This window comes from Corynebacterium sp., from assembly GCF_030538285.1.
Classification (GTDB): domain Bacteria; phylum Actinomycetota; class Actinomycetes; order Mycobacteriales; family Mycobacteriaceae; genus Corynebacterium.
On sequence record NZ_JAUNUG010000010.1, the window covers coordinates 21,065 to 76,335 of the forward strand.

53 protein-coding genes are annotated in these 55,271 nt (G+C 65.7%); 25 read left to right on the plus strand and 28 right to left on the minus strand.

Features of this window, described 5'->3' with window-relative positions; all coding sequences use genetic code 11:
* A partial coding sequence (locus Q4G50_RS05015) for a Rib/alpha-like domain-containing protein (protein ID WP_303376550.1) occupies positions 1–3,101 on the plus strand: 3,101 nt, incomplete at its 5' end.
* A gap of 88 nt (positions 3,102–3,189) precedes the next feature.
* Positions 3,190–4,215 (plus strand): ATP-grasp domain-containing protein, encoded by a 1,026-nt coding sequence (locus Q4G50_RS05020; protein WP_303376551.1) that lies wholly within the window; start codon positions 3,190–3,192, stop codon positions 4,213–4,215.
* Here the strand turns inward: Q4G50_RS05020 and Q4G50_RS05025 are convergent.
* The 3 genes from Q4G50_RS05025 to Q4G50_RS05035 are packed head-to-tail and all read right to left on the minus strand — an operon-like array spanning position 4,188 to position 6,463.
* The gene (locus Q4G50_RS05025) at positions 4,188–4,649 is read right to left on the minus strand and encodes a GNAT family N-acetyltransferase (RefSeq protein ID WP_303376552.1); all 462 of its coding nucleotides are present in this window, start codon (positions 4,647–4,649) and stop codon (positions 4,188–4,190) included. The genes Q4G50_RS05020 and Q4G50_RS05025 overlap by 28 nt on opposite strands.
* Before the next feature lie 22 nt (positions 4,650–4,671).
* Positions 4,672–5,100: a GNAT family N-acetyltransferase gene (locus tag Q4G50_RS05030; protein WP_303376553.1), complete on the minus strand. Its 429-nt coding sequence runs from the start codon at positions 5,098–5,100 to the stop codon at positions 4,672–4,674.
* Between the two features lies 1 nt (position 5,101).
* Positions 5,102–6,463 (minus strand): FAD-dependent oxidoreductase, encoded by a 1,362-nt coding sequence (locus tag Q4G50_RS05035; protein WP_303376554.1) that lies wholly within the window; start codon positions 6,461–6,463, stop codon positions 5,102–5,104.
* Positions 6,464–6,928: 465 nt separating this feature from the next.
* On the opposite strand from Q4G50_RS05035, the gene pta reads away from it, so the two are divergent.
* The 3 genes from pta to Q4G50_RS05050 all read left to right on the plus strand — a co-directional run bounded on the left by pta (position 6,929) and on the right by Q4G50_RS05050 (position 10,701).
* Entirely contained in the window at positions 6,929–8,302 is a 1,374-nt protein-coding gene (gene pta, locus Q4G50_RS05040; RefSeq protein WP_303376555.1) for a phosphate acetyltransferase, read from the plus strand.
* Positions 8,303–9,502: an acetate kinase gene (locus tag Q4G50_RS05045; RefSeq protein WP_303376556.1), complete on the plus strand. Its 1,200-nt coding sequence runs from the start codon at positions 8,303–8,305 to the stop codon at positions 9,500–9,502.
* 200 nt (positions 9,503–9,702) lie between these two features.
* Positions 9,703–10,701, plus strand: a complete 999-nt coding sequence (locus Q4G50_RS05050; protein WP_303376557.1) for a hypothetical protein — start codon at positions 9,703–9,705, stop codon at positions 10,699–10,701.
* Positions 10,702–10,787: 86 nt separating this feature from the next.
* Here the strand turns inward: Q4G50_RS05050 and Q4G50_RS05055 are convergent, their stop codons facing one another.
* Genes Q4G50_RS05055 through Q4G50_RS05065 form a run of 3 tightly spaced genes read right to left on the minus strand, consistent with a single transcriptional unit; the run spans position 10,788 to position 15,747 of the window.
* Positions 10,788–13,157, minus strand: a complete 2,370-nt coding sequence (locus Q4G50_RS05055) for a serine/threonine protein kinase (protein WP_303376558.1) — start codon at positions 13,155–13,157, stop codon at positions 10,788–10,790.
* A complete protein-coding gene (locus Q4G50_RS05060; RefSeq protein WP_303376559.1) occupies positions 13,154–14,194 on the minus strand; it encodes a glutamate ABC transporter substrate-binding protein in 1,041 nt (346 codons plus the stop codon). The genes Q4G50_RS05055 and Q4G50_RS05060 overlap by 4 nt, the downstream gene beginning before the upstream one ends.
* Positions 14,194–15,747: a hypothetical protein gene (locus Q4G50_RS05065; protein ID WP_303376560.1), complete on the minus strand. Its 1,554-nt coding sequence runs from the start codon at positions 15,745–15,747 to the stop codon at positions 14,194–14,196. The genes Q4G50_RS05060 and Q4G50_RS05065 overlap by 1 nt, the downstream gene beginning before the upstream one ends.
* A gap of 54 nt (positions 15,748–15,801) precedes the next feature.
* Between Q4G50_RS05065 and Q4G50_RS05070 the strand changes: the two genes are divergently transcribed.
* The 3 genes from Q4G50_RS05070 to Q4G50_RS05080 are packed head-to-tail and all read left to right on the plus strand — an operon-like array spanning position 15,802 to position 17,960.
* The gene (locus tag Q4G50_RS05070; protein WP_303376561.1) at positions 15,802–16,296 is read left to right on the plus strand and encodes an NUDIX domain-containing protein; all 495 of its coding nucleotides are present in this window, start codon (positions 15,802–15,804) and stop codon (positions 16,294–16,296) included.
* Positions 16,283–17,191 (plus strand): ABC transporter ATP-binding protein, encoded by a 909-nt coding sequence (locus tag Q4G50_RS05075; RefSeq protein WP_303376562.1) that lies wholly within the window; start codon positions 16,283–16,285, stop codon positions 17,189–17,191. Before Q4G50_RS05070 ends, Q4G50_RS05075 begins: the two co-directional genes overlap by 14 nt.
* Positions 17,192–17,198: 7 nt before the next feature.
* The gene (locus Q4G50_RS05080) at positions 17,199–17,960 is read left to right on the plus strand and encodes a multidrug ABC transporter permease (protein ID WP_303376563.1); all 762 of its coding nucleotides are present in this window, start codon (positions 17,199–17,201) and stop codon (positions 17,958–17,960) included.
* Here Q4G50_RS05080 and Q4G50_RS05085 read toward each other — a convergent pair.
* Complete coding sequence (locus tag Q4G50_RS05085) at positions 17,957–19,168, minus strand: Na/Pi cotransporter family protein (RefSeq protein ID WP_303376564.1); 1,212 nt, start codon at positions 19,166–19,168, stop codon at positions 17,957–17,959. The genes Q4G50_RS05080 and Q4G50_RS05085 overlap by 4 nt on opposite strands.
* Positions 19,169–19,249: 81 nt before the next feature.
* Between Q4G50_RS05085 and Q4G50_RS05090 the strand changes: the two genes are divergently transcribed.
* Complete coding sequence (locus tag Q4G50_RS05090; RefSeq protein ID WP_303376565.1) at positions 19,250–20,440, plus strand: multidrug effflux MFS transporter; 1,191 nt, start codon at positions 19,250–19,252, stop codon at positions 20,438–20,440.
* On the opposite strand, the gene cls is transcribed toward Q4G50_RS05090, so the two are convergent.
* From cls to Q4G50_RS05115, 5 genes are all read right to left on the minus strand, one after another.
* Positions 20,412–21,908, minus strand: a complete 1,497-nt coding sequence (gene cls, locus Q4G50_RS05095) for a cardiolipin synthase (protein WP_303376566.1) — start codon at positions 21,906–21,908, stop codon at positions 20,412–20,414. The two genes, Q4G50_RS05090 and cls, sit on opposite strands and share 29 nt — an antisense overlap.
* The gene (locus tag Q4G50_RS05100; RefSeq protein ID WP_303376567.1) at positions 21,909–22,715 is read right to left on the minus strand and encodes an exodeoxyribonuclease III; all 807 of its coding nucleotides are present in this window, start codon (positions 22,713–22,715) and stop codon (positions 21,909–21,911) included.
* Positions 22,716–22,747: 32 nt separating this feature from the next.
* Positions 22,748–23,167 carry a VOC family protein gene (locus Q4G50_RS05105; RefSeq protein ID WP_303376568.1) on the minus strand — a complete coding sequence of 140 codons (420 nt, stop codon included), beginning with the start codon at positions 23,165–23,167 and terminating at the stop codon, positions 22,748–22,750.
* 148 nt (positions 23,168–23,315) lie between these two features.
* Positions 23,316–24,308: a GNAT family N-acetyltransferase gene (locus Q4G50_RS05110; protein WP_303376569.1), complete on the minus strand. Its 993-nt coding sequence runs from the start codon at positions 24,306–24,308 to the stop codon at positions 23,316–23,318.
* Positions 24,309–24,893 carry a peptide deformylase gene (locus tag Q4G50_RS05115; protein WP_303376570.1) on the minus strand — a complete coding sequence of 195 codons (585 nt, stop codon included), beginning with the start codon at positions 24,891–24,893 and terminating at the stop codon, positions 24,309–24,311. It abuts the gene before it with no gap.
* A gap of 16 nt (positions 24,894–24,909) precedes the next feature.
* On the opposite strand from Q4G50_RS05115, the gene Q4G50_RS05120 reads away from it, so the two are divergent.
* Genes Q4G50_RS05120 through Q4G50_RS05135 form a run of 4 tightly spaced genes read left to right on the plus strand, consistent with a single transcriptional unit; the run spans position 24,910 to position 27,299 of the window.
* Positions 24,910–25,152 carry a DUF3263 domain-containing protein gene (locus Q4G50_RS05120; RefSeq protein ID WP_303376571.1) on the plus strand — a complete coding sequence of 81 codons (243 nt, stop codon included), beginning with the start codon at positions 24,910–24,912 and terminating at the stop codon, positions 25,150–25,152.
* A gap of 5 nt (positions 25,153–25,157) precedes the next feature.
* Positions 25,158–25,757, plus strand: coding sequence for a LytR C-terminal domain-containing protein (locus Q4G50_RS05125; protein WP_303376572.1), 600 nt, complete (start codon positions 25,158–25,160; stop codon positions 25,755–25,757).
* Positions 25,757–26,896: a glutamate--cysteine ligase gene (locus tag Q4G50_RS05130; protein WP_303376573.1), complete on the plus strand. Its 1,140-nt coding sequence runs from the start codon at positions 25,757–25,759 to the stop codon at positions 26,894–26,896. Before Q4G50_RS05125 ends, Q4G50_RS05130 begins: the two co-directional genes overlap by 1 nt.
* Positions 26,889–27,299 carry an alpha/beta fold hydrolase gene (locus Q4G50_RS05135; protein WP_303376574.1) on the plus strand — a complete coding sequence of 137 codons (411 nt, stop codon included), beginning with the start codon at positions 26,889–26,891 and terminating at the stop codon, positions 27,297–27,299. Before Q4G50_RS05130 ends, Q4G50_RS05135 begins: the two co-directional genes overlap by 8 nt.
* Here the strand turns inward: Q4G50_RS05135 and Q4G50_RS05140 are convergent.
* From Q4G50_RS05140 to Q4G50_RS05180, 9 genes are all read right to left on the minus strand, one after another.
* Positions 27,233–28,453 (minus strand): glycosyltransferase 87 family protein, encoded by a 1,221-nt coding sequence (locus Q4G50_RS05140; RefSeq protein WP_303376575.1) that lies wholly within the window; start codon positions 28,451–28,453, stop codon positions 27,233–27,235. The two genes, Q4G50_RS05135 and Q4G50_RS05140, sit on opposite strands and share 67 nt — an antisense overlap.
* A gap of 6 nt (positions 28,454–28,459) precedes the next feature.
* The gene (gene mnhG / locus Q4G50_RS05145; RefSeq protein WP_303376576.1) at positions 28,460–28,840 is read right to left on the minus strand and encodes a monovalent cation/H(+) antiporter subunit G; all 381 of its coding nucleotides are present in this window, start codon (positions 28,838–28,840) and stop codon (positions 28,460–28,462) included.
* Entirely contained in the window at positions 28,841–29,116 is a 276-nt protein-coding gene (locus tag Q4G50_RS05150) for a monovalent cation/H+ antiporter complex subunit F (protein ID WP_303376577.1), read from the minus strand.
* A 2-nt stretch (positions 29,117–29,118) separates the two neighbouring features.
* Positions 29,119–29,628, minus strand: a complete 510-nt coding sequence (locus Q4G50_RS05155) for a Na+/H+ antiporter subunit E (RefSeq protein ID WP_303376578.1) — start codon at positions 29,626–29,628, stop codon at positions 29,119–29,121.
* Positions 29,625–31,379: a Na+/H+ antiporter subunit D gene (locus tag Q4G50_RS05160; protein ID WP_303376579.1), complete on the minus strand. Its 1,755-nt coding sequence runs from the start codon at positions 31,377–31,379 to the stop codon at positions 29,625–29,627. Before Q4G50_RS05160 ends, Q4G50_RS05155 begins: the two co-directional genes overlap by 4 nt.
* Positions 31,372–31,866, minus strand: a complete 495-nt coding sequence (locus Q4G50_RS05165; protein ID WP_303376580.1) for a Na(+)/H(+) antiporter subunit C — start codon at positions 31,864–31,866, stop codon at positions 31,372–31,374. Before Q4G50_RS05165 ends, Q4G50_RS05160 begins: the two co-directional genes overlap by 8 nt.
* Positions 31,867–34,809, minus strand: a complete 2,943-nt coding sequence (locus tag Q4G50_RS05170) for a Na+/H+ antiporter subunit A (RefSeq protein WP_303376581.1) — start codon at positions 34,807–34,809, stop codon at positions 31,867–31,869.
* Between the two features lie 399 nt (positions 34,810–35,208).
* On the minus strand, positions 35,209–35,730 hold the full coding sequence (locus tag Q4G50_RS05175) for an acetyl-CoA acetyltransferase (protein ID WP_303376582.1): 522 nt from the start codon (positions 35,728–35,730) through the stop codon (positions 35,209–35,211).
* Between the two features lie 248 nt (positions 35,731–35,978).
* On the minus strand, positions 35,979–37,313 hold the full coding sequence (locus tag Q4G50_RS05180) for a dipeptidase (RefSeq protein ID WP_303376583.1): 1,335 nt from the start codon (positions 37,311–37,313) through the stop codon (positions 35,979–35,981).
* A gap of 195 nt (positions 37,314–37,508) precedes the next feature.
* Between Q4G50_RS05180 and groL the strand changes: the two genes are divergently transcribed.
* From groL to ppk2, 4 genes are all read left to right on the plus strand, one after another.
* Positions 37,509–39,152 carry a chaperonin GroEL gene (groL, locus tag Q4G50_RS05185; RefSeq protein ID WP_303376584.1) on the plus strand — a complete coding sequence of 548 codons (1,644 nt, stop codon included), beginning with the start codon at positions 37,509–37,511 and terminating at the stop codon, positions 39,150–39,152.
* 381 nt (positions 39,153–39,533) lie between these two features.
* Positions 39,534–39,740, plus strand: a complete 207-nt coding sequence (locus Q4G50_RS05190; RefSeq protein WP_303376585.1) for a PorH family porin — start codon at positions 39,534–39,536, stop codon at positions 39,738–39,740.
* 77 nt (positions 39,741–39,817) lie between these two features.
* On the plus strand, positions 39,818–39,967 hold the full coding sequence (locus Q4G50_RS05195; RefSeq protein WP_303376586.1) for a PorA family porin: 150 nt from the start codon (positions 39,818–39,820) through the stop codon (positions 39,965–39,967).
* Positions 39,968–40,107: 140 nt separating this feature from the next.
* Complete coding sequence (gene ppk2, locus Q4G50_RS05200; protein WP_303376587.1) at positions 40,108–41,007, plus strand: polyphosphate kinase 2; 900 nt, start codon at positions 40,108–40,110, stop codon at positions 41,005–41,007.
* 84 nt (positions 41,008–41,091) lie between these two features.
* On the opposite strand, the gene Q4G50_RS05205 is transcribed toward ppk2, so the two are convergent.
* The 5 genes from Q4G50_RS05205 to Q4G50_RS05225 are packed head-to-tail and all read right to left on the minus strand — an operon-like array spanning position 41,092 to position 46,728.
* On the minus strand, positions 41,092–41,781 hold the full coding sequence (locus Q4G50_RS05205; protein WP_303376588.1) for a hypothetical protein: 690 nt from the start codon (positions 41,779–41,781) through the stop codon (positions 41,092–41,094).
* Positions 41,778–41,972, minus strand: a complete 195-nt coding sequence (locus Q4G50_RS05210) for a hypothetical protein (protein ID WP_303376589.1) — start codon at positions 41,970–41,972, stop codon at positions 41,778–41,780. The genes Q4G50_RS05205 and Q4G50_RS05210 overlap by 4 nt, the downstream gene beginning before the upstream one ends.
* 54 nt (positions 41,973–42,026) lie before the next feature.
* Complete coding sequence (locus Q4G50_RS05215) at positions 42,027–45,914, minus strand: Pls/PosA family non-ribosomal peptide synthetase (RefSeq protein WP_303376590.1); 3,888 nt, start codon at positions 45,912–45,914, stop codon at positions 42,027–42,029.
* Positions 45,915–45,917: 3 nt separating this feature from the next.
* Complete coding sequence (locus Q4G50_RS05220; protein ID WP_303376591.1) at positions 45,918–46,382, minus strand: MarR family winged helix-turn-helix transcriptional regulator; 465 nt, start codon at positions 46,380–46,382, stop codon at positions 45,918–45,920.
* 55 nt (positions 46,383–46,437) lie between these two features.
* The gene (locus Q4G50_RS05225; RefSeq protein ID WP_303376592.1) at positions 46,438–46,728 is read right to left on the minus strand and encodes a rhodanese-like domain-containing protein; all 291 of its coding nucleotides are present in this window, start codon (positions 46,726–46,728) and stop codon (positions 46,438–46,440) included.
* Positions 46,729–46,752: 24 nt separating this feature from the next.
* Here Q4G50_RS05225 and Q4G50_RS05230 point away from each other — a divergent pair, with 24 nt between their 5' ends.
* The gene (locus Q4G50_RS05230) at positions 46,753–47,115 is read left to right on the plus strand and encodes a hypothetical protein (RefSeq protein ID WP_303376593.1); all 363 of its coding nucleotides are present in this window, start codon (positions 46,753–46,755) and stop codon (positions 47,113–47,115) included.
* 364 nt (positions 47,116–47,479) lie between these two features.
* On the opposite strand, the gene Q4G50_RS05235 is transcribed toward Q4G50_RS05230, so the two are convergent.
* Positions 47,480–48,034: an inorganic diphosphatase gene (locus Q4G50_RS05235; RefSeq protein WP_303376594.1), complete on the minus strand. Its 555-nt coding sequence runs from the start codon at positions 48,032–48,034 to the stop codon at positions 47,480–47,482.
* A 76-nt stretch (positions 48,035–48,110) separates the two neighbouring features.
* Between Q4G50_RS05235 and dacB the strand changes: the two genes are divergently transcribed.
* Entirely contained in the window at positions 48,111–49,385 is a 1,275-nt protein-coding gene (dacB, locus tag Q4G50_RS05240; protein ID WP_303376595.1) for a D-alanyl-D-alanine carboxypeptidase/D-alanyl-D-alanine-endopeptidase, read from the plus strand.
* Here dacB and Q4G50_RS05245 read toward each other — a convergent pair.
* Positions 49,382–49,666 (minus strand): type II toxin-antitoxin system Phd/YefM family antitoxin, encoded by a 285-nt coding sequence (locus Q4G50_RS05245; RefSeq protein WP_303376596.1) that lies wholly within the window; start codon positions 49,664–49,666, stop codon positions 49,382–49,384. The two genes, dacB and Q4G50_RS05245, sit on opposite strands and share 4 nt — an antisense overlap.
* Before the next feature lie 159 nt (positions 49,667–49,825).
* On the opposite strand from Q4G50_RS05245, the gene Q4G50_RS05250 reads away from it, so the two are divergent.
* The 6 genes from Q4G50_RS05250 to folP form a co-directional block, all read left to right on the plus strand.
* A complete protein-coding gene (locus tag Q4G50_RS05250; protein ID WP_303376602.1) occupies positions 49,826–49,924 on the plus strand; it encodes a type II toxin-antitoxin system RelE/ParE family toxin in 99 nt (32 codons plus the stop codon).
* Positions 49,925–49,985: 61 nt separating this feature from the next.
* Positions 49,986–50,867 carry a tRNA lysidine(34) synthetase TilS gene (tilS, locus tag Q4G50_RS05255; RefSeq protein WP_303376597.1) on the plus strand — a complete coding sequence of 294 codons (882 nt, stop codon included), beginning with the start codon at positions 49,986–49,988 and terminating at the stop codon, positions 50,865–50,867.
* A 16-nt stretch (positions 50,868–50,883) separates the two neighbouring features.
* Positions 50,884–51,471, plus strand: coding sequence for a hypoxanthine phosphoribosyltransferase (gene hpt, locus Q4G50_RS05260; protein WP_303376603.1), 588 nt, complete (start codon positions 50,884–50,886; stop codon positions 51,469–51,471).
* 94 nt (positions 51,472–51,565) lie between these two features.
* A complete protein-coding gene (gene ftsH, locus Q4G50_RS05265) occupies positions 51,566–53,914 on the plus strand; it encodes an ATP-dependent zinc metalloprotease FtsH (RefSeq protein WP_303376598.1) in 2,349 nt (782 codons plus the stop codon).
* A gap of 4 nt (positions 53,915–53,918) precedes the next feature.
* Positions 53,919–54,488 (plus strand): GTP cyclohydrolase I FolE, encoded by a 570-nt coding sequence (folE, locus tag Q4G50_RS05270; protein ID WP_303376599.1) that lies wholly within the window; start codon positions 53,919–53,921, stop codon positions 54,486–54,488.
* 5 nt (positions 54,489–54,493) lie between these two features.
* Positions 54,494–55,271: dihydropteroate synthase (gene folP / locus Q4G50_RS05275; protein ID WP_303376600.1), on the plus strand; the 778-nt coding region annotated here is incomplete at its 3' end.

Below are 55,271 nucleotides of genomic sequence, written 5' to 3' on the forward strand. Positions count from 1 at the left end.
ATGAGGCGGGTAACGCTTCTACCGAGACGTTCACGATCACTGTTGAGGCGGCTGATACCACGGCGCCGGTGATTTCTCCGATTGAGGATGTCATTGGTACTGAGGGTGCGCTGATTGATCCGGTCACTGTGGTGACCGATGATCCGGATGCGACGGTGACGGTGGAGGGTCTGCCGGAGGGTGTGACCTTCGATCCGGCTACCGGTGAGATCACGGGTACTCCGACTGTTCCGGGTACGTATGAGGTGGTTGTGACGGCTACGGATGAGGCGGGTAACGCTTCTACCGAGACGTTCACGATCACTGTTGAGGCGGCTGAGACGACTCCGGATGAGCCGAGCATCAACCCGGGTACCGCTGTCGATGAGGTGCCGAATGATGGCACTGGCAAGGTCCTGGATGACACGATCACTAACCCGACGGATACCACGGTTGGTACGGTGGTTGACCAGGATGGCAACCCGATTGAGGGTGCCACGGTGGATATCGATGCTGATGGCACGATCACGGTGACGGTGCCGGAGGGTACTGATCCGGGTGATGCTGTTGTGGTGATCACTGATGGTGATACTGAGGTTGGCCGTATCCCGGTGGAGATCGTGGATACGACTCCGACTCCGGAGGCGCCGAGCATTAACCCGGGCACGGTGGTCGATGAGATCCCGGCCGGTGAGCCGACCGACCTCGATGACACGGTGACCAACCCGACCGACAACATGGGTGGCACTATCACCGACGAGAACGGCAACCCGATCCCGGGCACTGTCGTGGTCGATCCGGATACCGGTGTCATCACTGTGACGGTGCCGGGCGACACCCCGGCCGGCCCGGTCACCATCCAGATCACCGATGATCAGGGCAACCCGGTCGGCGATCCGATCAACGCCACCGTCACCACGGACACCCCGACGGAGACGATTGCTGACACCCTCAACCCGTCTTACCCGACGGGCACCACGGTTCAGCAGGCTCCGGAAACCCCGGTTACCGTTGCGCCGACTGAGAACGGCAACCCCCTTCCTGCTGAGCAGGTTGCAGGGTTTACCCAGATGGCAGGTTGGCCGGCTGATGCTGGGTGGGCTTCTCTTGATATCACCACCGGTGAGATCACCCTGAACCCGACCCTGGCTGTCGCTCCGGACACTTACGATTTCCCGGTCCAGGTGCGCTACACCGACGGCTCCACGGATCTCCTCGTCCTGACTGTCGAGGTCACAGAAGCTCCGGAGATCAACTCCGAAGCGGACCTCAACCAGCCGGTGTACAACGCGGACTCCGAGGTCGTCCAGGGCGGGGCCATCGTTATCCCGGCCCCGGCCAACGCTGATGGAACTCCGCTGCCGGTCAGTGAGGACGGTCTGACTCAGACTACCTTCGATAGGACCGCCGATACCCCGGCGTGGGTCATTGTCAACACCGATGGTTCTCTGGCGGTTAACCCGCCTGCGGATCTTCCCGCTGGCGAGTACCTGATCCCGGTTCTGGTCACCTACCCGGATGGCTCCACCGAGACCATTACGGCCCCGGTGACTGTCACTGAGGTCGCTGACACGACTGCTCCGGTCATCGCCCCGATCGCGAACGTCACCGTCACCGAGGACGAGCATATCGCTCCGATCACCGTCTCGACGGATGATCCGGATGCGAACGTGACTGTGGCCGGGCTTCCTGAGGGTCTTACCTTCGATGCGGTCACCGGTCAGATCACTGGTACCCCGACTGTTCCGGGAACCTCCACGGTGACAGTTACGGCCAGCGACGATGCGGGTAACTCTTCTACCGCAACCTTCACCATCACGGTGGAGGCTGCTGAGACGACTCCGGATGAGCCGAGCATCAACCCGGGTACCGCTGTCGATGAGGTGCCGAATGATGGCACTGGCAAGGTCCTGGATGACACGATCACTAACCCGACGGATACCACGGTTGGTACGGTGGTTGACCAGGATGGCAACCCGATTGAGGGTGCCACGGTGGATATCGATGCTGATGGCACGATCACGGTGACGGTGCCGGAGGGTACTGATCCGGGTGATGCTGTTGTGGTGATCACTGATGGTGATACTGAGGTTGGCCGTATCCCGGTGGAGATCGTGGATACGACTCCGACTCCGGAGGCGCCGAGCATTAACCCGGGCACGGTGGTCGATGAGATCCCGGCCGGTGAGCCGACCGACCTCGATGACACGGTGACCAACCCGACCGACAACATGGGTGGCACTATCACCGACGAGAACGGCAACCCGATCCCGGGCACTGTCGTGGTCGATCCGGATACCGGTGTCATCACTGTGACGGTGCCGGGCGACACCCCGGCCGGCCCGGTCACCATCCAGATCACCGATGATCAGGGCAACCCGGTCGGCGATCCGATCAACGCAACCGTCACCACGGACATCCCGACGGGCTCCATCGCCGACAACACCACCCCGGTGTACATCGGTGGCGATGCTCAACCGGGCACCACGGTGACCATCCCGAACGTCGGCGACGCACTGCCCGCCGGCACGACGGTCACGGTCGATGAGTCCAACCTGCCTGATGGCTGGGAGGTCTCGGTGGGTGCCGATGGCACCATCACGGTCACTGTCCCGGATACCGCCCTGCCGGGTGAATCCGTGACGCTGCCGGTCACCATCACCTACTCCGACGGAAGCGTGGACACCGTAATGCCGGCTGTCAACGTCGCCGACGAGACCGGTGTGGTCCCGGGGGGTTCGAGCAGCGGCCGCTGCATCCTGACCGGTATGGCTGTGGGTCTCCCGTTGCTGTTCCTGATCCCGGTTGGTCTGGCGGATCAGCTCAACATCCCGGGCATGAACCCGATGATCAATGAGATCCAGCGTTCGCTGCAGGCATCTAACACGCAGCTGCAGAACAACCTGGGTATCTACAACGGTCCGCAGGCTCAGCTGATCGACCAGATCGGCGCGGAGCTGGGTCGTAACGAGGCGGTCCGCGGTGCTGGCCTGGTCCTGCTGGGTCTCCTCGCCGGCAAGCTGCTTCTCGACGCTTGTGCTCCCGGTTCTGCCGGTAGCTCCCTGAGCAGCGTGAGCTCGCTCAGCAGCACGGATGACGGTTCTGCCGTCTCCGACGAGTAGTTAGTTCGGCTGAAGCGCCCGGTTCCCTTCCTACAAGGGGGCCGGGCGCTTTCGCATGTCCGGGCTACCTGCGGGTTAAGATCGGACCATGACCTCACCCACCATCCTCCTGCTCGGGGAATCCGAGGAACTCGCGGCTGCTTTTCGACGTCTCGGTGCCCACGTCCACATCGCCCCCGCGGAGGTGGCGGGGGATGGGGAGGCGGTGCGGGGGATCGTCGATAAGCAGGGCGTTGACCATGTGGTGCCATTGACGGCCCATGTCGACGTCGCCGCACTGCAGGCCTTGGAGGAGGCGGGTATATCGGTGACTCCTTCGGCGCAGGGTTGCCGGTTGACGGTGGAGCGGGATTCGCTGCGCACGGTCGCCACCGAGGAGCTGGGCCTGCCGACCACTGCCTATCGTTTCGCGGACACGCGGGAGGAGTTCGCGGAGGCGGTGGCGGAGATGGGGTTTCCGTGCATCGTGAAGCCGGAGACTTTCGGCTCCGGGCACCGGGTCCTGCGCAGCCCGGAGGACGCACAGTGGCATGACCGGCGCGTGATGGTGGAGCGTTTCATCGATTTCGACCACGAGCTGACCCTGCTGGCCGTGCGCTCGATCGACCCGGGCACCGGGGAGCTGGCCACCTGGTTCTGTGCGCCTGTCGGGCATACCCACTCCGGTGGGGAGCTGGCGGAGGCGTGGCAGCCGATGGAGGTTAACCAGGTGGCACTGGAGAATGCGCGATCCCTGGCGGCGCGCATCACCAATGCTCTCGGTGGGCAGGGACTGTTCGCGGTGGAGATGTTCGTTGCGGGGGAGGATGTCTACTTCTCCGCGGTTACCCCCCGCCCCCATGATTCCGGTGCGGTGACCTTGTGTACACAGCGCTTTTCCCAGTGGGACCTGCACGCCCGCGCGATTCTGGGCCTGCCGATTGACACCACCCTGGTGTCCCCGGGCGCCTGCACCGTCATCCGAGAGGATCTGGATCTGGCGCGGGCCTTATCCGTCCCGGAGTCGGATGTCCGCCACTACACGGATTTCCCGCCCCTGGCCCTGGCCACCGCGGATACCGTTGATCAGGCGCGTGACCGGGCCGTTCAGGTGGCGGCCAGCACCATCGGCTGACGCTGAATGCCACCCAGCTCGAAGGGCTCGCCCTCGGCCCGGAAGCCGTGGCGGGTGTAGAAATCGATCAGCGGGGCCTGCGCGTCGAGGACGATGTCCCGGTCGGGGAAGGTTTCCTTGGCCATGTTCACGGCGGCCTCCATGAGCTCAGTGGAGATGCCTGTCCCGCGGCCGGCGGGGGAGAGGCAGATGCGCCCCAGCTTGGCTTTGCCGTCCTCATCGATCACGCGCGCTGCACCGAGAAACGGCATGGGGCGTTCGGAGAGGTCATAGGCCAACAGGTGGCGGGAGGAGCCGTCGAGGTCTACGTCCTCGATATCGGTATGCGCCCATCCCTGCTCGGTGACGAAGACCTCGGCGCGGAGCTTGAGCAACGCGTGGATCTCGGAGGCGGAGAGGTCGAAGAAGCGGGACACGATGAAGTAGGTGTTCACACCCCACACCGTATCCGTGAAACTAGCTGCGTGCGCGGCGCATAGGCTGGTGGGGGACGCCGGCGTCGTCGAAAAGCGAGCCGAAGGCGTGGAAACCGTAACGCTCGTAGTAGGGGACGAGGGGGGCTTGGGCGTCGAGAAGCATTTCGCGCCCGGCGCCGAGTTCCAGCGCTTTAGCCATGATCTCGCCCGCCACCCCGGTGCCGCGCGCGGCCGGGACCAGGCAGAAACGGCCGAACTGCCAGGCATTGCCGACCGGGAATAACCGGGCCGTGCCGAGCAGCTGATCCCCGGACCAGGCGCAGATGTGCACAGTGTCGGGTAGGGCGTCGGTGTCGTCGATCTCGGCGTAGGTGCAGGCCTGCTCGTGGACGAAGACGTCGACGCGGAGCTTGTACAGCGCATGTACCTGCAGTGGACTCAGCTCGGTGAGCGGCCCGGCAGTGAGCACGCTAAGCCTCCGGCTGGGAGGAGGCGATCATCTCATCCCACTCGACGATCTTCTTGCGCTCTCGGCCCTCGGCCTCACCGAGTGCGCGCTCAGCGGCGTCCAGGTTATGCCAACCATCCCAGGTGGTCACGGCGATGCCGCGCTCCTTGAGCAGGTCGAGGATGGCGTCGGCCTCTGGGCGGGTGGGGGCGTCGAGCAGGCCGGCCGCGAAGTCCTCCAGCAGCATGCCGGTGGTGTCCTTCGCATCGGACTTCGTGTTGCCGATCAGGCCGACCGGACCGCGCTTGATCCAGCCGGTGGCGTACAGGCCCTTGACCGGAGCTTCCGTGGCGGGATCGAAGACGCGGCCACCATCGTTGGGGATCACGGCGGCCTCATCATCGAAGGGCACCCCCTCAACAGCCTCGGAGCGGTAACCCACGGCGCGGTAGACGGACTGCACCTCCCAGGTGGTGAAATCGCCGGTGCCGCGGACGCTGCCGGTGCCGTCGAGCTCAGTGCGCTCGGTCTTCAGGCCCACGACATGGCCGTCCTCGCCGAGGATCTCCACCGGGGACTCGAAGAAGTGCAGGTAGAGCTTGTGCGGGGCACCCTTCGGCTCGCGGATGGCGTAGCCCTCCAGGGTCTGGCACACCAGATCCACGGACTTGGATTCGCGGCGGGCGGCCTCGGAGGCGGCGTCGTAATCGATGTCCTCCGGGTCCACGATGACCTCGACGTTGTCGGAGTGATCGAGCTCCTTGAGCTCCAGCGGCGTGAACTTCGCCTGCGCCGGACCGCGGCGGCCGAAGACGTGGACCTCCTTGACCGCGGAGCGGGACAGGTTCTCGTAGACGTTGTCCGGGATCTCGGTCACCTTGAGCTCATCCGCCGTCTTGGCCAGGATGCGGGCGATATCGAGCGCGACGTTACCCACGCCGATGACACCGACCTTCTCCGCCGTGAGATCCCAGTTGCGGGCGAAATCCGGGTTGCCGTCGTAGAAACCGACGAACTCGCCGGCACCGAAGGAACCATCCAGATCAGAACCAGGGATGCGCAGTTCGCGGTCACCGGTGGCGCCGGTGGAGAAGACGATCGCGTCGTAGTAGTCACGCATCTCGTCGACGGTGATGTCCTTACCGATCTCAATGTTGCCCAACAGGCGGATCTCCGGCTGATCCAGCACCTTGTGCAGCGACTTCACAATGCCCTTAATGCGCGGATGATCCGGCGCCACACCATAACGGATGAGGCCGAAGGGGGCGGGCATCCGCTCGAAAAGGTCGACGGTCACATCCTCCCCGGACTTCACCAGCAGATCCGAGGCATAGATACCGGCGGGGCCGGCACCGACAACGGCGACGCGCAGGGGGCGGGACATGATGATGGGACATCCTTTGTGCTCGGGGCAGACTTTCCTGTCCATAGTACTGACCTCTTTCTACGTCGCCGCATTCCCTCACGGGGGTAACGCAGGGGTGTGCCCCAGGGCACTGTTTCGCGGTGGATTCGCGGAAATTTGCAGGATTGTCACGCGGGTTGGGGAGGTGACCCACGCCTCGTGCCGCGGCGAGCGGGCACAATTCCAACCCTCCTGTGGGCTCGCGTGATGGCGGGGTGTTTATGCGGGTTTTCCAGGTCTTTGTTGTGCTTATCGACGTCCGCGTGGCCCCTTCCTTCCCTCTCGCCTTCTTGTGGATTGTCCGGTTATGTCGTGTTAAGTCTGAAAATTCCTCGCGGTACCAGTGTGGCGGAGGCGACATCCGTTATAGAATGGCGACCGATCCCACACGAGCGGCGATCTGTGTTGCCCCGGACACCCCGCTCAGCGACAGAAAGGTTACGCATGTCTGACCCTCGTTCAGCACTGCTCAGTGTCGTCAACCGCAACTTTGACGGTGTCGACGTTGACGGCCTCGCCGCTTCCCTCGGCCTGAGTGTCCGTCGACTCGACGACCACGAGCCCAAGGTCGGCTCCATCGTCACCGCCGGCATCCTCGACGACGGCCCCGCCCTCGTCGTCGGTACCGGCAACCTGCAGTTCGACGCCGAGATCGCCGCCGCCCTCGGACTGCCCATCATCCTGCTGACCGATGCCAAGGGCGCCCACGTCCAGCTGGCGGAACGCCAGATCAAGGCCGTCGACGCCGTCCTCGCGGCAGCTGTCACCGAGGACGGGCTGCGCGACGTCGTCAAGCTGCAGGAAGCCCTGAAGATCTCCGTCTCCCCGGTCATGTCCCCGCCCGTCTTCGAGTCCTGGCTGCTGGAGCGCGCCAAGGAAGCCAAGGCCCACATCGTCCTCCCCGAGGGCGAAGACGACCGCATCCTCCTCGCCGCCGGCCAGCTCCTGGACCGCGACATCGTCGAGCTGACCATCCTGGGCAAGCCCGACGAGATCAAGAACCGCTCCGGCGAGCTCGGCGTCGACCTGGGCAAGGCCCACATCGTCGACCACCTCACCTCCCCGCTGCTCGACGAATTCGCCGCCGACTTCGCCGAACTGCGCAAGTCCAAGGGCGTGAGCATCGACGAGGCCCGCGAGACGATGAAAGACATCTCCTACTTCGGCACCATGATGGTCCACAAGGGCCTAGCCGACGGCATGGTCTCCGGCGCCGCCAACACCACCGCGCACACCATCAAGCCCTCCTTCCAGATCATCAAGACCACCCCGGACGCCTCCGTGGTCTCCTCGATCTTCCTCATGGTCATGCGCGGCCGCCTCTGGGCCTTCGGTGACTGTGCCGTCAACCCGAACCCCACCGCCGAGCAGCTCGGCGAGATCGCCGTCGTCTCCGCCAAGACCGCCTCCCAGTTCGGCATCGACCCCCGCGTCGCCATGCTGTCCTACTCCACCGGATCCTCCGGCTCCGGCCCGGACGTGGAGCGCGCCGTGGAGGCCCTCCACAACGCTAAGCGCATCGACCCCTCCCTCAAGGTGGACGGCCCGCTGCAGTTTGACGCGGCGGTGGACCCGGGCGTCGCAAAGAAGAAGATGCCCGACTCCACCGTCGCCGGCCAGGCCAACGTCTTCGTCTTCCCCGACCTGGAAGCCGGCAACATCGGCTACAAGACCGCCCAGCGCACCGGCTCCGCCCTCGCCGTCGGACCCATCCTGCAGGGCCTGAACAAGCCCGTCAACGACCTCTCCCGTGGCGCCACCGTCCCGGACATCGTCAACACCGTCGCAATCACCGCCATCCAGGCCGGAGGAAAATAAATGACCTACGCACTCGTCCTGAACTCCGGTTCCTCTTCCATCAAGTTCCAGATCCTCGACCCCACCGCCGATGCCGCCGACGAGCCCTTCGTCTCCGGCCTTGTCGAGCAGATCGGTGAACCCGCCGGCAACATCGTCGTCAAGATCAACGGCGAAAAGCACACCTCCCAGGCCCCGATCCCGGACCACTCCGCCGGCCTCGAGATGGCCTTCGCCATCCTCAGCGAGCACGGTGCCGGCCCGACCGACGTCGACATCTCCGCCGTCGGCCACCGCGTCGTCCACGGCGGCAAGGTCTTCTCCAAGCCCGAGCTCATCAACGACCAGGTCGTCGAGATGATCCGCGACATCATCCCGCTCGCCCCGCTCCACAACCCCGCCAACGTCGACGGCATCGAGGTCGCCCGCCAGATCCTCCCCGACGTCCCCCACGTAGCCGTCTTCGACACCGGCTTCTTCGCCGACATGCCCCCGGCCGCCGCCCTCTACGCCATCAACGCCGAAGTCGCCGGCGAAAACGGCGTCCGCCGCTACGGCTTCCACGGCACCTCCCACGAGTTCATCTCCGGACAAGTCCCCGCGCTGCTGGGCAAGGACCCGAAAAACGTCAACCAGATCGTCCTCCACCTGGGCAACGGCGCCTCCTGCTCCGCCGTCCAGGGCGGCCACGCCATCGACACCTCCATGGGCATGACCCCCCTGGCAGGCCTGGTCATGGGCACCCGCTCCGGCGACATCGACCCCGGCATCATCTTCCACCTCTACCGCACCGCCGGCTTAAGCATCGACGACATCGACACCCTGCTCAACCGCAAGTCCGGCATCAAGGGCATGTCCGGTGTCAACGACTTCCGCGAGCTGCGCCAGATGATCGAGGACGGCGACACCGACGCCTGGTCCGCCTACAACATCTACATCCACCAGCTGCGCCGCTACATCGGCTCCTACATGATCGCCCTCGGCCGCGTCGACGCCATCACCTTCACCGCCGGTGTCGGCGAGAACGCCAAGTTCGTCCGCGAGGACGCCATGGCCAACCTGGAGATGTATGGCATCCGCATCGACCCGGAGCGCAACGACCTGCCCAACGACGGTCCGCGCGAGATCTCCACCGATGACTCCGCCGTGAAGGTCTTCGTGGTGCCGACCAACGAGGAGCTGGCCATCGCCCAGAAGGCCACCGCACTCGCAGGTCTGTAATACGTGAGGTGAGCCCCCGGTGCTTCGGTGCCGGGGGTTTTGGCATTGGTGCGGATTTGGTACCACCTCGGGGTTCCCACGTGGATAAGGGCCCGAGCTTTGGGGTTTGCCCAGGTCGCTGCTTGAGGCCAGGCCCTTATCCGCGTGGGAACCCCGAGGGGAGTTGAGCGCGCTAGGCCGGTGCCGGTTAGGGTGGCGGCATGACACGGGTCGGGGGACCTCTCATCGACATCTCGGGGATGTCGGAGTGGGAGGCGAGGCAGGAATTCAAGAAGGCACGGCACATTAAGCTCGCGAAAGGCATCTACGTCCGCGAGAGCGACTGGGCTCGGCTGGATATTACGAAACGCGCCAAAGCGCAGATCGTGGCATCGGTGGTCGCGACGCCCAAAACTGTCGCGGCAGGGCAATCGGCCGCGATACTCCATGGCCTCCCGTTGGTGGGGCAGTTGGATCACCACGCGGTGGAGCTCGGGGGCTTCCGCGCCACGAAAGGTGGTCGGCGGCGGTATGACCACGTGTACCGGCATCTGTCGAAGGGGCAGGTGGCGGCGGCCGAAAAAGTGCAGACTCCGTTCGGCCGCGTCCTGGTTACCACCCCTGCGGCGACGGGTTTGGACCTGGCCCGTTGGCATCAGCTGTCGCTCGGTGTCCGTTGTCTCGACAGTGCCCTGGCGCAGAAGCTGATGGTCCCCGCTGACATGGACGCACCTTTAAAGCTCGCCGCTGGTTGCGTGGGTATCGAGGACATGCGAAATGCCACTCGCCTGGCCTCGCCTTGGTCGGAGAGCCCACGCGAATCGGACATGAAGGTCGCGATGTGGAAAGCCGGACTGCCGCCCCCGCTCCAGCAGGTGAATCTGTATGACGCGTACGGGAAGTTTGTGGCGCGACTGGACTTCTTCTGGCCGGATATCGGCTTCGGTACGGAGTATGACGGTGGGGGAAAATTCGCTGGCGAGTACGGAGTTCCGGTGGTGATCGCTGCGCGAGAGGATGTGGAACGGCAGCACCGGATCAGCAATCTAGGGGTGAATAACTTCCGGGTGAATCATCGCACCGCGCGGACCGGCGCGGCGATGCGGAACCTCGCGGCGGCGTACCGGCGGGTGGCGGAACGCGGCGTGCCGCTCGACCCTGCACTGTGGAGATGCGTGGGTGGGCCGGCATGGTCCACCTCGAGGTTTCCACGCGGATAAGGGCCTGGCCTAATTAAGCGACCTGGGGAAACCCTAAAGATCGGGCCCTTATCCACGTGGGAACACCGAGAGGGAGGGGACCAACCCTAGAACCACGTCACCGGTCGCACCTGGTTCGCCAGATCCACCAGCGCGTACCGATGCCGGGAGAACGGGGCCTGCCGCGCCTGCTGCCGCAGGGTATAGGCCAATCCATACCGCAGGCCTCGCTGGGTGAAGGCATATTCGAAGAGGTCATTGGGGGAGGCCGCGGACTCCACGGAGGCGTCCCTCAAGAAGTTCAACCCGGCGGACATGACGGCGATCTTGATCTGGAGGAAGCGGGGTTCGTTGGTGGGGATTTCCTCCAGGCGGCGGGCGGCGCGGCGGATGCGGGATTCGGTAAGCGTGCCGGAGATGAGCTGCAGAATGGTGGTCAATTGGGCCATGCGGTGGTGGCGGGAGGCCTGGGGCACGCGGTCGAGCGCGGCGACGGACATCTCGATCTGCCCTTCGGCCATGAGCTGGCGCGCCAGGCCGAAGGCGGAGGAGACGGTGGTGGGGTTGGTGGCCCACACCAGCCCATAGAGCCCCATGGCGTTGAAGCGCAAGAGCGCCGGGTCCTGGGTGACGTGCAGCCAGGTGGGGTTGATGGTGCCGAAGGCTTCGGGGTCGACGGCGTCCAGGCTGGTGCTCAGCAACGATGCCGCCCGCGCGACCTTCTCGGGAAGTAGCGCGGAGTGGTGATGTCCCAGCTGCTGGAGAATAAGCTCATCGACTGCCGCCAACGCCAGTTTCGGCGCGGACTCGCCGGGCAAAATGTCGAGAACTTGAGCGAAGTGCTTTTGGGCGGAGACGTAGTCGTCGAGAAGCAGGGCGGTGACGCCGGAGTACCACTGGAACCTCCAGTCGTGCCCGAGCCGGCCTTCCAGGGAGGATAGCCAGGAGCGGGCTTGGCCGGTGAAGCCGAGGTCAAGCATGGCGCGGACCACGCCGAGGGGGATTTCAGCGGATTGCTCGTACTCGGGGGTTTTCATGGCCTGGCGCAGGGTTTCCAGGGCTTCCTGGGGTTCGGTGTAGGAGGAGCCGGAGAGCATGCCGGCGCCGACGTCCGAGCGGTCGATGAGTGGGGCGGGGAGGGCGGAGACGACCTCGGGGGAGGTGATTCTTACGGTGCGGTCGATGCCGTCGATGAGTTGGTCGGTGCGGAAGACCAGGTGTTTGGTGCCAAAAGTCGTACGCTGTGGGGAGAACAGGGAGTGCTGGGCGGGGAATTGTTGTCCGGTGCGGATGGCGATGACTTCGCGCAGGACTCCGTAGAGCTGGGTGGATAGCTCGTCGATATCGCGGAAGCGTTGGGTGGGGTCGGGGTCGGTAGCACGGCGCAGCAGGCGGTAGAAGCTCAAGTGTTTGCGGAACAGCGGCTCCGTCGAGGGGGAGGGGATACCGGGGAGGTAGGCGCCGCTGTCGTCCTTGGGCAGATGGACGGTCAGCGCAGCGAGGGTGCGGCCGATGGTGTAGATGTCGCTGGCCACGGAAGGCCCCTCGGAGGCGACTTCGGGGGCCTGGAAACCCTTGGTGCCGTAGATGAAGCCGAAGGCGCCGATGCCGGAGACGGCGCCGAGGTCGATGAGTTTTACCTGGTCCTCGGTGACGATGATGTTGTCGGGTTTGAGGTCGTTGTAGACCACCCCGCGGGAATGCAGGTAATCAAGCGCGGGGAGCACCTCGATGAGGTAGCCGATGGCAAGGTCGATGGGCAGGACGTGGTTGTCGCGGGAGTTGCGGCGGGTGCGCAGTGAGGGCCCGCCGACGTATTCCATGACGATGAAGCCGCCGGGGACGCGGGGATCGTCGATAAAGTTGTAGATCTTGACGATGCCCGGGTGCGTGATATCCGCCAGGAATTCGCGTTCGGCGACGGCCGCGCCCATCTCGTCGGCGGATTTCTCCGATTGCATGCCTTTGAGCACGACGAGGCGCCCGGAGACGAAGTGGTCGTTGGCCAGGTAGATCCAGCCCATGCCGCCGTGGGCGATGACGCCGAGGATCTCGTATTGCCCGGCCACCACGTCGCCGGGGTTGAGGTGGGGGGCGGGGATGCCCTTCTGGGCGGCTTCGGCGGGGTCGCGGAGTGCTTCTTCGGGGCGGGCAGGGAGGATGAAGGGCAGATCGACCATGCCGTCGGCGACGCTGCGCATCCCGCGTTCGGCACCGCGCCGTTCGCGGAAGGTGGATAGGGCGAGTTGCCGAGCGCGGGCGGAGGTGTCATCTCTTATCGACGCCGCCGTCGGCGCCGTATCCGGCCCCGTCGCCGCCATCGTTCCGACGGTGGCGGTTCCCTGGTCGCGGAGGTTGTCGAGGTCGGCGATGAGGGCGTCGAGGCCGGCGTCGACACTGTCATCGTCGTCGTCGGCGAAGGGGTCGAAGTGGACGGCCTGGGTGCCGGGGTCCTCGGGGAGTTCGGGCTTGGTCACGGTTGCTCCTCTTGCTCCGGGACGGGGGGTTCCTCGGGGCGGTAATGCAGGGGCGGGGGCCCGGAGGTGGCGAGGTAGACGGCGAACCAGCGGTCGTAGAGCCGCCACCACGTGCCGTCACTGATGACGCGTTCGATGGTGGAATTGACCTGTCGGATCAACCCTTCGGTGTCCACGCGCTCGGAGGGGCGGGCCATGGCGACGGCATAGGATTCGGCGGCCAGGGATTCGCCGACGATCTCGGTGTAGGGGTCTTGGGCGGCGATTCCGGAGAGGATGGTGTCGTCGGAGAGGATCGCGTCAGCCTGGTTCTGCTGCAGGGCAACCAGGCAGTCCGCCCAGCTGCGGGTCTTGAGGATGCGGGACTCCGGGGCGTGCAGGCGGGCCTTCTCCAGGGCGGTGGAGCCGTCGGTGACGCACACGGTGCGGCCGGGGAGTTGGCTGATACCGGTGATGGCGGAGTTACGCATGACCAGCAGGCGGGAATCGGTGGTGAGGTAGGGGGTGGAAAACGCCACCTCCTGCTGCCGGGAACGGGTGATGGTCATGGTGCGGATGATGAGGTCGACCTCGTGGTTGGCCAGCGCGGAGGCCCGGTTGGCGGATTCGACGAAGCGGAAGTCGACGCGCTCGGGGTCGTCGAAAATATCGCGCGCCATTTCCTTGGCCAGGTCGACCTCGAAGCCTTCGAGCTCGCCGGTGACGGAGTCTCGGAAGGAGAGCAGATTCTGGGATTGGTCGACGCCGACGATGAGGCGGCCGCGTTCCATGATGTGCCCCATCGTCTGGGTGAGGTCGGCCTCGGTAACCCAGGGGCGCAGGGAGCCCTCGATGTCCCAGGTGTTGATCTCTCGGGGTTCTTCCACCCCGGGTGCCTCCACGGAGGATCCGGCAGGCAACGGCGGGCCGTAGTGGTGGGCGATGGGGCGCTGCGGGGCGGGTGGGGCGTCGTCGGTGGCGCTGCGCTGGAACTCCAGGGTGGGAAGGGAACACCCGGCCAGCGTGCCGGCCAGCACTAAGGCGAGTAGGCGGCGCATCACAGGTACTCCTGCAGGCGGGGGCGCACGCCGATCCACACGGCGAGGATGGCGAGCACGCTGAGCAGCAGCACGGCGGTGGAGACGAGCTGGGTGGCGGCCAGGCCGTCGTTGATGAAGGCGCGCATGGAGGAGCGGGCGTCGGCGATGAGGCGGGACAATGCCCCGTCGAGGCGGTCGTAGGAGGCGGCGGCGGTGGGTGGGGTATCGGGCACCAGCGTGGTGGTGGTGGCCAGGCGGACTGCCTCGGGGTAGTCGCCGGAGTTCATGGAGACGACGAAACGGGCGTGGGCGCCTTCCCAGTCCTGCAGAGCGGAGCGGGCTTCGCCGATCTGGTCTCGGTTGGCTTCGGAGGCCAGCGGGTTGTGGCCTTCGGCCTGCTCGAAGTCGGTGAGGGCGAGGTTGATGGCGTCGGCGGTTTCGGCGAAGGAGGTGGAGGTATCGGCGACGGATTGGCGGCGCACCAACGCCAGGGTTTCCAGGGTGCGGGCCTGTTGGGCCTGGATACGGGAGGCGGTCAGCGAGTCCCAGGGCATGGATGCCTCCTCGAAGCCGCGAGTGCCGGCCTGCCAGGTGGAGAAGTTGGAGGCGGAGACCCACAGGATGGCGATGAGCATGAGCCCGGTCGCGGTGAGGAAGCCGCGGTTGAGGCGGCGCCGGGTCATCCGCCACAGCAACCATTGGGCGATGAGCAGGAAGAACACGGCGGCGAACAGGCCGGACAGGGGCACCCACTGGGGGCGGGTGAGTTGGTGTTGCTGGTCGCGGACGTTGGAGGAGGTGGCGGCGAAGAGGGTCGCGGCGTCGGGAAGAATCTGTTCACGCATGAGCGAGGAGGCCTCCGCCATGTACGCCACGCCGACGGGGTTGCCCATGCGGTTGTTGGTGCGGGCGGTTTCCACCAGCCCGGTGTAGATGGGGATCTGTCTTTCGATGTCGGCGATGAGCTGGAGGGATTCCCGGTGGGAAAAAGGCACGCCGGCGGCGGATTCGGTGGCGGACATCATGGCGCGGTCAATGGCGGCGTTGTAGCGGGCACGGGTGCCGGCGGATTCGACGCCAGCCTGCACGAAGCCGGTAGTGGCGATGGTGTCTGCCAACGATAAGGAGGTGTACAGGTTGTGCGCGGCGTAGCTCATCGGCTCGGTGGTGGTCAGCAGGACGTCGAGCTCCTGCTGTCGGTCCGAGGAGGACTGGGACATAGACCAGCCGGCGGCAAAGATCGCCACCGACAGGACGACGGTGATGCCGACGAGTTTGCCGGGGGTGGTGGCCAGGAAGGCGAAGATGCGGCGGAACCACAGGTAAGGCACCGCGAAGGTGTCCATGATGCGGGCGGTGGCGCCGCGCCGGCGGTGTTCCTCATCGGAGGTGACTTCGTCGAGCCAGTGGTCGCGGGTGTCCTCGGGGACGTCGGCGCCGTCATCGTCCGGGATGCTTATCGACGCCCGCGTCGAACCGTTTCCGGGTGTGCGCAGGCGGGTGCGACGATAGTGCATGAGCGTGCCCGTCGGGCCGGAGCCACGCTCGGGGTTCTCCGTCGCGCCGGTCATTGCCACATGATAACCCGCTGAGTGTGTCGTGCGCCATGAGATAGGCTCGGGGCCATGATCGGTGACGGAAATGGTTGGGCGCAGGGCCCCGGGGTGAAGGTGTGGGGTCGTTTCGGGGCGGCCGGGCTCATGCTGCTCGCCGACTCGCACGTCCTCATGCAGCACCGTGCGTTATGGACGAATAACGGTGGGACGTGGGCGCTGCCGGGTGGGGCGCGGGACTCGCATGAGACGCCGCGCGAGGCCGCGATCCGGGAGGCCGCGGAGGAGTGTTCGCTGGAGCCTTCACTCATTGAGGTGATGCACGAGGAGGTCACGGCGGGGCCATACCCGGGGGACGGGTGGACGTATACGACGGTCATCGCGCGGACCACGACTGGCGAGCCGTTGAAGACTTTTGCCAATGAGGAATCTTTGGAGTTGCGGTGGGTGCCGTTGGGGGAATTGGAGGAATTGCCTTTGATGCCTGCCTTCGCAGCATCCCTCCCGGCTCTCCTTCAGGTGATTGACAGGTTGCCTTGGCAAGATTGTCTGCATGATCCACGTTGAAGGGCTGACCAAGGATTATGGTCAGGTCCGCGCTGTCGACGATCTCTCTTTCACGGTGCAGCCGGGCATCGTCACCGGCTTCCTCGGCCCGAACGGGGCGGGCAAGTCGACGACGATGCGCATGATCGTCGGGCTTGATACCCCGACGGCCGGAACCGCTATGATCGACGGCCGCCACTACCACGAGTTCCCTCGCCCGCTCACGCAGGTGGGCGCGTTGCTCGACGCCAAAGCCGTCCACCCCAACCGCTCCGCCGCCAATCACCTGCGGTGGCTGGCGCAATCCAATGGCATTCCCACCCGCCGCGTCGAGGAGGTGCTCGACCTGGTCGGGCTGTCGGGGGTGGCCAAGAAGAAGGCCGGGGGCTTCTCTCTCGGTATGGGGCAGCGCCTGGGCCTGGCGGGGGCGCTGTTGGGGGATCCGCGGGTGCTAGTCCTCGATGAGCCGGTCAACGGCCTCGACCCGGAGGGGATTCGCTGGGTCCGTGGGCTGCTCAAAGCTCTGGCGGCGGAGGGGCGCACGGTGCTGATCTCCTCGCACCTGCTCTCGGAGATGGCGTTGACGGCCGACCGCCTGGTGGTCATCGGGCGGGGTCGTCTGGTGGCGGATACGAGCACGGAGGAGTTCATCAGGCAGCACTCCGTGCAGACTGTGGTGGTCCGCGCCAGCGACACCGCCGGCTTGGCGGAGCACCTGCGCGCGGCGGGCCTGGACGTGACCACCGTCAACGGTCACGGCCTGGAGGTCAACGATTCGACGACCGAGCAGGTCGGTGAGCTGGCGTTTAGCGGCGGTTTCCAACTGCGGGAGCTGAGCACGCGGCAGGCGTCCCTGGAGGATGCGTTCATGGACTCAACCGGTGGCGCCGTGCAGTACCAGGCCCGGCAGGATTAGGAGAGAGATGTTCCTGAATACTCTGGCCGCAGAGTTCACCAAGCTGCGCACGACCAGATCCTTCTGGTGGACCAGCGCCCTGTTCATCCTCATCGGGTTGGCCTGGGCGGGAATGAGCGGAGCCAGCACGATGGAAGCCGACGGCGGTTTCCCCACCCTGTGGGCCCCGACCGTGGCCACCGCGGTGTACATCATCGGTTTCCCGGTGCTGATGATCCAAGCGGTCATGCTGATCACCACCGAGTACCGCTATCACCTGCAGGCTGCGACCTACCTGGCCACCCCGCGGCGCTGGACAGTGGCGTTGGCGAAGCTGCTGTTATACGCGGCCTTTGCCGCCGCGCTGACGTTCGTGGTGGTCTTCTTTGGTTTCTTCCTGGCCAAGGCGCTGGCCCCGGATTCGGCGGCGGCACTGTTCCACCCGCTCGAGGACCCGGACGCGCTGCGCATCATGTGGGTGTATCCGGCGGCGGCCGCACTGGTGGTCATGATCAGCCAGGGCATTGCCCTGCTCCTGCGGCAAACGGCAGGCACGGTCGCGCTCATGCTCATCTGGTTCATGGGTCTGGAGCAGATCTTCCGGCTGGTGCCCAAGTTCGGCTCCGACATCGTCGGATACCTGCCCTTTGAAAACCTCAACGCCTTCGTCAATGAGCTCTCCCTCGATGGGGTTGGTTGGGGCCCAGGCGGTTCCGGCGGCTACTTCGTCGCCTGGGTGATTGCGGCCTGGGTAGCGGGTGTGGTGGTGTTGACGCGCCGTGACACTTAAGACAGCAGCGTGTAGGCCAGGATGACCAGCGCGGGCAGCGCGAAGTAGAAGGCTGCCATGGTGGCGGCGGCAGTGAGATACCCGCGGGTGGCCAGTCGGCCGGACAGCTCCGCCAGGCGGATGAGCCATTCCCGCAGCGGCGGAAGAATGAGCACCAGAAGAGTGCCCAACACGTTGAAGGACACGTGGACCAGGGCTGCCTGCACCGCCAGAGCACCCATCGGGCCGGGCACGGCGAGCGCCGCCAACAGTGACATGAGGGTGGTGCCCACGTTCGCGCCGAGGATGATCGCCAGGGCTTCGCGCAGTTTGATGGCCTTCGACACCGCGAAAGGCAGCAGCGAGGACACCGTCACCGAGGACGCGTTGACTGCCATCGTCGTCAGCAGGCCCGACAGCACCCCCAAGGCGTCGGAGGTGCCGGTGGAACGCTCCAGCAGGGTCCGCGTGGTGGCGGCGGTGAGGATCGCCAGCTGCGCGTTGATCACCCGCACCGCGGCGAGGATGAGCAGAGTGCCCACCAGGATCGCCACCACCGCCGCGGCACGCGGCGGAAACAGTGAGCCGAGGAAACCGGCGGTGCCGACGGCGTCGATAAGCGGGGAGAACATGTCCGACAATTCGCGGGCGGTGTCCGTCGCCCCGTCGCCCACCACCGAATCGGAGACCATGCCCACGAACGTGCGAAGCGGATGAAACACCAGCTCCAGGACGAAAGCGAGCGCCACCATGAGGGCGTTGAACCACGTGTGCAACGAGGCTGAGGTGAAGGCGCGGCAGAAACTGCGGCGGTGGCCGAGGTAGCTGAACGCCACGATCTGCGGGGTGATCGTGGTGCCCAGGTTCGCGCCGAGGATGATCGGGATCGCCACCTCCACGGAGATGCCGCCGGTGCCCACCGCGGTGATCGTCAGGGCGGTGATCGTCGTGGAGGACTGGATCGACGCCGTGGCGATGATGCCGATGAGCAGGCCGATGAGCGGATTCGTCGCCAGGCCGAAAAGGCGGTTGACGGCGGGGGCGCCGATGTCGAAGGCACCGTCGAGAATGAGGTAGACCGCCAGGAACAGCACGAACACCGCCGCGGCCACCACCGCCCAGCGCACGAAAGCGCCCAGCGGGGATAAGGCGACGAAGTCACGTTCCGCCGGGATCTGCTTGGGGTTGATGAAGTGTTGGGTGCCGGGGAGCGAGTGGTCCACGGTCATGGGCGCACTCCTTTACTTCCATGTCACCTAACAGACAACTGACGTCCACCTGAATCTATCACCTGCGCTAAGGTCACCGGAATGCGTCTCACGCTCCCGCTGCTGATGGCACTGGCGCTGCTCTCAGCCTCCGCGCCCTTCGCTATCGACATGTACCTGCCGGCGTTGCCGCAGATCACCGCCGACCTGGCCACCACCCAGCCGATGGTGCAGCTCACCCTGTCGTCGTTTCTCGCCGGATTAGCTGTCGGGCAGCTGCTCATCGGCCCGCTTTCCGACGCCCTGGGCCGCCACCGCCTCATGCTCATCGGCACGGTGATCGCGTTAGCGGCGGCGGTGTTCGCGGCCGTGGCCCCCAGCATCGAGATGCTCATCCTCGCCCGCCTCATCCAGGGGCTGGGCTCGGGGGCGGCGATCGTGTTATCCCGCGCCGTGATCCCCGACCTGGCGGTGGGACCGGCCGCCGCGCGGGCCTTTGCGCTGCTCATGACCATCCAGGGCGTGGCCCCCATCCTCGCGCCCGTGCTCGGCGGGTTGCTCACCGAACCGCTCGGCTGGCGCGGGCTGTTCTGGGTGCTCGCCGGGTTGGCCGCGCTGCAGGTCGTGGTGGTGCTCACCGTCATCCGCGAATCCCGCCCGCCGGAAAAACGCAGCCCGGCGACGGTGCGCGGCATCCTCGGCAACTACGCCTACGTGCTCGCCAGCCCCGGCTACCGCGGCTACCTGTTCACTTTCGCCGCGGCCTTTTCCGCCATGTTCTGCTACATCTCCGCCTCCCCCTTCCTCATGCAGGAACAACTGGGGATGTCGGTGCGTGGCTATGCCACCATGTTCGCCGTCAACGGGGTCGGCATTATCGCCGGCAGCCTGCTCAACGGCCGCCTCATCGGCAAGATCCCCACCGAAAAGCTGCTGCTCGCGGCGCTGACGATACAGCTTGTGTCCACGCTGTTGCTGCTGGGCGTCGTGGCGTGGCAGCCGTCAAAGTGGCTCATCATGGGGCTGCTGTTCGTGGCGATCGCCAACATCTCCATCGTCATGGGCAACACCACCGCGCTGGGCACCGGGCTGGTGCGCGAACGCGCCGGGTCGGCCTCCGCGCTCATGGGCGCTGCCCAATTCGGCATCGCCGGGCTGGTCAGCCCCCTCATGGGGCTGGGATCCGATGCGGGCGTGACCATGGCGCTGGGCATGGCCGCCTGTTTTGCGGTGGCCTTGGGTGCGGCGGTCTATGCCACGCGGGTTACTGCAGCGCCGACGTCAGCTTCATGACATTGTCCACGTAGCGTCGCAGGAAACTCCGGTCGTTCCACTCCTCCAGGGTGAGGCGGCGGGAGACGGCGAGGTAGGCGTCGGCAAGCTCATTGAGATCGCCGAGCAGGTCGCCGCGCACGATCATCAGCGTCGCCTCGTAGTTGAGGCCGAAGCTGCGCATATCCATGTTCGAGGAACCGACCGTGCCCATGGACGTGTCCGAACCCGGGTCCGCGATATTGAACTTCGAGTGCAACACATAGGGGGCGGGGAAAAGGTGGATGCGCACCCCAGCCTCCAGCAGCACCTGATAGTAGGAGGACTGCGCGTGGTGGACCATGAACTGGTCCGATTTCTCCGACACCAGAAGATCCACCTGCACGCCGCGGTAGCAGGCCGAGGTGACGGCCTCCAGGAGAGACTCGTCGGGGATGAAATAGGGTGAACACAGCACCAAGCGCTGCTTGGCGGCGTGGACGATGGAGTTGAACATCCGCAGGTTCGGCTCCGTCGTATAACCCGGGCCCGAGGGCACCAACTGCACAATATTGTCGGAAGTCCCCGGCTCCGGGCAGGAGGGATCGAGGGCCTCGTGCTCCGGTGGGGGATCCACATCGAGGAGCTCATTGGTTTCTGCGTACCAGTCCACCGCGAAAAGGAAGGCCATCGACGCCACCACCGGGCCCGAGACCTCCACCATCGAATCGACCCACTTGCGGCCCTTCCGCACATTCGCGCTCATGAGGTAGGAACGGTCAATCATGTTGATGGAGCCCATGAAGCCGATGCGGTCATCGATAATCAGCAGTTTTCGGTGATTGCGCAGGTCAGGGCGGCGGAACTTCCAACGCCACGGCTTGAGGGGGAGCATGAGCTGCCAGTCGACGCCGATATCCGTCAGGCGCCGGCCCAGGCGGAAATATCCCGGATACTTCAGCGAGCCGATCTGGTCGAAGAGATAACGCACCTTCACCCCGCGGTCGACGGCGCGTTCCAGGGCGCGGAAGAACGGGTCGGTCGTGTCATCCCAGCTGGTGATGTAAATCTCGACGTGGACGTGATCCTGCGCCTTATCGACGGCCGCCGCCATCCGCAGGATCGTCTCTTCATAGTCACCACAGACACCCTGGTTATGGGCGATGACAGCCGGCAGGTTGGTCAGCCGCCGGTTGAGTTTGACGATGGACTGCATCTCTGGCCGCAGGTCACAGTTCTCCGGCCAGTCCGGCACATGGGCTTGGACGTCCTCGATCATGACGTTCGCCTCCCGCTGGATGCGGTGGCGACGCCGGTTGATGTACGGCGAACCCATGAGCAGGAACAGCGGCAGCCCGATGAAGGGCAACAGCAGAATGGCCAGCAGCCAGGCGGTGGAGGAACTGGGGCGACGGCCCTCGGGGACCAGGCCGATCGCGATGATCTTGATGGCGTAGTCGATGATGAGGCCGGCCAGCTGCCAGCCATTGAGGTCGAGGGCGAAGGTCACTTAGCGGACCTCGTCGAAGGTGGCCTTGTTGTAGTCCACCACCACCGGCGCGTGGTCCGAGGCGCCCTTACCGGAACGCTCCTCCACGTCGACGAAGGCGGAGGTGGCCAGTTTCGCCAGGGCGGGGGTGGCCAGCTGAAAATCGATGCGCATGCCCTCGCCCTTCTGGAAACGCATCCCCTTGTAATCCCAGTAGGTGAAACGTTCGGCGGCCAGGGGGCGGGTGACTTCGCTGAGCCCGGCGTCGATAAGCCTGTCGAAGGCGATCCGCTCCGGTTCGGTCACATGGGTCTTGCCGGCGAAAAAGCCGATGTCCCACACGTCCTCATCGAACGGCGCGATATTGAAATCGCCCAGGTAAACGGCCTTTTCCGTGGTGTCGTGGCGGACGTGCTCGGCAAGTGCCTGGAGCCAGCGCAGCTTGTAGTCATAGTGCGGGTCGGCGATCTCGCGGCCGTTGGGCACATACAGGCTCCACACGCGCACCCCGCCACACGTCGCACCGATGGCGCGCGCCTCGACGGCCTGCTCACTATCCGGGTTCTTGTCGAAGCCCGGCTGGCCCGGAAACTGCTTATCGACGTCCCCGAGCCCCACCCGGGACACGATCGCCACCCCATTCCACTGGCTGGTGCCAGCGTGGGCGACCTCGTAGCCGGCGGCCTCGAACACGGCGTAGGGGAACTTCTCATCCGTGCACTTCGTCTCCTGCATCGCCAACACATCCACGTCATGGCGGTGGAGAAAATCGGTGATCCGCTCCGCGCGCGTGCGCACAGAATTGACGTTCCAGGAGACGATCCGCATGCAGTACACACTACCTGCGGTTAAGGGGCAGGTCAGTCCTCGGTCGCGTTGATCATCCACAGCACCCCGAACTGGTCGCGCACCTGCCCGTAGTGGTCACCCCACGGGGCCTGCTCGAAGGGCATCTCCACTTCGGCGCCACCGGCGAGGAACTTGTCGATGATGTCCTCTGCCTCGGCGACGGAATCGAACTGGAGGAGCAGGGAGTAGACGTCGGAGCGCAGGCTCAAGGCGTCGGGTTCCATGGCGTCCCCGCCAGCCAGGCTCAGAGTGTCGGAGATAAGGGTGGCGTGGGCGACGGCGTCTGCGGGCGGATCGAAGGGCAGGCCCTCCATGGGCATGTCACCGTAGATGAGGAGTTCGAGCTCCCCGCCGAAGATGGACTCGTAGTGCCGGAATGCTTGCGCGGCGGTGCCGGGGAAGGAGATGTTGGCGCTGAACTGCATGGACATGGCTGCTCCCAACGTTGTATGTGGTTTGCATCACAGTATAGGCCTGGGTGGTGGGGTCGGGCAGAACGTGCCGGGGAAAGTGGCCACGGATGGGTATTTCTCCTGTGCATAAGCACAGTGGATATGCACCAACGCAGTGCTGGCAGCCTCAGTCCTCCAGCCGCGCGTAGCGGTGCCGATGGTGCTCGATGAACCCGAGCTTCGAGTACAAGGCCCGGCCCGCCGCATTCGACGCAATGACCTGCAGATAAGCGTCAGTCGCGCCGCGGGAGGCGCCCCAGGCGAGCATTTCGGCGCCGAGACGGGTGCCGAGGCCGCGGCGTCGATAAGCTTCCGCCACCTCGACGGCCGAATAACCGAGCCACACGCGGCCATCCTCGGAGGATGTGAGCGTGCCGCGGGTGATGGCGACGGTCTCCCCGGCGGGGGAGAGGAGGCGGCCGAAGCCCATCTCGCCGTCGATCTGATCCTGCAACAGGCGCAACGCGTGGACGGGCAGGGGCTGGCCGCGGAAGTGGTAGAGGGCGAGCCAGTCATCGTCGGGCTGGTCGTCGATGCGGAAGGTGTACTCGGCCTCCGGCAGCTCCAGGGGGCTGAGGTACCGGGTCATCACGATGATCTCCGGGCCCAGCTCCCAACCACCGGCCTCGACGAGCTTCTCCGCTGGCGCGCCGATGCGCTCCGGGATGAGGACTTTCACGGGCAGCGAGTGGCGCTCATAGAACGCCCGGATCTCCTCCAGCGGCACCACCCCGAACCCTGCCGAGCGGCCCAAAGGCGCAGCCGAGTTGGAGCGCTCCGTGATGCCGTCACCAGCGCGCATGAGCCACTGGCCATCGCGCGTCCACGTGTGCTCGATGCCGGGGAAAGCCTTCGCGGTGGCCACCTCCACGGCACGGATATCCGAATTGCGGATCCGGCGCGGGGAGAGCTTTTTCACCACCTTGATCAGCTCATCCGGCACCTCTAGGGGCTCGGCGGTGGAGACGAAACCGCCGACGGACTGCGGGCGCAGTACCAGCGGCGACACACTCACCACGTGCCCGATGACATCACTGAGGTGCCCGGGGGTGTCGGGGAGGAGGCGGCGCACGACCACGCGGTCGCCCACCGCCACCTCATCAGAGCGGAAGATACCCATCTAGTGCCCGAAGGGGTCTTCGTCCTCGCCCGGCATCCAGGTCAGGCCGGGCTGCGTCCACCCGTTGGCCTTGATGGTCTTCTTGGCCTGGCGCTTGTAGCGGCCGATGAGGACGTCCGTGTAGAGAAAGCCGTCGAGGTGGCCGACCTCGTGCTGCAGGCAGCGGGCGAAAAATCCGGTGCCCTCGACCTCGATCTCCTTGCCGTCGGCGTCGAGGCCGGTGACTTTCGCCCAGGAGGCGCGGCCGGTGGGCCAGCCTTCGCCGGGCACGGAGAGGCAACCTTCGTCCTCGGTGCCGTCGTCGGCGGGCATGGTCTCGGGGATCTCGCCGGTTTCTAAGACGGGGTTGATCACGCAGCCGGTGTGCTGGACGCCGTCGTCGTCGGGGCAGTCGTAGACGAAGAGTCGCAGGCCCACGCCGATCTGGTTGGCGGCCAGGCCGACGCCGTTGGCCACGTCCATCGTCTCGTACATGTCGGCGACAAGCGTCTGGATCTCCTCTCCGGCGATATCGGCGGGGTCGACGGGGCTGGTGGGGTTGTGGAGCACGGGGTCGCCGTGGATCACAATCGGGCGGATCGTCATGTTCTACAGTTTAAGCATGTCCGGCCTGAGTGATTCCGATGCCCGCCTCCTCGCCTTCGAGGAGCGCGCGCCGCGTTCGGCGGGCGCGAAGGAGGAGCTTATTCGCGCGGAGTTGGGGATGAGTCCGGTGCGTTATTATCAGCGCCTTAATGTGCTTATCGACGTCCCCGCCGCCCTCGCCGCCCACCCCGTCCTGATGGGGCGTCTGCGGCGGATTAGGGACAGGCGGGCAACGGAGCGTTCCGGTGCTTTAGACTGACCCCTGTGACGCATGTGAATCCGGAGAATGAGAACGAGCCCACCACCGACACCCCGGCCGCTTCCGGCCTGCCGTTGCGCGGCCTGGCGATGGTGCTCATCGCTGTTGCGGTGCTGCTGGTGATGTGGGGCCTGTACGCCATGACGCAGAATAATGATTCTGCAGATCAGGCCGCCCCTGAGACCACCGCTGAGGTGGTGGCGACTCCTGAGGAAACCGCCGCGGAAACCACGGAGGAAGCCCCCGTCGAGGAGGAGACCACCGCCGCGGAGACCACCCCAGAGGAGCCGCCGGCCCCCGCCCCGGCTGAGGAGCCCGGGCGCCTCAACGTGCTCAATAACTCGACCGTGCCGAATCTGGCGGCGGATGTCGCCGATCAGCTGCGCGGCGATTTCGAGGTCGGCGAGGTGGGCAACATGGCCGACCATATCCTGCCGGAGAACACCGTCTTCTTCCAGCCCGGCAACGCCGAGGCGGAGCAGCGCGCCCGTGAGTTGGCCGATCGGGTCGGTGGCGTGGCCCGCGAGTACGAGGGCTTCCTCCCCGACGGCACCGATGGCCGCAATGATCTGACCCTGGTGTTGGTGAATCAGGTGGCCCTCTAATGAGGGTGGAGCCGATCCCCTTCCGTCGTTCCCTGGCGCCGACGCTCGGGGTGGAGTGGGAGGTCGCGCTCGTCGACCCGGTGACCCGGGATCTGGCGCCGAAGGCCGAGGAGGTCATCGACCTCGTCCAGAGCAGCAATCCGGAGGTGCATCTGGAAAAGGAGTTCCTCCAGAACACCGTCGAGCTGGTCACCGGCGTGCATGAGACGGTGCCGCAGGCGATTGCCGAGTTGGCGCATGGGCTCAACGTGGTCCGCGACGCCGCCGATTCACTGGGTCTGCGCGTGTGGGCATCGGGTTCCCATCCGTTCTCGGATTGGCGGAAGAATCCGGTGAGCGCGAAGATGGCGTACGCGGAGATCATCAACCGCACCCGCTACTGGGGTTCGCAGATGCTCATCTGGGGCATTCATGTGCATGTCGGTATCTCGCATGAGGACCGGGTGTGGCCGATCATCAACGCGCTGATGACGAAGTACCCGCACCTGCTGGCGCTGACCGCCTCCTCCCCGGGGTGGGACGGCATCGACACCGGCTACGCCTCCAACCGCACCATGCTCTATCAGCAGCTGCCCACCGCCGGTCTGCCGTATCAGTTCAGCAGCTGGTCGGAGTGGGAGAGTTACATGCATGACCAGGGGATTTCCGGGGTGATCAATCACACCGGGTCGATGCACTTCGATATCCGTCCGGCGCCGAAGTGGGGCACGGTGGAGGTCCGGGTCTCCGACGCCACCTCCAATCTGCGGGAGCTGGCCGCCGTCGTGGCGCTCACCCACTGCCTGGTTGTCCACTATGACCGCATGCTGGACCGCGGGGAGACGCTGCCCACTCTGCAGCCCTGGCATGTCGCGGAGAATAAGTGGCGGGCCGCCCGCTACGGCATGGACGCCCTGGTGATCACCTCCCGCGACACCGATGAGCGCTGGGTCACCCAGGAGCTCAGCGATTTGGTCGACGAGCTCGCCCCCCTCGCCGAGGAGCTCGGTTGCCTGCATGAACTCCTCCTGGTCCCGGAGATCCTCGAGCGCGGTGCCGGTTATCAGCGCCAGCGCCGCATCTTCGAGAAGACCGGCAGTTGGAGCGAGGTCATCGACGCCACCTGTGCGGAAATGGAGGAGTTGGTGCCCCGTGACTGATCTCGTCCTCGTCCCCACCGCGGGCCGCATGCCGGATACCTGGACCGAGGTCATCCGGTTACTGCCCGCTGATCTCAAGCCCCGGCTGCCCAATCTCATGGCCGACAAACTGGAGTCCTACCTGGACAAACACGAGTTGCGCCGCGTCGTCCTCGTCGGCCACGGCACCGGTGCCCTCGCGGCGCTTGAACTCGCCCGTTCGCAGCCGCAACGCGTCAGCCACCTCGTTCTCGCGGGGCTGCCGGACTCGCGGGTGGGGAAGTTCTTGTTGCGTCGCCGGGGCATTGATGTGCAGGATCTCCAGGTCGCCATGCCGACCCTGCTTATCGACGCCCCCTACGACAACGATCCCGCCGGCTTCGTCGCCGAGATCCGTTCCTTCCTCGCCTCCCACACCAGGTAGCCGAGGATAAACGCGACGCCGAAGCCCGTGTAGGCCAGGCGCCACACGGGATTGGGGTGGCTGATCCACGGACCGGGGTAGGCGAGTGCCGGCCACAACACGCCCGAGACATAGGGCAGGAGCATCACAAAAACCACACCACTGGTGAGCAGGGCGCCGAGCTGGGCGGTGAGGAAACCGCGGGCGTCGAAAAGCGAGGCGATGCCGGCGATGACGGCGACGGCCAGCGGGACGATCCACACCCAGTGGTGGAACCATGAGAACGGGGAGACCAGGCAGGCGCCGATACCGGTGAGTGCGATGGCGAGGGTGCGGTTGTCGCGGCGTAGCGCCAGCCAGGCGGCAGCCGCCGTGAGGGCGGTGACCACCAGGGCCAGGACCAGCCACAGCCAGGTGGAGTCCGCCCCCAGGCGCACGAGGACTGACCTGATGGACTGCGCGCCGGGATTCTCATGGACCCCGACGCGCTCGGAGTCGAAGATCGCTGAGCGCCAAAAGGCACCGGCATCCGGGACGATGACAAAGCCGGCCACCACGGTGGCGACAAAAGTCGCCGCCGATACGCCGGCGGCCACAAAGCGGCGCTGCACCAGGAAGATGATGACGAAAAACGCCGGGGTCAGCTTCAGCCCCGCTGCTATGCCGACGCCGATGCCCGCGAAACGGTGGTGACGCGGCAGGACATCTGCGGCCACCAGCAGCATGAGAATGAGGTTGATCTGCCCGTAGTGGAAGGAGCCACGGATCGGCTCCGTGGCGAACAAACCCACCGCCAGCAGGACCGCGAACAACCCCACCGGGCGGCGGCGCTCCGTGAAGCACATGAGGATGACGGCGATGAGGGCCACGAAGTTGCCGGTCTGCCAGATGATCGTGGCGATCTCGGGATTGAGGCTGGCTAGCCAGCCGAAGATACCGGCCGCGAAAGGTGGGTAGGTGAAGGGGAGGTCGCCGAGGAGGGGGGCGTCGTAAAGCAACCCACCCTCGTTGAGGCGTTGCCCGGCCAGCAAGTAGACCTGCAGGTCAGTGGGGACATGCAGGCCCAGATCCCAGCCATCGATGACGTAGGACTCCTTGTACGCCATCCACGCGCCCAGCCACAACAGCGCCGCTATCAGAGTGGGGGCACCGAGCAGCGCGGGGCGGTGGGGCATGGCTACCTAACGTCGGCGGATGGAACGATCGGCGGGGGCGTCGTTACGTGACATATCCTGTGATACACCATAAAGGCCCTCACGGCGGGAGACGCGACCGAGACGTTGCGCGGTGACGGGGGAGGTCATGCCGGCGAAGATCACCAGCAGGATGAGCACACCCAGGTCGCCACGCTCCGCGATACCGAAGGACGGATCGCCCGTCACCTTGAGCAGTGCACCGAGGATGGTGAGGATCAGACCCGTGGTCTGCGGCTTGGTGATCGCGTGAATGCGCGACATCGTGTCCGGGAAACGGACGACGCCGACCGCCGCCGAGAACACCAGGAACGCGCCGGTGATGATGAGGACGAGTGAGGCAACGTCCGCGAACAGTGTGTATGACATTTAGCTACCGTCCCTCTTGCGGAAGCGGGCGACGGACACCGAGGCAATGAAACCGAGCAGCGCGATAACCAGCATCGCGTTGGCGACGGTGGTGTCCAACGTCCAGCAGATGTAGGTGGCCAGGGCGCACTGGAGCATCGCGACGAAACCATCGAGGCCCAGCATGCGGTCCATCGAGTTCGGGCCGACGATGATCCGCCACGTCATGATGATGAACGACACGGCGAAAAACGCCGCCGGGATGAGCAGGAAGGTGGTGTAGAGCTCGTGGTTCATGCTCAGTTCCTCTCGAAGATGCGGATCATGCGGCGCTCCAGGGTGGCGATGGTCTCGATCTCGCGGGCCAGCGCGGCCTCGGTGCCGGCGTCGAGCAGGTGGACCGTCCACGTGCGGTTGGCGATGTCGATGTCACTGACCGCACCACCCGGCTGCAGGTTGTACAGCACCGTGGCAAAGGAGAGGACCAGCTCATTGGACACGCGCATCGGCACCGTGACGATCGCCGATTTCGGCGGTGCTGCCGGGCGCAGCGCCAGCCACGCCACCTTCACCGACGCCACGGCGAGGTCCTTCAACCAGCCGAGCATGTGCCAGGCCAGCAGGCCCCAGTGCACGCTCAGGCCCGCGATCGGCATGGCCGGCAGAGGCAGGCCGAAGATGATGAGTGAGCCGACCAGCAGGCCCGAGATGATATTCGCCCACGTGAACTCGCCCATGAGCAGACACCACATGACGGTGATCCACACGATGAACCACGGGCGGAAACGGCGACGGACTCCGGAGATCATGACTGCTCCTCCTCGGTGGGGGCTTCCGTGGCGGTCTGGACGGCGGGCCGCGGCTCGGGCAGCTGGTGGTCGCGGTTGCGGAGGGTATCCGAACCATCGTCCAGGCGCTGCTGATCAAGGGTGCGGCTCGGGATATCCGCGGTGGTGCCCAACACGGCGGAGCGGTAGATGTTCACATCCTGGGCACTCTCGGCGGCGCGTCCGGTTACACCGGCGATGGGGCCGGCGAGGACGGTGACGGCCAGGGAAGCGGCGATCAGCGTCGTGGTGGAGGCGACCATGCCGACGGGCATACGGCCGACATCATCACGCTCGACGAACTCGACTTCGTCGGTGACATCCGCCAGCGGTGCCGGACGGGCCATGGCGACGTTGCCCTCGGGGGCATCCTTGCGGTCGCGCCAGAAGCCCTTGGACCACACGAGCACCATGACGTAGAGGGTGAGCAGGGAGGTGACCACCGCGCCGCCGATGAGCAGCCACGCCATGAAACCGCCGACATTGGCACCGGCCTCGATGAGGATGATCTTGCCCAGGAACCCGGAGAACGGCGGGATGCCACCCAGGTTGAGGGCGGGGATGATGTAGAGCACCGCGATGATGGGGGCGGTGTAGGCCAGGGAGCCGAGGCGTCGCAAAGAAGAGGTACCCGCCTGGCGTTCGATGAGGCCGACGACGAGGAACAACGCGGTCTGCACGAGAATGTGGTGCACGGCGTAGAAGATCGCCCCGGACAGGCCCTGGGCGGAACCCAGCGCGATGCCGAAGATCATGTAACCGATGTGGCTGACCAGGGTGAATGACAATAATCGTTTGATGTCGTTCTGCGCCATCGCGCCGAGGATACCCATGATCATTGTCGCCAGACCCACCCACATGAGCAGGCCGTCGAGTGAGCCGTCGGTGAACACCACCGAGCGCATGCGGATGATCGAGTACACACCGACCTTGGTCAAAAGGCCCGCGAACACGGCGGTGACCAGCGAGGGGGCGGTGGGATAAGAGTCCGGCAGCCAGGCATCCAGCGGGAACACGGCGGCCTTGATGCCGAAGGCGACGAGCAGGGTGCCGAAGATGGCGGCGCGGGTGCCGGAGGGAACATCCTCCATGCGCAGGCCGATCTGCGCCAGGCTCACGGTGCCCACCGCGGCGTACACCATGGCCAGGGCGAAGAGGAAGATCATCGAGGAGACCATCGAGACCATGACGTAGGAGACACCGGCGCGCACACGCGAAGGCGAGGCGCCAAGAGTGAGCAGCACGTAGGAGGCGACGAGGAAGACCTCGAAACCGACGTAGAGGTTGAACAGGTCACCGGCCAGGAAGGACATGTTCACGCCCATGCTCAGCAACATGTAGGTGGGCAGGAACACGGCGACCGGTTCGTCCTTGCCGCCGTCACGGACACCCTGGCTGATGGCGTACCACATGACGCAGAACAGCACGACGGAGGAGACCGTGAGCATGACGGCGGACAGGCGGTCAGCGACGAGCGTGATGCCAATCGGTGCATCCCACCCGCCGAGCTGCACCGTCTGGATGCCCTCCAAGTCGACGACCATGACCATGGAGGCGGTCAGGCCGATGAGGACCAGCAGGGTGCCCAGTGCGATGGTGCGCTGGATGTGCGGGTGACGTCCCGCGAGCAGTGCCAGGGCCGCGGCCACCGCCGGCAGGATCACCGGCAGAGGGATGAGGAAAGGCATGTACGGCATCAATGTGTCAACGAAGGGGGTGATCGTCTCACTCATCGACTTCTCCCTTCACCGGAGCTTCGAAGGACTTCGGGCCGAAGGCATCGCCCTCGGAGGTGACGCGACCGGTGTCCGGGTCGTCGGAGGCGTCATGGTCGGGTGCGGCGCTCGCCGTGGCGGGGCGCGCCGCGATGGCGGCATCCTCGAGGTCATCCTCGATGACATCCGCGGTGCGGTAGCGGTACTGGCGGTAGGCCAGGGTGAGGATGAACGCCGTCAACGCCATCGCGATGACGATCGCGGTGAGGATCATCGCCTGGGCGAGCGGGTCCGCGACCTGCTCGTCAGGATGCTGCAGGGAGGTGCGTCCCATGATCGGCGGGGCGCCGGCGGAGCCGCCCGCCTGCAGGATGAGCAGGTTGGCGCCGTTGCCGATGAGCATGATGCCGAGCATCATCTTCGTCATCGCACGGTCGAGCACGAGGTACACGCCCGCGGAGATGAGGGTTCCTGCTGCCAGCAGCAGGACGAGGTTGGCTACCATCTACTTGTCTCCTTCCGGGCTGGTGGTACTCATTGCTTTGCGACGCTCCGCCGCCCGCGCCATCGACCGTGCCCTATCGCGGGCCCGCTGCTTGCGCATCTCTTCCTCTTGGTCGAGCTGGCCGCCCAGGGACGACAGGATGTGCATCATGAGGCCGACGACGATGAGGTAGACGCCGGCGTCGAAAAGCAATGCCGAAGGCATCGACATGTTGCCGATCAACGGCAGATCCACCGAGTCGTACCACGACGTCAGCGGCGGATGGCCGAGGAACATCGGCCAGATCGCCGCGGCTGCCGAGAGGATGAGACCGGTGCCCAGGATTCGGCCCGAATCGACTGGGAGCGCCTCCTCCAACTCCGCGCGACCACCCGCGACATAACGCAGGGTGAACGCGAGTGCAGCGACGAGGCCGCCGGCGAAACCACCGCCCGGGGCGTTGTGCCCGGCGAAGAAGAAGTACATCGACAGGGCCATCATCGACGGGAAGAGGATGCGGGTGGCCACATCGACCATGAGGGAACGGTTCTGCGCGCGCTCGGTCTCCACTCCGGCGGCCAGCCAGCGGCGGCCGGTGACGGTGAGGGTCGGGCGGCGGGAGGAACGGTTGAAGGAGCGGGTGCGGTAGATCAGCGAGGCCACACCGGTGGCCGCGATGACCAGCACTGACACCTCGCCGAAGGTATCCCAGGCACGCAGGTCGACGAGCAGGACGTTCACGGCATTCGCACCGTGGCCGATGTCCTGCGCCAGATCCGGCATGAACGTAGAGATCGGCACGTGGACGCGGGCGTTGATGGCGAACATCGCCACCACGGTCACCGACAGGCCTACCGCCACCGACAGCCACGCGCGGATCCGGTTCGCCTTCGCCCCCGGGGACCACTCGGTGTTGGTCGGCAGCTTGCGCAAAACCAGCATGAAGATGACCATGAGGACCGTCTCCACCAGCGTCTGCGTCAGCGCCAGATCCGGGGCACCCTGCAGCGCGAAGATCACAGCCAGGGCGTAACCGGTGACACCCACGAGGATGACACCCGAGAGGCGGTTGTCCATGCGGGTGGCGGTGATCGCCGCGACGATGATGATCGCCGAGGCCAACGCCTGCCACGGCGAATCCCACAGCACCATGCGTACATCGGGGCGCTCGCCGATGACGAGCACCACCATCGGCAACACGATGAGCACCGTGAAGATGATGCCCAGGTTCACTGCCAGCGAACCACGCTGGGTGGAAGCCGTCAGACGCAGGGAGATGGTGCGCAGGTAGTTCAGCACCGAATCGTAGGCGGCGTCCGCGGAACCCAGGGCGGGCTCCTCGAACTGCGCCTTGGCAATGAGGTTGCGCTGCCAGTGCAGTGCCAGACCACCGAAGATGATGACGATGGACAGCAGCAGCGGGATGGTGAACCCGTGCCACAGCGCCAGGTAGATGCTCTCCTCGCCCGGGGCCAGCGGCAGGACATTGTCCAGGTGCGTGGTGATCGCGTTCGACAGCGGCAGCGGGTAGATGCCGAAACCGACGGTGCAGGCGGTGAGGATGAGCGGGGCGATCCACAGGGTCGGGCCGATCTTGTGCATCTTCGCCACCGCCTCCGAGGTGCCGCCCCCGGACGCATGGTCCGCGGGCTTCGTCGCGAACGCACCGTAGAGGAAACGCAGCGAATACGCCATGGTCAGCGCGGAGCCGAAGACGACGGCCACGAGCATGAGGTTGCGCGGCATACCCACCAGCAGCTCCTCCTGCATGACTGCTTCCAGGGTGGACTCCTTGGCCACGAAGCCGAACAGCGGAGGCATGCCCGCCATCGACAACGCAGAGATGAAGGCCAGCGTGGTGATGAAAGGCTGCTTTTTCCCCAGGCCGGAGAGCTTGCGCAGATCTCGGGTGCCGGCGGTGTGGTCGATCGCGCCGACGATCATGAACAGCGTCGCCTTGAACAGCGAGTGCGCGAACGTCAGGGCCAGGCCGGCCAGCATGGCCTCCCGGGAGCCGACAGCCACCACCGCGGTGATGAAACCCAGCTGCGAGACCGTGCCGTATGCCAGAACCAGCTTGAGATCCTTCTGGCGCAGCGCCATCCAACCGGCCATGAGCATGGTGAACAGGCCCAGCGGGATGACCACCAGGTGCCAGGTGGTGACGACGTTGAAATCGGGGGCCAGTCGCGCGACCAGGTAGATGCCGGCCTTCACCATCGCCGCGGAGTGCAGGTAGGCGGAGACCGGGGTGGGAGCGGCCATGGCACCCGGCAGCCAGAAATGGCCCGGGGCGATCGCCGACTTGGTCAGCGCACCCGCCAGGATGAGCACGATAGCGGCCGTGATGTGCGGGGTGCCCGCGACCTCGGTGAAGGCCGTGATCTCCGACAGGCGCCAAATGCCCGTCTGGCGGCCCAGCAGGATAATGCCCACCAGCATGGCCAGGCCACCGAGGGTGGTGACCATGAGGGCCTGCCCCGCGGAACGGCGCGAAGAGGCGCGCTCACCGTAGTAGCCCACCAGCAGGAAGGACAGTACCGAGGTGATCTCCCAGAAGATGTACATCAACAGGAAATTGTCCGAGGTGACCAGGCCGAACATGGCCATGGCGAAGGCCACCATCTGGGCACCGAAGATCGACAGGCGGCGTGGGTTCGAGTCGAAGTATCCCCAGCAGTAGAACAGCACGAGGGCGCCGACGCCGAGGATGATGAGACTGAACAAGCCCGCGAGGGAATCGAGACGGAACTCGAGGTTCAGGTGCGCCGCCGGCATCCACTCCATGGCGAACGTCAGGGCGCCGTTGTCGGCGAACGTGCCGGAGGTAAACAGGGAGAGCACCCAGAAGAAACCCGCGGCCGGGACGAGTGCGAGCAGCCCGAAGGCGGCGCGACCCATGGCGCGGATGAGGATGGGGGCGACCAAGGAGGCGATGGTCAGGGCAACCAGAAGTAACAGCACGTCGGCGTTGTTCCCCTTCGCTGGTGGCGGGCAGGACAAAGCGCGGACCACGCGTCCCGGTTGTTGTCGTCGCCAACGTGCGTGCGGCCCCCAGCGGCACTGAGAAACACCCATCAATAAGGCGGCGTCGATAGGCGGCGCGGCCAACGTTAAGACAGTGTATATGAAGGCTGTATATATGGCCTTGTTGCGCTGCTCACGGGGGCACCTTCGGACATTAATGGGCGGGGTGGGCAAGTGCCGCCCCTGGCCTCCTTCGGCGTTCCCACGTGCATTTGGGCGGCCCTATTCCGCGACCTGGGGAAAAGGCGGTGCCCCGATAAAGGTACGTGGGAACACCGTGGGGAGTGGCATAAGGAAAACTCCCCGCCACAGGGGGCGGGGAGTGTCTGCGGAAGGCTAGCCGTAGATACGCTGCGCGCCCGAGGCCAGGGCGGCGGCGATGGAGGCCTCGTTGGTGGCGCCGAAGCCCATGGCCCAGGCGGTGCGGTTCTCGTTGTTCTGGTGGGCGACCTTGACGAAGGTGACGGTGGCCTCGAAGAGCTCGGTCTGGTGGAAGGCCAGGATCTCGACGTGGCGGCCAGCGTCGGCCAGCAGGTGGGAGGCGGCGGAGGTTGGGCCCATGGCGGTGATGTCGTGGGTGGAGGTGATCGGCTGCTCGGTCTTGGAGGTGCGGATCATCTCGGCGACGAAGTGCTGCTGACCGCCGCGGCCGCGGGTGGCCTCCAGGTGGGCGATGCGGATATCGGCGGCAGGGGCGTAGGTGGCGATGAACAGGGGCCAGGCCATGCCGGCGGCCTCATCACGCATACCGCGGGGCAGACGATGATCGTCGCCGAAGCGCGCGGTGAAGGGATCCTGCTGGATGTCAGCGGAAGCGTAGGTGGAGGTGGTGACGGGTGCGAAAGTAGCGTTGTACATGATGCGGTCCTTTAAAGATTCTTCGGGAAGGAAGTGATTGTTTTTAAGTGGACCGACTCTTCAGCGGCGGAAAAAGCTTAACGACTACTACCCCAGGGTGCGGGGAGTCAGTCCCTAGCCCGCACTGGGGTTCGTAGCCTCGGCTACTAGCTGAAGATCGATGTTGGTGTACGTCACGTCGATGACTTTATGACGTGGCTCACCACTTTGCAACCCGTTCACCCAAATTAACCTCCCGTTCACCCCCCTTATCGGCCCCAGGCCTGCAGGAATGCCGCTTCCGCCACCGCCACGTTCATGATCTCGGTGGGGTCGACGGACTCGTCGGGGGAGTGGATGGTGCACTGCGGCTCTTCGACACCGAACAAAGCGATCTCGGCCTCCGGGAAGGTCTCCTGCAGGGCGAGGGTGAGGGGGATAGAGCCGCCGGAACCCAGCGCCACCGCATCCTCGGCACCGTAGGCATCCGCCAGGCACCTCCGCAGCAATGCGAGCGCCGGGCCGGAGGGGTCGGTGGAAAACGGCTGGTTCTTCTCCGCCACGTCGACGGTGATGTGCGCGCCCCACGGGGTGTGGGCCTTAAGGTGTGCGACCAACTTCTCCATGACGTCGTCGGCGTCCAGGCCCGCGGGCACGCGCACGTTGAGTTTGGCCTGCGCGGTGGCGGGTACGGCGTTGACGGCCTCGTCCACCGGGGTGGAGGTGAAGCCGGTGACGGTGACCGCGGGCCGCGCCCACACCATGTCGGCCGGGGCGTCTGCGGATGTGCCCATGATATCGGTGCCTTCGAGCATGCTGGCCTCGCGGCGGAAGTCCTCCGGGGGATAGGGCTCGCCTTCCCATTTCCGCAGGCAGTCGACGCCGTCGATCACCGTGCGGCCGTGCTCGTCACGCAGGGAGTCCAGCACGCGCATCAGCGCGGCGACGGCGTCCGGGGCGGCGCCGCCGAACTGCCCGGAGTGCAGCGGGGTGCGCAGGGTGTCCATGGTGACCACGACCTGGCCGCCGCCGCGCAGGGAGGTGGTCAGGGTGGGCACGCCGACGGCGGCGTTGCCGGAGTCGGCGATGAGGATGGCGTCGGCGCGGAAGAGTTCCGGCTGGGTCTGCAGCAGGTGGTCCAGGCCCTCTCCGCCGCACTCCTCGGAACCCTCGACCAGCACGATCAGCCCCAGCTCCGTGCCGCCGTTGGCTTCCAGCGCGCGCAGTGCGGCCAGGTGCATGACGAGGTTGCCCTTGCAGTCGGCGGCGCCGCGGCCGTACCAGCGGCCGTCGCGTTCGGTGAGTTCGAAGGGCGGGGAGGTCCACAGGCCGTGGTCCCCGGCGGGCACCACGTCGTGGTGGGAGTAGAGGAGAACGGTCGGCATCCCGGGAGCTGCTTCCCGACGCCCGATCACCGCCGTCGATCCATCGACGGTGTCGTGGGTGGTGACGTTGAGGCCGGCGTCGATAAGCGCCTGTTCGGTCCAGGACGCGGCGCCGGGCGCATCGGGTGCGCCGTGGACGGAGTCGAAAGCCACGATCTCCTGGAGGTCCCGGAAGATGCGGTCGCGCTGTCCTTCTATATGGGTGCGGAGTTCATTCATGGCAACCACGTTACCGACGCCTTGCACTCGCCCGCCTCGACTGCTAAAAACGGGTTAGCACTCAAAACGAATGAGTGCCAGAAATCGTCTTCAGCGGGTGAGGTTGGTTCACACTCACCGACCGTGCCGTCGCGGGCGCCTGTTGAAGGGCAGACGTGAGTGACGTCCTCATATCTATAAGGAGCACAAACACACATGGCAAAGCTCATCGCCTTTGACGAGGAAGCACGTCGCGGCCTCGAAAACGGACTCAACACCCTGGCCGACGCCGTCAAGGTCACCCTCGGCCCCAAGGGCCGCAACGTGGTTCTCGAGCGTGGCTGGGGCGCCCCGGTCATCACCAACGACGGCGTATCCATCGCCCGTGAGATCGAGCTGGAGGACCCTTACGAGAAGATCGGTGCGGAGCTGGTGAAGGAGGTCGCCAAGAAGACCGACGACGTCGCCGGCGACGGCACCACCACCGCTACCGTCCTCGCCCAGGCACTCGTGCGTGAGGGCCTGCGCAACGTGGCCGCGGGTTCCAACCCGATGGGCATCAAGCGCGGTATCGAGCAGGCCACCGCCAAGGTGACCGAGGCTCTGCTGGCATCCGCCAAGGAGGTGGAGACCGAGGAGGAGATCGCCGCCACCGCCGGTATCTCCGCAGCTGATCCGGCTATCGGCGCGCAGATCGCCAAGGCCATGTACGCCGTCGGCGGTGGCGAGGTGAACAAGGATTCCGTCATTACCGTGGAGGAGTCCAACACCTTCGGCGTCGAGCTCGAGGTCACCGAGGGTATGCGCTTCGACAAGGGCTACATCTCCGGCTACATGGCCACCGACCTGGAGCGCGGCGAGGCTGTGCTCGAGGATCCGTACATCTTGCTGGTCTCCGGCAAGATCTCCAACATCAAGGATTTGCTGCCGCTGCTGGAGAAGGTCATGCAGTCCGGCAAGCCGCTGCTGATCATCGCCGAGGACGTTGAGGGCGAGGCCCTGTCCACCCTGGTGGTCAACAAGATCCGCGGCACCTTCAAGTCCGTCGCCGTCAAGGCCCCGGGCTTCGGTGACCGCCGCAAGGCGCAGCTGCAGGACATCGCCATCCTCACCGGTGGCCAGGTCATTGCCGAGGAGGTTGGCCTGTCCCTGGAGACCGCCGACATCCCGCTGCTGGGTACCGCCCGTAAGGTGGTCGTGACCAAGGACGACACCACCATCGTCCAGGGTGCCGGCACCCCGGAGCAGATCGAGGGGCGCGTCAAGCAGATCCGCGCCGAGATCGAGAACTCCGACTCTGACTATGACCGTGAGAAACTGCACGAGCGCCTGGCCAAGCTGGCCGGCGGTGTCGCCGTGCTCAAGGTCGGTGCCGCCACCGAAGTGGAGCTCAAGGAGCGTAAGCACCGCATCGAGGATGCCGTCCGCAACGCCAAGGCTGCTGTCGACGAAGGCATCGTCGCCGGCGGTGGCGTCGCGCTGCTGCAGGCCGCTGAGGTGCTCGCTGATGACCTCGGCCTGACCGGTGACGAGGCCACGGGCGTCAAGATCGTCCGCGAGGCTCTGTCCTCCCCGCTCAAGCAGATCGCACTCAACGCTGGCCTGGAGGCCGGTGTCGTGGCCGATAAGGTTGCCGGTCTGCCGGCCGGCCAGGGCCTCAACGCCGCCACCGGCGAGTACGTGGACCTCATGGCCGCGGGCATCAACGACCCGGTCAAGGTGACCCGCTCTGCTCTGCAGAACGCCGCTTCCATTGCCGCGCTGTTCCTCACCACCGAGGCTGTCGTGGCGAACAAGCCGGAGCCGGCTGGCGCCATGCCGGAAGGCGCAGGCGACGCCATGGGCGGTATGGGCTTCTAAGAAGCTACTTATCGACGCCCCGTTTCCCTCGGAAACGGGGCGTTTCCCCTATTCGGGGGTAGTGGGACATTGCCCCCACTCATGGTGTGGGCGCTACATCGGGAAGGGTGCGGGGCGTGTTACGGGGGCCGCATGCTGTTAACCCGTTATTAACCCGTAACATCCCGTTTCTGCAGGTCGCCACCAATGACCAGCAATAACTGTGATGAAAGGCACAATGGGTAACTGGGGAGTCACGGATTTCTCTTCAAATGGAAACGGGGGTTATCGCTTGACGACAGCGGAAGATGTGCAAGAATATCTTCCGTGACGCCCTGAGGGTGTCAGTCAACTGGAAACTCACCGGCCCATGGGGGTCGGTCCCACACAAGGAGATATCTCATGGATCTCGGTACCATTCAGGACGCATTCGCGGACTTCGCCACCTTCGGCAAGAACATCGGCAAGGCCTTCCAGGGCATCCCGGACAACGTTTCTCTTTTCGTTAACTTCTTCCAGAACTTCGAGACTCTGTCCTCCACCACTGAGACCGCTGGTGAGGGCGTCGAGGAGTCCGGCTCCACCCTCCTCGGTTCTTCCAACGACTAGAAGTAGCGGCTGGTTCTAGTTTAGAACCGCGCTCTGAAACATCGCACTGACACCCTTCTGATCTAAGGAGATCAAACATGGACAACTTCTCTTCCAACCTGGTCGATTTCTCTGACTCCGTCGGTCAGCTCTCCGACTCCGGCGTCGTCGGCTCCGTTTTCGCCTTCCTGGCATCCGCTGGCGACTGGGCCGACGCTGTTGCCAAGCTCATCGGCCTGGTTGCTTAAGTGACCCGCTGACTACAGCTTCCAAAGAGAACCTCGATCCATACGGATCGAGGTTCTCTTGCATTGGTGGGGGAGACGAGACGTCGATAAGCGGGCAGTTCGTCGCACCCGTCTGAGCGGGAGGGACTAGGATTATCTACATGGCTGAGCACAAGGACGACGAACTCCCCGTTATCGATCTCGCGAAGACCGAAGGTTATGTCGTCGATGACTCCGACGAAGACGACCCGGTTCTGCTGCGCCCCGACGGCACCCCCATCGAAACGTGGCGGGAGAACTATCCGTACGACACGCGTATGACGCGTGATGAGTACGAGAAGACCAAGCGACAGCTCCAGATTGAGCTGCTCAAGTGGCAGAACTGGACCAAGGACACCGGCCAGCGCCACATCATCCTGTTTGAAGGCCGTGATGCCGCAGGCAAGGGTGGCACCATCAAGCGCTTCAATGAGCACCTTAACCCCCGTGGCGCCCGCACCGTCGCCCTGGAGAAGCCCTCCCCACGCGAGTCCACCTCGTGGTACTTCCAGCGCTACATCTCGCACTTCCCGGCCGCCGGTGAGATCGTCTTCTTCGACCGCTCCTGGTACAACCGCTCCGGCGTCGAGCGCGTCATGGGTTTCTGCACCGAGTCCCAGCACGCCGAGTTCCTCCGCGAGGTGCCGATGCTGGAGAACATGCTCCTGGGATCTGGGATTTCGCTGACCAAGTTCTGGTTCTCCGTCACCCGCAAGGAGCAGCGCACCCGCTTCGCCATCCGCCAGGTCGACCCGGTGCGCCAGTGGAAGCTCTCCCCGATGGACCTCGCCTCCCTGGACAAGTGGGACGACTACACCCGCGCCAAGGAGGAGCAGTTCCGCTACACGGACACCGACGAATCGCCGTGGATCACCATCAAGTCCAACGACAAGAAGCGCGCCCGCATCAACGCCATGCGTTACATCCTGTCGAAGTTCGAGTACACAAACAAGGACCATGAGGTGGTCGGGACACCGGACCCGCTCATCGTGCTGCGTGGACGCGATCAGATCGGTGACTAAGAGCTGAGCGAGTACGGCCCGTCTCCCTGGTGGGGGAGGCGGGCTGTTTCGTTGGGCGGGGTGCGCGTAGAACTTGGCGTGGCGCTACCATCCCTCACGCGCGGACGGGATCGAAGTGGTGTCAGGGGAATCGGTCACCGTGTAACCCAGTGCCCGTAGGTTCTCTGCGGCCAAGGCGTGGTGGTGGCGGATCACAGTTTCTGCCTGCTTGCGCCGAAACTCTGCTCGCCCCTGTTCGACGTGAGTTCGCCAACCATCACGACCGAGGAATCCGAGTTCATCTATGGCAAATTGGATGACGTCTTCGAGGCATATACGAAATCTGTGCCCTCCTGTTGGAAAATGGAGTTTGGATTGTTCATAACCCGAAGCACCGCGTCCGTTGCGTTCCAATGACAAGGCGAGAGGCACGGAATCCGCGTGGACGTGTAAATGTGCTGAAGGGGAGTTGCGGGCCTGGCGCTCGTATTCATAGCGCACCACCGGTACAGCCTTCCGGCTATGAAGTAGGCGGATACTGAATTGGCTTGAATCGATCGCCAGATGCTCTTTCATGCGGTCGAGACCGATCTGATACGAAACGACGAGCTCTGCTGAGGGATGTGGCCGGTGTGCCGAAGCCAGGGAGACCGAAATCTTCAAGGCGGCACGGAAAGTCTCTTGACCCAGTGTGTGATTGACGATCTCGGGCTGGGCGTCGAAGCAGTTATCAAGGAGAAGGTGGGTGCGTTCGTGGAAAGCATTGACCATTTCTCCGAACTGCTCGGGGGTCATCTGTTGCTGTTGCCGATCACATAGTCGAGTCCGAGTATCTCGTCGAGGACCCGTTCCTCATCGAGGGTGATGTGATCGATCGCGCGGAGATCAAGAAGATCCTGCACAGTCCGTGGTGCGAGAGAGGAAAGGAGCTCCTGGCGCCGTGCCCGGAGATCAGCGGTGGTCTGCGGAATGAATCCGGTCGTCATGGATAAGCTCCTTTCCCGTTAGTGTTATCAGCAATCCTACTGGAACCGGTAGGACTACCCCCGCTGCCACGGTTCGATCGGATTGCCCTGCCACACCGTGGAGGCGGGGACCTGGTCGCCGCGCATGACGAGGGAGCCGGGGCCGACGGTGGCGGCGTCGCGAAGCATCGCAGCAGGTAGGGCCACCGAGTGGGCGGCGAGGGTGGCGCCGTCGGCGATGGTGACGGTGTCCAGGCTCATGACGCGGTCCTGGAACAGGTGCGTCTGCACGACGGTGCCGGGGCCGACGGTGGCGCCGCGGCCGACCACACACAGGTCGGTTTCGGGGAACCAGTAGGACTCGATCCACGCGCCGCGGCCGATCTTCGCACCGAGCGCACGCAGAGCGAGGTTGAGCTCCCCGGTGCCGAGCGACGGTACGAGGAACCACGGGCCGGCGACGGCCTCGACGAAGGCGTCCTGCAGCTCGTTGAGCCACACGAACTCGCTCCACAGCGGGTGGTCGCCCGGCTTGTGCTTACCGACGCAGAACCACTTCACCACCACCGTGATCGCCATCGCCACCGCGCCCGCGGCCATGAGGACCGGGCCACCGAGCAGCCAGGCGAAGACAATGCCGTAGGTGGTGGCCAACCAGTAGAGCGTGCCGACGACACCGGCGAGCAGCATCGCAGACGTCATCGGGGCGAGCAGACGCATCGTCTCGATGAACCCACGGAAGAACTTCACCTTCATACCCGGGTTGTAGGTCAGCGCCTCACCGCCATCCGCGTCAACCTGGACCCGGCGCATGCGCTCCGGCGGGGAACCCCACCAGTTGGTGTTCGCCTTCGCCTTCTTCGGCGTGGACGACAGCACCGCCACCAGGGAGTTCTTCGGCAGTTTGCGGCCCGGCCCGGTGATGCCGGAATTGCCGACAAACGAGCGCTTGCCCACGCGGGTTTCACCCGTGAGCATCCAGCCACCGCCGAGCTCGTAACCGCCGACGAGGGTGTCATCGGCGAGGAAGGCACCCTCGCGGATATCGGTGAGCGTAGGCACCATCACTGCGGTGGACACCTCCACGTTCTTGCCGATCTTCGCCCCCAGACTGCGCAGCCACAACGGAGTGAGCTGCCCGGCGTAGAGGGGGAAGAGATAGGTGCGGGCATCATCCATGAGCCGCTCGATGGTCCACAGCTGCCAACCCCGCAGGGAACGAACCGGGTAGACACCCGGCTGCAGTCCGATCTGCAGGATGCGCACTCCGATCCACGTCGCCACCATGTAGAAGGCGAAGGCGACGAGGCCACCCAGCGGGGCGAAAACAAGGGCCCCGAGGAGGGGGTTGCCGCCGGTGGCGTCGATAAGCATGACAACAACGAACGCTGCCAGGGCGAGCGCGGCGAGCCCCTGCAAGCTCAACGCCACGGACGTCAGTCCGTATATGGGTACCCAGCGCGAACGGCGCGGCGGGTGCTCATCCGGGAAGCGGTGCTTCGAGCGGCCCACTTTCGACGCCGGCGAGCCGGACCAGCGCGATCCCGGCTTGATGGTGCGGTCCCCGGTGACGGTGGAACCGGCCTCCACGTGGGCGTCCTCGCCGACAATCGTGCCTGGAAGAAGAGTGGAACGGGATCCGACGCGGGCCTCGGAACGCACCTCGATCGCACCGACACGGACGATGTCACCGTCGACCCAGTAGCCGGACATGTCGACCTCCGGCTCAATCGCGCAATGATCACCCAGGGTGAGCAGGCCCGTAATCGGCGGCAGGGAATGCAGATCAACGCCGCGGCCGACCTTCACGCCCAGTGCGCGGGCGTAGTAATTCACCCACGTCGCCCCCGAAATGGACTGCGAACCGGAAGCATCCGCCCACCGTTCGGCGGCCCAGATGCGCAAGTGTGTCGAGCCACCGCGCGGGTACTCGCCAGGCGTGATCCCGGCCGTGAGCAGGCGGGCGCCGAGGCCACCGAGCGGCAAGCGCCCGATGGGGGAACCGAAGACGATGAGCAGCAAAGCAACCAGCCACCAGGAGGTGTGCTGGGCCCACTCGAGCCCTGCGAGATGGGCAAGGTTGCCACCCAGAAGAATCCAACCCAGCCAGGTCGTGGCCTGCAACGTCATCATCGGGATCTGGATGAGGAACTGGGCCAGGCGCGTGCCCGGACCGACCGGGGTGACGGTGCGGGGCTCGGTGGAGGTGGTGCCATCAAGCGACACACCGGACTTCGCCGCAATCGACTCGACCGCCACCGCCAGGGAACCCAGACGGGGATGATCGTAGAGATCACGCACCGCGATCGTGGGAACCTGCTCGCGGATACGGCCCACGAGGGTCGCGGCGGCCAGGGAGGTGCCACCGAGCGAGAAGAAATCAGCGTCCGCGTCCTGCACCGAGGTGCCCAGGACATCCACCCACAGCTCGGCGAGCCAGGTCTCGGTGGGGGAGAGATTCGTGGCCTCCACGCCGACGCCCGGCAGCGGCCACGGCAGGGCAGCCTTGTCCACCTTGCCGGAGGTGCGGATGGGCAGCTCCTCCATGACGCAGATGCGCGGGACGAGGGCCGCTGGCATGAGCTCCGCGAGTCGTTCGTGAGCGGCATCATGGTCGAACCCCATCGTGGGGTCATCGAGGGACACGTAGCCGACCAGAACCGACTGATTAGCGCCCGTCTTCTGCACCGCCACGGCCGAGTTGTACACGTTCGGCAGGGCGGCGACATTCGCCTCCACCTCACCGAGCTCGATGCGGCGGCCGCCGATTTTCACCTGATCATCCACACGCCCCACGAAGTAGAGGCCGTCCTCCTCCAGGCGGACATGGTCGCCCGAGCGGTAGGCGCGGGCCCAACCCACCGAGGGCATGGGGGCGTACTTCTCGGCGTCCTTGATCGGGTCAAGATAGCGGGCCAGGCCGACACCGCCGATGACCAGCTCACCGACCTCGCCGACCGCCACGGGGTTCTCGGCCTCGTCGACGACGATGAGGTCCCAGCCCGCCAGAGGCAGGCCGATACCCACCGGCTGCCCGGGGTGCAGCTGGGTGGCGGAGGCGACGACCGTGGCCTCGGTCGGGCCGTAAGTGTTCCACATCTCGCGGTCCTCGGTGGCCAGGCGCTCGACGAGCTCCTGGGAGCAGGCCTCGCCGCCGACTATGAGCAGGCGGATGTTGTCCAGCGCCTCGGCGGGCCACAGGCCGGCGAGGGTGGGCACGGTGGACACGACGGTGATGTCGCGGCGGATCAGCCAGGGGCCTAAGTCCATACCCGAGCGCACCAGCGAGCGCGGGGCGGGGACCAAGCAGGCGCCGTGGCGCCAGGCGAGCCACATCTCCTCACAGGAGGCGTCGAAGGCGACGGACAGGCCGGCCAGCACGCGGTCCTCCGGGCCGAGTGGGCCACCGGGGGAGTTGACGAGGAACATCTGGGCCTCGGCGTCGACAAAAGCGGCCGCGGAGCGGTGAGAGACTGCCACGCCCTTCGGCTTGCCGGTGGAACCGGAGGTGAAGATGATCCAGGCGGTGTCGCCCAGACGCGGGCGCTGCTTATCGCCGCCTGCGCGCGGGGAGAGCATGCGGAAACCGTCGTCGGTGAACACGCCGTTGATCGCGCCCTCGGAAAAGACCATCTCCGCGCGCTCATCGGGGTCATCGGCGTCGACAGGGACATACGCCGCGCCGGCGGCGATCGTGGCCAGGATGGCGATGTAGAGGTCACGGGACCCGGAGGTCATGCGGATGCCGATGCGGTCGCCGCGGCGGATGCCGTTGGCATGCAGCTCGGCGGCGAGACCGTGGACCTCGTCCATGAGCTCGGCGTAGGTGAGGATCTCACCGTCGTCGATGGCCGCCGCCTCCGGGTGGGCAGCGGCGGTAGCAGCGAGGATGTCGTAGAGCGTGCGCTTCGCGGGCGCGTCGCCCGCGCGCAGGAATTGCCGGGGGACCTGGTGAAGAGACAAGCCCTAGGCCCCCTTAGCTTCGTCGGGGTCCAGGTCCGAGACGAGGACGGCCTTGGTCAGCTTGCGCAGATGCTTGAGCTGCTTGCCGGTCGACTCATCGAGGGCCGCGCTTTCGGCGGCGGCGACAAGCTCCGCGAGCTCCGACTGCGCCTTCGTGCCCTTCTTCGTCGAGGTGACGATCTGGCGGCGGCGATCCTTCGGGTCGCGTTCACGCTTAGCCCAGCCCTGTTCCTCGAGGCCGTCGATGAGGCGCACCATGTCGGAGGCGTCGATGGCGAGGGTCTCGGAAAGTACGGACTGGGACGTGGCATCGCGCTCGGCGAGACACGTAAGAACCCAATAACCGCGCATGGTGGTGCCGCGCGTGGCCAGGGCGGATTCCACCTCGTCGCGGGTGCGGCGGCGGAGGCGCTCCAGTTGGAAGCTGGGGGACTCGAGGAGGGTGACAGGCACAGTTGTTTGTGGCATGCCACCAATGGTAGTCCACCTACCGTAGCAGTGTTAAATCATGGGAGTAGCCCCACTATTCGGTGGGTAGGCCCTTCTCTACCCAGGCCAGCGTGCCACCCTCAACATTGATGGCCTCAATGTCGTGGTTCTCCTTGAGGAAGTCACACGCCTTAACGGAGCGACCGCCCGAACGGCAGATCAGGTAAATATCGCGCTCGGTGTCCAGCTCAGAGACCCGGTCAGCGAACTCAGACAGGGGGATGAGGGTGGCACCAGCGGCGTGCACCTCGGCGAACTCGTCGGCCTCGCGGACATCGATAAGCTGCGCATCGGAAGGAACTTGAGTCACATTGACTGATTTCATGTCACCGAGACTACCGTTAAATGAATGGACACCCGCCGCCTCACCGGACCGATCGCCCTCCGACTCTGGGCCGTCGTCGTGGTCGTCGGCGCCGCAGGGGCAGGCCTGCTGTGGCTCGGCGTTGGGCTTGGCATGGCACTGGTGACCATCGCCGTGTTGTCCGCGCCTCTGGCGCTGGTGACCACGGTGGCGTGGATCGCGCGACGCCCCGCCGTGGCCGTGCCCCGTTGGCTTCTCTGGCTCGGCGCGATGGGATCGGTGCTCGGGTTGGTGTGGTTGCTTGTTTCACCGGGGGAGGTGCCGGCGATTCTGGTGCTGGCGATCGGCGTGTGGCTGGCGGTGGTGGGGCTGATCTCTTCGGTCGCCGTGGGGGTTGCGGGGCGATAGTCAGTCTGCCGAATGTCAGACGGGGTGTGGGGGTTAGGGCCAGCGGGCCGCACGTAAGGGAGTGGGGCCGTCTGACGTTGCGCAGAGCGGGGGCAGGGGGTGTGCCGAATGTCAGACGGGGTGTGAGGGTTAGGTATGCGGGTGCGGGCCTAAGGGGGTGGGGGTGTCTGACGTTGCGCAGAGCCGGGCCGGGGGTCTGCCGAATGTCAGACGGGGTGTGGGGGTTAGGGCCAGCGGGCCGCACGTAAGGGAGTGGGGCCGTCTGACGTTGCGCAGAGCGAGGGCGGGGAAGGTCGCTGGGGCCTGTCGGCGGCGTCGATAAGCAAAAAGCACCCCGCCGGCCAGGCCGACGAGGTGCAGGAGGTTAGTTCTCCTCGAGCTGCTGCTCGACCTCGTTCTCCTTATCCTTCTCCTCTTCCAGGCCCTCGCGGGTGTTGTCGCCGACCTGCTTGTAGCGGTCGATGGACTCCTGGAGGATGCGCTCGGCCTCCTCGCGGCCCGCCCAACCGGAGCCGGTGACCTCCTTGTTCGGTTCGAGGTCCTTGTAGTGGACGAAGAAGTGCTCGATCTCGTCGAGGGTGAACTCGGAGATGTCGTCGAGCTCCTGGAAGTGGTCGAAGCGCGGATCGTCGAGGACGCACAGCAGCTTGTCGTCGCCGCCGGCCTCATCGGTCATCTTGAACACACCGACGATGCGAGCCATGACGACCACGCCCGGGAACACCGGCTCCGGCATGACGACGAGGGCGTCCATCGGGTCGCCGTCTTCGCCGAGAGTGTGCTCGATGAAGCCGTAGTCCGCGGGGTACGCCATGGGGGTGAACAGGTAGCGGTCGAGGAAGACGCGGCCGGTCTCGTGGTCGACCTCGTACTTGTTGCGCGAACCCTTCGGGATCTCGATGATGACTTCAACGCTCATTGCGTCAGACTCCTTGTTGCGATGTCGGGGATTGGTGATCATCCTAGCGTCACGTCCAGGGGTTAGGGTGGACAGGATGAGTGGAAAGAAGCTGTGGTGGTCGGTGGCTGCCGGTGTCACTGCGTTGGCGGTGTCCGGGGTGGCTGGTTTTGCTGTGGTCGCGGACCGTTACTACGGCGATCTCACCCGCGAGCCTGGCTATGTTGCGCATTCCCCTACCCCGGTGCTGGAACCCGCCTCCGCCGAGGCGGTGGACAATGTCGCGCTGGGTGCCCGGCTGGCGGAACTCGCCGAGAACCCGGACCTGGGCACCGTGCACGGGCGCGTCACCGACACCGTCACCGGGGAGACGGTGTGGGAGCAGGCCTCGGCGCAGGCGCTGCAGCCGGCGTCGGCCACGAAGATTCTCACCGGCGCGGCCGCGATCCTGGAGCTCGGGGCCGATGATGTGCTGGTCACGGAGGTTGTCGAGGGGCCGGTCCCCGGCGCCGTGGTCATCCGCGCATCGGGCGATGTGTGGTTGACTGCTAAGCAGATGGACGATGTGGCCGCGCAGATCGGGTCGGCGGAGCAGGTAATCATCGACACTTCCGTGTGGGATGGGGATCGTTTCATGCCCGGTTGGGATCCCGTCGATGTGGATGCCGGTTATATCGCCCCGTTGGAGCCTGCCATGCTCTACGGCGCGCGCATCGACGACACCGCAGGCGATGTACCGCGCTCGCACACCCCGGCTCTCGACGTCGCGCAGGCGTTGGCTTCCCGCGTGGGTGCGTCGACCGTGGGTTTGGGGCCCGCGCCTGAGGGGGCCGCGGTGCTGGCGTCGGTGGAATCGCCGCTGCTCACCGAACGGCTCGAGGCCATGATGATGGATTCCGACAACGTCATGGCCGAGGCCATCGGCCATGAGCTCGCCGTTCACCGCGGGCAGCCGGGTTCCGCGGCCGCCGCCACCCAGGCCACCCTGGATGTCCTCGCCGCGCACGGCTTCGACATCACCGGAGTCGCTCTCGCCGACAATTCCGGCCTGTCCGTACACAACCTCATCCCCCCGCGGCTTCTCGACGATGTGCTAATCGACGCCGCCACCTCCCCCCAACTCCGCCCCCTCCTGGCGACCCTGCCGGTGGCGGGCGGTTCCGGAACACTCGCGGAGCGCTACGGGGACCTGTCCGGTCGGGGCTGGGTCCGCGCCAAGACCGGCACGTTGACGGGTACCTCTGCCCTGGCCGGGGTGGTTACCGCCGAGTCCGGGCGCGTCTACTCCTTCGCGCTTTTGGTCAACGGGGCGGAGATCCTCGGGGCACGTGCGGCTCTCGACGAGTTCACCTCCGCCATCCGGGAGTCCTAAGAGTTCAGGTCGACACCCTCAACATCAAGCACCTCGGAAAGGGTGAAGCGTGCACCGTCGTCGGCTGCTCGGGCGGCACGGAGTTCCTCCACGTCAGCGCGGAGCTCGAGCTCGTCTAGGAGACGAAGGTCATCCACAGACACGATAGCGGCGACATGTCGACCGTTGCGCGTGATGATCAACCGCTCTCCGCCGAACGTCGCGCGGTTGATGACCTCTCCGAGTGTCTTCCGGAGATTGCCCAGGGTGATCGAGGGCAGTCGGTTCAGCGCGGTACTCATGGCCCACAGTATTCCACTGGTCGGGGGCGTGTATCGGATTGAGTTCACTCGTCAAGCGGCGAAAGATCTCCGGCGCCTGAAGAAGGGAGACCGGAAGCTGTTCATCCAGGTCGTGGAGGCTATCGAAGCACTGGGAGTGAACCCCGCGAGGGGTACAGGATAAGGGTGCGGGATTATCGTGTGCTGTACTCCGTCGACGGTTCGGTCCTGCTTGTGGAGGTTTTCCGTGTCGGGCCGCGTGGAGACGTCTACAAATAGACAGGCGAGAGGCCGGTCCTTTCGAATGTTGCCGCGACCGGCACCGATTAGCATCTTCCCCATGGAACCTTTCTGGCCCCGGCGCAGCCCGCACTTCCTGGCGTGCCGGCGTGCGGTGCGCCCATTCCTCACGCCGGAAGAAGTGGTCATCGGGCTGTCGGGCGGGGCGGATTCGCTCGCACTGGTGGCCGCCGCGCGGGCGGAGGGGCAGGAGGTGCATGCCGTCGTCGTGGACCACCAGTTGCAGGCCGGTTCCGAGCGCGTCGCCGAACATGCCGCGCAGCAGGCCCGCCAGCTCGGCGCCCGCGCCTCGATCACCCGCATCACCGTCGCAGCAGGCAACCTGGAGGCGAACGCCCGCACCGCCCGCTACCGAGCTCTCCGTGCCTTTAACCAGCCGGTGTGGGTGGCGCATACCCGCGATGACCAGGCGGAAACCCTCCTGCTCCAGGCCCTGCGCGGCAACCCGGGCGGGATGGCAACGCAACAGGATGGGATCACCCGGCCTTTCCTCAGCATCCGCCGCGCGGACACCGAAGCAGCCTGCGCCGAACTCCAGCTGAGCCCCTGGCACGACCCGCACAACGATGACACGGACTTCCAGCGCGTCGCCCTGCGCAAGACCCTCCAGCAGATCCACGGCGACCCGGTCGAACCACTCGCGCAGACCGCCGAGCGCATCGCCGCGGATAACGCCCTGCTCACCGAGCTGGCTGGTCCGCCCACGGATGACTGCGCGGAACTGGCCGCCCAACCCGCGCCCCTGCGGCGCCGCCGGATCGCGGCCTGGTTGATTGAGCACAAGGTAAACCCGACGCGGGCGTCGATAAGCATGATTGAGGACATGTGCACCACCTGGCACGGGCAGGGAGCCGTGCGCGTGGGCGCAGGGTTGGAAGTCAGGCGCGTAGGTGGCAGACTGGCGTTATCCGTGGAGGCCTAGGAAAGGTGTCATGACCGTGCACGACAACAAGGATCACAACGTACCGGCCAGCTGTTACGGCGAGGACGTCGAGGCGGTGCTCATCAGTCAGGAGCAGCTCGCCACCCGCATCCAGGAACTCGCCGACAAGGTCTCAGCAACCTACCGCGACGCCGATGAAGAACTGATCCTCGTGTGCGTGCTCAAGGGCGCGGTGTTCTTCCTCACCGACTTCACCCGCGCACTCGACATCCCCTCCCAGATGGAATTCATGGCCGTATCCTCCTACGGCAACTCCACCACCAGCTCGGGAGTGGTCCGTATCCTCAAGGACCTCGACCGGGAGATCGAGGGCCGCGACGTGCTCATCGTCGAGGACATCATCGATTCCGGTCTCACCCTCTCTTGGCTGATGCGTAACCTGCGCGCCCGCAACCCGCGCTCCCTCGAGGTGATCACCCTGCTGCGCAAGCCCGAGGTGGTCAAGGCCGATATTGAGCTTTTCGACGTCGGGTTCGACATCCCCAACGAATTCGTCATCGGTTACGGCCTCGACTACGCCGAGCGCTACCGTGACCTGCCTTTCGTGGGCACCCTGCACCCGCGCGTCTACTCCGGGGAGTAAGCAGGGAACGAAACCACACGCCTGGGCGTTGTGGTGGGAAGAACGTAGAACGAAGACGAAAGGCACTGGTCGCGCTGCCCTGCGGCCTCAATACATGAGCAACAAGAGAATCCTCCAGATCGGCCTGATCTCTGCGATCGCGCTGGTGACCATCTTCGTGTTCAGCCTGCTTACCGACGACACGCGCGGGTTCCAGCGGGTGGACACCTCCGTGGCCATGGCGCAGCTGAATGACGCCAACGCCAAGGAAGTGCAGATCGACGACCGCGAGCAGCGGATCCGCATCGAACTGCGCGAGCCGATCACCTATGAGGAACGCGAGGGTGTTGAGGAGATCATCGCCCAGTACCCCGCGCGCACCGCCCCGCAGGTGTTCGACGCCGTCCAGGCCGCTGAGCCGGACGAGTACAACACCACGGTGACGCAGGACAGCTTCCTCATGGGCATGCTCGGCTTCCTGCTGCCGATGCTGCTGCTGTTCGGCCTGCTCTTCTTCTTCCTCACCCGCATGCAGGGCGGCGGCGGCATGTTCGGCTTCGGCGGCTCCAAGCACAAGGAGCTGACCAAGGACATGCCGACGAACACCTTCGCGGATGTCGCCGGCGCGGATGAGGCCGTCAGTGAGCTGGAGGAGATCAAGGACTTCCTGCAGGATCCCACCCGTTACCACGCCCTCGGCGCGAAAATCCCGCGTGGAGTGCTGCTCTACGGCCCGCCCGGCACCGGTAAGACCCTGCTGGCGCGCGCCGTGGCCGGGGAGGCCGGGGTGCCGTTCTACTCGATCTCCGGTTCCGATTTCGTGGAGATGTTCGTCGGTGTCGGTGCCTCCCGTGTGCGTGACCTGTTCAAGCAGGCCAAGGAGAACAGCCCCTGCATCATCTTCGTCGATGAGATTGACGCCGTCGGCCGCCAGCGCGGCTCCGGCATGGGCGGCGGACACGATGAGCGTGAGCAGACCCTCAACCAGCTGCTCGTGGAGATGGACGGCTTCGGCGACCGCGAGGGCGTCATCCTCATGGCGGCCACCAACCGCCCCGACATCCTCGATCCGGCGCTGCTGCGACCGGGGCGTTTCGACCGCCAGATCCCGGTGACCGCCCCCGACCTGGCCGGGCGCGAGAAGATCCTGGCAGTCCACGCGAAGGGCAAGCCGCTGGGCCCGGACGCCGACATCAAGGCCCTGGCCAAGCGCACCGCGGGTATGTCGGGCGCGGACCTGGCCAACGTGCTCAATGAAGCCGCCCTGCTCACCGCCCGCATCGGCGGCAACGTCATCACCGCTGATGCCCTCGAGGAGGCCACCGACCGTGTCATCGGCGGCCCCCGCCGCGAGGGCAAGGTCATCTCCGAGAAGGAGAAGAAGGTCACCGCCTACCACGAAGGCGGGCACACGCTGGCCGCGTGGGCGCTCAAGGACATCGAGCGCGTGTACAAGGTCACCATCCTCGCCCGCGGCCGCACCGGCGGCCACGCCATGACGGCGCAGGAAGATGACAAGGGCATGTACAACCGGGATGAACTCTTCGCCCGCCTCGTCTTCGCCATGGGTGGGCGCGCCGCCGAGGAACTCGTCTTCGGCGAGCAGACCACCGGCGCCTCCGCCGACATCGAGCAGGCCACCAAGATCGCCCGCGCGATGATCACCGAGTACGGCATGTCACCCACCCTCGGCATGGTCAAATACGGCGAGGAGCAGGGTGATCCCTTCTCCGGCCGCCCCGGCGGCGGCACGCTGACGGTCTCCCCGGCGGTGGCCGCCAAGATCGACGACGAGGTACACCTGCTTCTCGACGCCGCCCACCGCCAGGCCTACGACATCCTCCACCGCTACCGCGACCACCTGGACACCCTCGCCGAGAAGCTTCTGGAGAAGGAGACGCTGCGTCGCCCGGACCTGGAGCTCATCTTCGACGACATCGAGCCGATGGACGCCCCCGACATCTTCCCGCACGCCGAGAACCGCTTCCCGCAGCAGGAAGGCCGCGAGCCGGTGAAGACCCCCACCGAGCTGGCCATCGAACGCGGCGAGGAACCGCCTAAGCGTTTCTCCCTGCTCGAAGCCACCCAGCAGGCCCGCGCCAAGCGCCAGGCCGAAAAGGAAGCCCAGGCCGAGGCCGTACCCGCCCCGGTAGAGGATAGCGAAGGCAAGCACCGCGCCCCCGAGCCGGTCGGCGCCCGCTACGGCGGCACCCCGCCCCCGGCCGATTGGACCGCGCCGGGCTGGCCGCCGAAGGACAACCCCTACGCCACCGGCAACGAGCACCCGGGCATGAAGAACTACGGCCCGGAAAAGGCGCCTGAGGCCCCGGAGACGGAAGTCATCGGCTTCCGCCTGCCGGCGCATGAGCAGCCGGAGAATGTGGAGGGGGGCGTCGATAAGCAGCCGGAACAGCGACCGGAACCCGCCGCCGACGACGTCGCCGCACCAGAAAACAAGGAGTAGCACGATGACCACTTTCGACCAGGAGCGCGCGGAAGCCGCGGTGCGCGAGCTGCTCATCGCCGTCGGCGAGGACCCCGACCGCGAGGGCCTGCAGGACACGCCGGCGCGTGTCGCCCGGGCGTATCGGGAGGTTTTCGGCGGGCTGCACAGCGATCCGACGGACGTGCTCGAGCGGACTTTCGCCGAGGACCACCAGGAGCTGGTGCTCGTGCGTGACATTCCGATCTACTCCACGTGTGAGCACCACCTCGTGCCCTTCTACGGCACCGCCCACATCGGCTACATCCCGGGCAAGAACGGGCACGTCACCGGCCTGTCCAAGCTGGCGCGCCTGGCTGACATGTACGCCAAGCGGCCGCAGGTGCAGGAACGTTTGACCTCGCAGATCGCCGACGCGCTGGTGGACAAGCTCGGCGCGCAGGCCGTCATCGTGGTCATCGAGTGCGAGCACCTGTGTATGGCGATGCGCGGGATCCGCAAGCCGGGTGCCACCACCACCACCTCCGCGGTGCGCGGCGGGTTCAAGACTTCCGCGGCGTCCCGCGCCGAAGTTCTCTCCCTGATCAGAGGTTAAGTCGCATGCGGGTCGCAGATCTCACGGTGCCGGGGCGGTGCCTGGTCATGGGCATCGTCAACGTCACCGAGGATTCCTTTTCCGACGGCGGACGCTGGCTGGACATCGACGCCGCCATCGCCCACGGCCGTGAGCTGGTCGAACAGGGCGCGGACATGATTGACGTCGGCGGTGAATCCACCCGCCCGGGTGCCACGCGTGTCGACGCCGCCGTCGAAGCCCAACGCGTCGCCCCCGTCATCGCCGCGCTTTCCGAGGAGGGCATTCCCACCTCGGTGGACACGATGCGCGCTTCCGTCGCGGCCGCCGCAGCGGAGGCCGGGGTGGACATGATCAACGACGTCTCCGGTGGCCTGGCTGATAAGGACATGTACCGCGTCATGGCGGATACGGAGCTGCCGGTGTGCCTCATGCACTGGCGCACCGTCCAGTTCGGTGACGCTGCCGGGCAGGCCGACCACGGCGGGGACGTGGTCAGCGATGTGCGCGACACCCTGGCCCGCCTGGTGGATAATGCACTGGCCGCTGGCGTGGCACGGGACAACATCGTGCTGGACCCGGGGCTGGGCTTCGCCAAATCCCGCGAGGACAACTGGGCGCTGCTGAACCACCTGCCGGAGTTTCTGGCCGCGGAGTTCCCGGTCCTGGTCGGCGCCTCCCGCAAGCGTTTCCTCGCCGGTGTGCGCGCCGACCGCGGACTGGAAGGCGTGCCCGCGGATGCCGATCCCGCCACCGCCGCCGTCACCGCCATCTCCGCGCAGATGGGCGCCTGGGGAGTGCGCG

What these genes read in the sequence shown, in the direction of transcription:
- Q4G50_RS05020 (WP_303376551.1), top strand. Translation starts at nt 3,190, where the DNA reads ATGACCTCACCCACCATCCTCCTGCTCGGGGAATCCGAGGAACTCGCG.
- Q4G50_RS05035 (WP_303376554.1), bottom strand. Translation starts at nt 6,463, where the DNA reads ATGTCCCGCCCCCTGCGCGTCGCCGTTGTCGGTGCCGGCCCCGCCGGT.
- pta (WP_303376555.1), top strand. Translation starts at nt 6,929, where the DNA reads ATGTCTGACCCTCGTTCAGCACTGCTCAGTGTCGTCAACCGCAACTTT.
- Q4G50_RS05045 (WP_303376556.1), top strand. Translation starts at nt 8,303, where the DNA reads ATGACCTACGCACTCGTCCTGAACTCCGGTTCCTCTTCCATCAAGTTC.
- Q4G50_RS05050 (WP_303376557.1), top strand. Translation starts at nt 9,703, where the DNA reads ATGACACGGGTCGGGGGACCTCTCATCGACATCTCGGGGATGTCGGAG.
- Q4G50_RS05060 (WP_303376559.1), bottom strand. Translation starts at nt 14,194, where the DNA reads ATGCGCCGCCTACTCGCCTTAGTGCTGGCCGGCACGCTGGCCGGGTGT.
- Q4G50_RS05065 (WP_303376560.1), bottom strand. Translation starts at nt 15,747, where the DNA reads ATGACCGGCGCGACGGAGAACCCCGAGCGTGGCTCCGGCCCGACGGGC.
- Q4G50_RS05070 (WP_303376561.1), top strand. Translation starts at nt 15,802, where the DNA reads ATGATCGGTGACGGAAATGGTTGGGCGCAGGGCCCCGGGGTGAAGGTG.
- Q4G50_RS05075 (WP_303376562.1), top strand. Translation starts at nt 16,283, where the DNA reads ATGATCCACGTTGAAGGGCTGACCAAGGATTATGGTCAGGTCCGCGCT.
- Q4G50_RS05080 (WP_303376563.1), top strand. Translation starts at nt 17,199, where the DNA reads ATGTTCCTGAATACTCTGGCCGCAGAGTTCACCAAGCTGCGCACGACC.
- Q4G50_RS05085 (WP_303376564.1), bottom strand. Translation starts at nt 19,168, where the DNA reads ATGACCGTGGACCACTCGCTCCCCGGCACCCAACACTTCATCAACCCC.
- Q4G50_RS05090 (WP_303376565.1), top strand. Translation starts at nt 19,250, where the DNA reads ATGCGTCTCACGCTCCCGCTGCTGATGGCACTGGCGCTGCTCTCAGCC.
- Q4G50_RS05100 (WP_303376567.1), bottom strand. Translation starts at nt 22,715, where the DNA reads ATGCGGATCGTCTCCTGGAACGTCAATTCTGTGCGCACGCGCGCGGAG.
- Q4G50_RS05105 (WP_303376568.1), bottom strand. Translation starts at nt 23,167, where the DNA reads ATGTCCATGCAGTTCAGCGCCAACATCTCCTTCCCCGGCACCGCCGCG.
- Q4G50_RS05110 (WP_303376569.1), bottom strand. Translation starts at nt 24,308, where the DNA reads ATGGGTATCTTCCGCTCTGATGAGGTGGCGGTGGGCGACCGCGTGGTC.
- Q4G50_RS05115 (WP_303376570.1), bottom strand. Translation starts at nt 24,893, where the DNA reads ATGACGATCCGCCCGATTGTGATCCACGGCGACCCCGTGCTCCACAAC.
- Q4G50_RS05120 (WP_303376571.1), top strand. Translation starts at nt 24,910, where the DNA reads ATGTCCGGCCTGAGTGATTCCGATGCCCGCCTCCTCGCCTTCGAGGAG.
- Q4G50_RS05130 (WP_303376573.1), top strand. Translation starts at nt 25,757, where the DNA reads ATGAGGGTGGAGCCGATCCCCTTCCGTCGTTCCCTGGCGCCGACGCTC.
- Q4G50_RS05140 (WP_303376575.1), bottom strand. Translation starts at nt 28,453, where the DNA reads ATGCCCCACCGCCCCGCGCTGCTCGGTGCCCCCACTCTGATAGCGGCG.
- mnhG (WP_303376576.1), bottom strand. Translation starts at nt 28,840, where the DNA reads ATGTCATACACACTGTTCGCGGACGTTGCCTCACTCGTCCTCATCATC.
- Q4G50_RS05150 (WP_303376577.1), bottom strand. Translation starts at nt 29,116, where the DNA reads ATGAACCACGAGCTCTACACCACCTTCCTGCTCATCCCGGCGGCGTTT.
- Q4G50_RS05155 (WP_303376578.1), bottom strand. Translation starts at nt 29,628, where the DNA reads ATGATCTCCGGAGTCCGTCGCCGTTTCCGCCCGTGGTTCATCGTGTGG.
- Q4G50_RS05160 (WP_303376579.1), bottom strand. Translation starts at nt 31,379, where the DNA reads ATGAGTGAGACGATCACCCCCTTCGTTGACACATTGATGCCGTACATG.
- Q4G50_RS05165 (WP_303376580.1), bottom strand. Translation starts at nt 31,866, where the DNA reads ATGGTAGCCAACCTCGTCCTGCTGCTGGCAGCAGGAACCCTCATCTCC.
- Q4G50_RS05175 (WP_303376582.1), bottom strand. Translation starts at nt 35,730, where the DNA reads ATGTACAACGCTACTTTCGCACCCGTCACCACCTCCACCTACGCTTCC.
- Q4G50_RS05180 (WP_303376583.1), bottom strand. Translation starts at nt 37,313, where the DNA reads ATGAATGAACTCCGCACCCATATAGAAGGACAGCGCGACCGCATCTTC.
- groL (WP_303376584.1), top strand. Translation starts at nt 37,509, where the DNA reads ATGGCAAAGCTCATCGCCTTTGACGAGGAAGCACGTCGCGGCCTCGAA.
- Q4G50_RS05190 (WP_303376585.1), top strand. Translation starts at nt 39,534, where the DNA reads ATGGATCTCGGTACCATTCAGGACGCATTCGCGGACTTCGCCACCTTC.
- Q4G50_RS05195 (WP_303376586.1), top strand. Translation starts at nt 39,818, where the DNA reads ATGGACAACTTCTCTTCCAACCTGGTCGATTTCTCTGACTCCGTCGGT.
- ppk2 (WP_303376587.1), top strand. Translation starts at nt 40,108, where the DNA reads ATGGCTGAGCACAAGGACGACGAACTCCCCGTTATCGATCTCGCGAAG.
- Q4G50_RS05205 (WP_303376588.1), bottom strand. Translation starts at nt 41,781, where the DNA reads ATGACCCCCGAGCAGTTCGGAGAAATGGTCAATGCTTTCCACGAACGC.
- Q4G50_RS05210 (WP_303376589.1), bottom strand. Translation starts at nt 41,972, where the DNA reads ATGACGACCGGATTCATTCCGCAGACCACCGCTGATCTCCGGGCACGG.
- Q4G50_RS05220 (WP_303376591.1), bottom strand. Translation starts at nt 46,382, where the DNA reads ATGCCACAAACAACTGTGCCTGTCACCCTCCTCGAGTCCCCCAGCTTC.
- Q4G50_RS05225 (WP_303376592.1), bottom strand. Translation starts at nt 46,728, where the DNA reads ATGAAATCAGTCAATGTGACTCAAGTTCCTTCCGATGCGCAGCTTATC.
- Q4G50_RS05230 (WP_303376593.1), top strand. Translation starts at nt 46,753, where the DNA reads ATGGACACCCGCCGCCTCACCGGACCGATCGCCCTCCGACTCTGGGCC.
- Q4G50_RS05235 (WP_303376594.1), bottom strand. Translation starts at nt 48,034, where the DNA reads ATGAGCGTTGAAGTCATCATCGAGATCCCGAAGGGTTCGCGCAACAAG.
- dacB (WP_303376595.1), top strand. Translation starts at nt 48,111, where the DNA reads ATGAGTGGAAAGAAGCTGTGGTGGTCGGTGGCTGCCGGTGTCACTGCG.
- Q4G50_RS05245 (WP_303376596.1), bottom strand. Translation starts at nt 49,666, where the DNA reads ATGAGTACCGCGCTGAACCGACTGCCCTCGATCACCCTGGGCAATCTC.
- tilS (WP_303376597.1), top strand. Translation starts at nt 49,986, where the DNA reads ATGGAACCTTTCTGGCCCCGGCGCAGCCCGCACTTCCTGGCGTGCCGG.
- ftsH (WP_303376598.1), top strand. Translation starts at nt 51,566, where the DNA reads ATGAGCAACAAGAGAATCCTCCAGATCGGCCTGATCTCTGCGATCGCG.
- folE (WP_303376599.1), top strand. Translation starts at nt 53,919, where the DNA reads ATGACCACTTTCGACCAGGAGCGCGCGGAAGCCGCGGTGCGCGAGCTG.